Here is a 56046-nt window from a genome sequence, read left to right on the forward strand (position 1 = left end):
GTGTTAAGCACGCCGCCAGCGTTCGTCCTGAGCCAGGATCAAACTCTCCGTGAATGTTTACCCGTAATCGGGTGACACTCGCGTTGAGCGGGACGGTCAAGCCGGAATGTGGCCGACCGTCCACAGCGTCCTCGCTGTGTATGTCGCCTACCAGCCACAAGGACCGGCAGGACTTTCAAAGGAACCTCGCCATCCTAAGATGGACGGGGTATCAACTAATCTGGCGTTGATTTTTGGCACGCTGTTGAGTTCTCAAGGAACGGACGCTTCCTTCGTACTCACCCTCTCGGGCTTTCCTCCGGGCTTTCCCTTCGGTATTTCGTGTTTCCAGCCTAGCAGATCCGATTTTCCGTTTCCGCCACCCGCTGGACCAGGTTCACCGGACAGGAATTCACTTTCGTGCTTTCCGTTCCCGGCGGGGTTGAACGTTACCAGGCTTTCTCGGTCCCCCTGACCACGTCCCTGCGAGCACGCAGAGGTGTAGACCACTGGGGTTAGGATCTGGCTTGATAGGTGCTGCCGACCCGCGACCCAAAGCCGCGTTGGGGTCAGGCAGGAGTACGACAGTACATCCCACCGTCAGTAGAGGCAAATCGTTTCCGGTAGTCCCTAGCTCCGCCCAACTGGTACGTCTCGTGCGGAACCGGGACTTCTTATGACTTACGCTTCTGAACAGTACGCCGTCCAGGACAGGTAGTGACGGCGCCACACAATCTCCGCCCCTGGGAGGCTTCCCATGACAACCGTGACGTCGCCGCTTGCCGGACGCGCCATCGGTCTCGCCGCAGTTCCCGACCCGGTCTTCTCCGGTGCGATGGTCGGGCCCGGCACCGCCATCGATCCCGTACGTGAGGCCTCCGAGGCCGTCTCCCCCATCGACGGGGTCATCGTCTCCATGCACCCGCACGCCTTCGTCGTCGTCGACGGCGAGGGCCACGGTGTGCTGACCCACCTCGGGATCGACACCGTTCAGCTCAACGGCGAGGGCTTCGAGCTCCTCGTGAGCAAGGGTGACACCGTCACGCGCGGCCAGGCCGTCGTGCGCTGGAACCCCGCCGCGGTCGAGGCCGCCGGCAAGTCCCCCATCTGTCCCATCGTGGCCCTGGAGGCCACCGCGGACTCGCTCTCCGACGTCGTCGAGGACGGCGAAGTGAAGGCCGGCGACCAGCTCTTCGGCTGGAGCTGAGCCGGATCGTCCCCGTGACGACCGCGAGTTCGACATTCATCGCGGCGGCAGGTGCCGCCGCTCTATGGGAGACGGGTGAGATGGAGACAACGCTGCGAGGCGTCGGCGTCAGCCACGGTGTGGCGATCGGCGAGGTCCGGCACATGGGCACGGCGGTCCTCGAACCGCCGGCCAAGCAGATCCCGGCGGACGAGGCGGAGCGCGAACAGGGGCGCGCCCGCCAGGCCGTCGAGGCTGTCGCCGCCGACCTCAATGCGCGCGGCAACCTGGCGGGCGGCGAGGCCCAGCACGTGCTCGAGGCCCAGGCGATGATCGCCCAGGACCCGGAGCTCATCGCCGACGTGGACCGCCGCATCGCCGTGGGCAGCACGGCCGAGCGCGGCATCTACGATGCCTTCTCGCACTACCGCGAGCTGCTCGCCGGCGCCGGCGAGTACATGGCCGGACGCGTCGCCGACCTCGACGACGTCCGGAACCGGATCGTGGCGCGCCTCCTCGGTGTGCCGATGCCGGGCGTGCCGGACAGCGACGAGCCGTATGTGCTCATCGCGCGGGACCTGGCGCCGGCCGACACCGCGCTGCTCGACCCCGCGCTGGTGCTCGGCTTCGTGACCGAGGAGGGCGGGCCGACCAGCCACAGCGCCATCCTCGCGCGGGCGCTGGGCGTGCCGGCCATCGTCGCGCTGCCGGGCGCGGGCGAGCTCGCCGAGGGGACGATGATCGCGGTCGACGGTTCGACCGGTGAGATCTTCGTGGACCCGAGCGAGGACAAGAAGGCGGAGCTGACCAAGGCCGCCGCCGCGCGCAAGGCCGCGCTGGCGACGTCCAGCGGTCCCGGCGCCACCTCGGACGGGCACAAGGTGCCGCTGCTCGCCAACGTCGGCGGTCCCGCGGACGTCCCGGCGGCGGTCGAGGCCGGTGCCGAGGGCGTCGGCCTGTTCCGTACGGAGTTCCTCTTCCTGGACGACAGCAAGAAGGCTCCGTCCGAGGAGAAGCAGGTCGAGGCGTACCGCCAGGTGCTGGAGGCGTTCCCCGAGGGCCGTGTGGTCGTGCGGGTGCTCGACGCCGGTGCGGACAAGCCGCTGGACTTCCTGACCCCGGCCGACGAGCCGAACCCGGCGCTGGGCGTGCGGGGTCTGCGGTCGCTCCTGGACCACCCCGAGGTCCTGCGGACCCAGCTGACCGCGCTCACGAAGGCGGTCGAGGGCCTGCCGGTGTACCTCGAGGTCATGGCTCCGATGGTGGCCGACCGTACGGACGCGAAGGCCTTCGCCGACGCGTGCCGCGAGGCGGGGCTGCGGGCGAAGTTCGGTGCGATGGTCGAGATCCCCTCGGCCGCGCTGCGGGCGCGCTCGATCCTCCAGGAGGTCGAGTTCCTCTCGCTCGGCACCAACGACCTGGCGCAGTACACCTTCGCGGCGGACCGTCAGGTCGGTGCGGTGTCGCGGCTCCAGGACCCGTGGCAGCCGGCGCTGCTCGACCTGGTGGCGCTGTCCGCCGAGGCGGCGAAGGCCGAGGGGAAGAGCTGCGGCGTCTGCGGTGAGGCCGCGGCCGACCCGCTGCTCGCCTGTGTGCTGACCGGTCTGGGGGTCACCTCCCTCTCCATGGGTGCGGCGTCGATCCCGTACGTGCGGGCGACGCTGGCCAAGTACACGCTGGCGCAGTGCGAGCGGGCGGCCGCCGCGGCGCGTGCCGCGGACACGGCGCACGAGGCGCGCGTGGCCGCTCAGGCGGTGCTGTCCGGGGAGTGATGTCCCGGTTGTGAGCGACGAAGGGGCTTTCCGTCACGGAGGTGGCAGGGAGCCCCTTCGGCGTGCCCGGGGTCAGTGGTGGGTGGTCCAGTCGTCGTCGGGGTCGGGCGTCACGGGGAAGCCGGCGAGGTGGTCGACTCCCGGTTCCGGGGAGAGGGGTTCTCCGGTGCGGGCGTCGGTGCAGTAGGCGGCGAAGACCTCGGCCGCGGTGAGGGGGGTGAGGGTGCCTGCGGTGAGGCGCCAGCCGTGGAGGCGGTCGCGCGCGCCGGGCCGGCTGGTGCGCAGGACGAGTCCGCCGGGTGCTCCGAGGACGATGCCGGCCGCGAGGACGGCGGTGAACTCGGCGGCCGCGGCGTCCTCGACGTCCGTGTGCGGGCTGCCGCCGTCGGCGTGGAGGACGGCGAGGAGTCGGTCGTCGGCGGCCGGGACGCTGCAGACGAGGTGGTGGGTGCCGGTGCCGGCGGCTTCCAGGAGCCGGGCGAGGAGGCGGGCGGCGCGCTCGAAGGAGGCCCTGCCGATGTCCTTGCCGCAGGTGGCGCAGTCGCCGGCGGTGGTGAGGACGGTGGTGGCGTACTCCCAGGTGGCCTGGCGGACCGCGGTGTCGACCAGCTCGGGCAGGAGGGTGCTGAGGGGCTGTCCGGTGTAGGTGACGCGGGCGCCGGTGGCGGCGAGGTGGGCGGTGAAGCGGCTGCGGCTGGTGGGGTCGTCGGGGTCCAGGCCCGTCTCCGCGCAGTAGGCGGCGAACTCCTCGGGGTCGAAGAGGGTGACGGTGGTGTGGCCGCCGCGGGCGGCGAGGCTCCTCAGGAGGGCCTCGACGTGGCGGAGGTAGGTGGGGTGGTCGTCGAAGGCGAAGGTGCGGTAGCGGCGCATGGCCGTGAAGTCGTGCTCGTCGGCGAGGAGGCCGACGGTGCTGGGGACCTCGCGGCGCAGGGCGCGCCGGAGGTCTGCCGTGGTGGTGCCGGTCCGTGTCATGTCTCCCCCTGGGTACGGTCCGATCAGTGCTCACTCACCGTAACCTTCGCCACTGACAGTGACGACTGGGGGAGGCGTCGGCGGACGAGGCGGTTCTGGGCGGCGGTGGTGGCGACGAGGGTGGCGCCGAGGAGGGGCCAGGCCAGGGGCCCGGCGGAGACGAGGCCGGTCATGAGGAGGGGGCCGACGAAGCGCTGGGTGGACTGCGCGAGGCCGTGGACGCCGAGGTAGGCGCCCTGTGCGTCGTCGGGGGCGAGGGCGACGGAGATCTCCCAGGAGGCGATGGTGTGGATCATCTCCGCGAAGGTGAGGGCGACGGCCGCGGTGAGGAGCGCTGCGACGGCGAGGTTCCGGCCGCCTAGGGCCGAGACGGCGAGGGCGAGCGTGCCGACGGTGAAGAGGACCGCGAGGGGTGCGAGCAGGCGGCGGGCGGCCTCGGTGGAGGAGCCTAGGCGGGAGAGCGGGACCTGGAAGAGCACGATCAGGGTGCTGTTGGCGACCATCAGGAGCGGGGCGAGGCCGACGGGGGCCTCGGTGGCGTGGACGATCCAGAGCGGCAGGGCGACCTGGAGGATCGAGTCGTGGAGGTAGAAGACCGAGTCCGCGGCGGTGAAGCCGAGGAAGCCCCGGTCGCGCCAGGGGGTGGGCGGCTTGGCGGCCGGGGCGGGATCGGCGGACGCGGCGGCGATGCGGGAGGCCGCGGGGGACGGGGGTTCGGCGCAGCGGAGGGTGAGCGCGGCCATCACGAGGTAGGAGAGAGCGTCGCCGATGAGCAGGAGGTGGAAGGCGGTGCTGCTGCCGACGGCGAGGGCGGCGGCGGCGCCCAGGCCGCCGAGGGTCCAGCCGATGTTGGAGGTGGTGCGGTTGATGGCCTGGTAGCGGATGCGGTCGGGGCCGGCGACGCGGGCGGCGTAGAGCTTGGTGAGGACGTTGGTGGCGCGGTCCGGGAGGGCTCCCGCGGCCGAGAAGAGGACGAGCAGCGGGAAGTCGTCGGTGGTGAGGAGGGCGAGGAGGGCGGCGGCGCGGAGCAGTTGGGTGCAGATGATGACGCGGACGAGGGGGAATCGGTCGGCGAGCCGTCCGCCGAGGGGGGCGCCCGCGATGCCGGCGGCGCCGGAGACGGCGATGAGCAGGCCGACCTGGCCGAGGTCGAGTCCGGTGACGAAGGTGAAGTACAGGGCCATGGCGGTGGACCAGAGTCCGGTGCCGCACTTGTCGATGAAGCCGATGACGAGCATGCGGCGGCCGTCGCGGCCGCCGGGGATGCGTTCCTTGAAGGGTGTTCGGGTGGTGTGGGCGGAGCGGCTCATCGGATCCCCCTTGCGAACTGCTTTGTATTGATACATACTTGAGTACGTGGCAGCACAATATTCGATCGACGGCACGACAGCCAAGGGGATTGCCGCGTCCGTGGAGCGGGGCGTCGCCGAGGGCGGCCTCTCCCCCGGCGACGCCCTGCCGCCCGTGCGACGGCTCGCCGACGAGCTGGGGGTGAGTCCGGGGACGGTCGCGACGGCCTACAAGGAGTTGCGGCAGCGGGGGCTCGTCGTCACCCGGGGACGGGGCGGGACGGTCGTGGCGGAGACGCCCTCCGTGGCCTCGCGCCGTCCGCCGAGGGTGCCGCAGGGCCTCGTGGATCTGGCGGGCGGCCATCCCGACCCCGCCTTCCTCCCCGTACTGCGTCCGCCGTCGCACGTCACCCCGGTGTACGGCTCCCATCGCGCCGCCCCGCGCCTCGCCGCGCTGGAGGAGGTGACCCGGCGGTGGTTCGCGCGCGACGGGGTCCCGGCACGGCACGTGACCTTCGCGCACGGGGCGCTCGACTGCATCGCCCGGCTCCTGTCGACCGAGCTGCGGCAGGGCGACGCGGTGGCCGTGGAGGATCCGGGCTTCCACCATCTGCTCGACCTGGTCCCCGCGCTGGGGCTGCGGTCCGTCCCCGTGACCGTGGACGGCGAGGGTCTCGTACCGGAGTCGCTGCGGGCGGCGCTGCGGGGCGGCGTGCGCGCCGTGGTGTGCAGTCCGCGGGCGCAGTGTCCGACCGGGGCCTTCTTCAGCCGGTCTCGACGGGACGAACTGGTCGCGGTGCTGCGGGACTTCCCCGAGGTGCTGGTCGTCGAGGACGACCACAACGCGGAGATCGGCGGCGCCCCGGCACACACGCTCGCGGCGGCCGGGCTCGAACGGTGGGCCCAGGTGCGGACGGTGTCGAAGCACCTCGGGATCGACCTCCGCTGGGCCGGGGTGGCGTGCGACGCGATCACGCTGGCCCGGCACGACGGCCGGATGCTGATGACCTCGGGCTGGGTCAGCCACGTCCTCCAGGAGACGGTGTCCGGCCTGCTGCGCGACGAGACGGTGCGCGCGCTCGTGGCGGACGGCGAGGCGGCGTACGCGGAGCGGCGTGCGGCGCTGATCGGCGCGCTCGGCGACCACCGGATCCGATCGGTCGGGGCCAGCGGGCTGAACGTGTGGGTGCCGGTGCGGGACGAGTCCGCGGTCGTCAACGGACTGCGGACACAGGGCTGGTGGGTCGCCGCGGGGGCGCGGTTCCGGATCGCCTCCCCGCCGGCCGTGCGGATCACCGCATCGACGCTCGCTCCCGCCGACGCCGTGCGGCTGGCGGCGGACTTCGCCGAGGTGCTGGGGGACGCGCAGGCGACGTACGGCGGTTGACGCCGTGACGGTACGCCACGGGGCGCCGCGCGCGGCAGCTCCGGTTCACCTCGGGGCCGCTCAAGCGCGTCCGGTGGGCGTTCGTCAGGGTCTGGGTGAGGGTGGCGCCCCCGGTGTCGGTCGGTTCGACGCGGGCTCCCCCGGAGGTGACCGCGGCGCGGATCCCCGGCGTCACCGTGCTGCCGTCCGCGAGGGCGTCGCCGTCGCCGGTACCGCGCACGACGAGCAGACGCCACGCCGGCGTTTCTCGGGGGGGCGCACCGTACTCGGGGTGGCCGCCGTCATCGGCGCCCCCGGCGAGCTGCCGGGGGCGTCTGAGGGTGGTGCGGGTCAGGCCCGGCGAGCGGCCGCCAGGGTCTCGTAGAAGCGCAGGAGGCCGAGGTCGTCGACCGAACCGGCGTTGACGGCCTTGGCCAGGGGGGTGCCCTGGAGGAGGCGCTTGACCGGGACCTCGATGCGCTTGCCCGTGAGGGTGTGGGGGACGCCCGGTACCTCGATGATCTCGTCGGGGACGTGCCGGGGGGACAGTTCGGTGCGGATCGTCCGCTTGATGCGGTCGGTCAGCTCCTCGTCCAGGGTGGCGCCGTCGACGAGGTGGACGAAGAGCGGCATCCAGTAGCCGCCGTCCGGCTCCTCCAGGCCGATCACGAGGGACTCGCGGATCTCGGGGAGCCGCTCGACGGCCTCGTAGATGTCGGCGCTGCCCATCCGGACGCCCTGGCGGTTCAGGGTGGAGTCGGAGCGGCCGTGGATGACGACCGAGCCCCGGTCGGTGAGGGTGATCCAGTCGCCGTGGCGCCAGACGCCCGGGTACATCTCGAAGTAGCTGTCGCGGTAGCGGCTGCCGTCCGGGTCGTTCCAGAAGTGGATCGGCATGGAGGGCATGGGGTTGGTGACGACGAGTTCGCCGACCTCCCCGATCACGGCCTTGCCGGACGCGTCCCAGGCCTGGAGGTCGGTGCCGAGGCCGGCCGCCTGGAGTTCGCCGATGTGGACCGGGAGGGTGGGGACGGCCCCCGCGAAGCAGGAGCACACGTCGGTGCCGCCGCTGACGGAGGCGATCCAGAGGTTCTCGCGGACCTCGTCGTGGAGCCAGCGGAAGCCGTCGGGCGGCAGCGGGGAGCCGGTGGTGGCGACGCACCTGACCGTCGACAGGTCGAAGTCGCGGCCCGGGTGCACGTCCGCCTTGGCGCAGGCCATCACGTACGCGGCGGAGGTGCCGTACAGGGTGGCGCGGGTGCGTTCGGCGACGCGCCACTGGGCGGCGGTGTCGGGGTAGCCGGGGCTCCCGTCGTACAGGACGACGGTCGAGCCGGTGAGCAGGCCGGAGACGAGGAAGTTCCACATCATCCAGCCGGTGGAGGTGTACCAGAAGAACACGTCCTCGGGGCCCAGGTCGTTGTGCAGGCCGAGCTGCTTGAGGTGCTCGACGAGGATGCCGCCCTGGGACTGGACGATCGCCTTCGGCAGACCGGTGGTGCCGGAGGAGTACAGGACCCACAGCGGGTGGGCGAACGGGACCTGCTCGTAGACCGGCTCGACGTCCCCGGCGACGAGGTCGTCCCAGGTCAGGGTGCCCTCGGGGGCGGGGGTGCCGAGCAGCGGGATGTGGACGACCGCGCGGACGGTGGGCAGCTCGGCGCGCAGTTCGGCGACGGTCTCCCGGCGGTCGTGCTCCTTCCCGCCGTAGCGGTAACCGTCGACGGTGAAGAGGACGACCGGCTCGACCTGCTGGAAGCGGTCGAGGACGCTGCGGGCGCCGAAGTCGGGGGCGCAGGAGGTCCACACGCCGCCGACGGCGGCGGTGGCGAGGAGGGCCACGACGGACTGCGGGACGTTCGGCAGGTAGCCGCTGATCCGGTCGCCGGGGCGGACGCCGAGCGCGCGGAGCTCGGCGGCGAGGGAGCCGACCTGGCGGCGGAGCTCGGCCCAGGTGATCGGCGCGGGCTCGTGGGTTTCGTCCACATGGAGCAGGGCCGTGTCGTGGGGGCGCTCGGCGGCGGCGCGCAGGGCGTGCTCGGCGTAGTTCAGGGTGGCGCCGGGGAACCAGTCGGCGCCGGGCATCGAGCGGTCGCCGAGGACGCGCTCGTACGGGGTGGAGAAGCGGATGTCGAACCACTCCACGATCGCCTGCCAGAAGGCTTCGAGCTCCTCGACGGACCAGCGGTGGAGCGCCGGGTATCCGCCCTGGGCCGGGGCGCCGTGGTGCTCGGCGGCCCAGGTCTGGAAGCGGGTCACGGCGGCCGAGGCGATGTGCTCCTCGTCCGGCTGCCAGAGCGGCGGCTCGGTGTGCGCTGATGTCATGGGGCGGCTCCCTGGCTGTACGCGGGGTCGGCGTGTGTCCGGCGCACGTGCTGGGGTGTGCGCGTGACGCGGCTGACAGGACGATGCCATGTGATCGTCATTCGCACCAGGGCTGCCCGCCCATGGTCGGGTAGTTGAACATGTGCTCCCACCACGGGTGAACGCCGGTTGAACGGAGCCCGATCGGCGCCCGGCGGGTGGCAGGGTGAGCCGCATGGACGGTCGTGGACTGGTGCGTTCGATGAAGGTGTTCGGCTCCGTGCGGGGGTTGCGGACGGTGCGGGCGGCGTGGCGCCGGCACCGCGCCGACGCACGGGCGCTGCCGCCGAGGGGGGCGGAGCGGGCCCGGGTGCCGGGGCCCGCGACGGACGCGGAGCCCGCGCCCGGCGGGGGGATCGTCCGGTTCGCCCGGTCCTCGCTGCGGATCACCGTGTCCTCGGGGGGCACCGTCTTCTGGGGATGGGACGGGGCCGGACCGCTGCCCTCGTACGCCGTGACCGGAGAGGGGCCGGAACCGGATCCGCGGGCCTCGCTGGAGCCCGACACGGACGGCGGCTGGCGGATCGTGGCGGAGCGGGTCACGGTCGCGGTGTCCCGGCACGGGGCGGTGGAGGTCCGGACGCCGGGCGGGGTGATGCTGCGCCGGGACCTGCCGCCGCGCTGGTGGGAGCCGGTGGCGGGCGGCGCTCCGGCCGGGGCGGGGTCGGCCGGGGACGCCGCGGGCGGGGGCTCCGCGGCCGGCGGGACGGCGCGCTGGGTGCAGCGCAGCGAGGTGCCCGCGGACGCTCGTTTCTTCGGGCTGGGCGGGCGGTCGGCCGGTCCGCGGCTGCGGGACGGCTCGTACCGCCTCTGGAACACCGACCCCGGCGGGAGATTCGGTCCCGGAAGCGATCCGCTCTACATCACCATGCCGGTGCAGTTCGTCGTCTCGGACGCGGGGACGCACCTGGCCTTCCACGACAACTCCTGGGACGGCCGGGTCACGCTGGCCGAGGGCGAGGAGGGCGCGGGCTCCGGGCACGACCGGCCGGGGACCAGCGAGGTCCGGATGGGCGGCGGTCCGCTGCGCTGCTGGGTGGTGGTCGGCACCCCCGCGCGCGTGCTGCACGGCTGGGCGGCGCTCACCGGGGCGCCCGCGCTGCCGCCGGACTGGGCGCTGGGGCCGCAGCACGCCCGCTGGGGGTTCGGCAGCGAGCGCGAGGTGCGGCGGGTCGTGGCGGGGTACCGGGAGCGGGGGCTGCCGCTGTCCGCCGTCCACCTGGACATCGACCACTACGACGGGCACCGGGTGTTCACGGTCGACCGGGAGCGCTTCCCCGACCTGCCGGGCCTCGCGGAGGAGCTGCGGGAGCAGGGCGTGCGGCTGGTCTCGATCGTGGACCCGGCCGTGAAGGCCGAACCGGGGAACGCGGTCTACGACGGCGGCCGGGCGGCCGGGGCCTTCGTCCGGGACGCGCGGGGCGACGAGGTCCGGGGGATGGTGTGGCCGGGCGAGTGCGCGTATCCCGACTTCACCGATCCGGCGGTACGGGAGTGGTGGGGGCGGCTGTACGAGGAGCGGCTCCGGCAGGGCTTCGCCGGGGTCTGGCACGACATGAACGAGCCGGTGTCGTTCGCGCCCTTCGGCGACACGACGCTGCCGCGTTCGGCGCGGCACTCCCTGGACGGGCGCGGCGGCGACCACCGCGAGGCGCACAACGTGTACGGACTCGCGATGGCGCGCGCCGGGTACGAGGGGCTGCGCCGGCTGCGGCCCGACGAGCGGCCCTTCCTCTTCTCCCGTTCCGGCTGGGCGGGGATGCAGCGGTACGGGGGCACCTGGTCCGGGGACGTGGCGACGGGCTGGCCGGGGCTGCGGGCCTCGCTCGCCCTGGTGCTGGGGCTCGGGCTGTGCGGGGTGCCGTACTCCGGTCCGGACGTGGGCGGCTTCGACGGCAGTCCGACGCCGGAGCTGTTCCTGCGCTGGTACCAGCTGGGGGCGTGGCTGCCGCTGTTCCGCACCCACGCGGCGATCGACGCGGGGCGGCGCGAACCGTGGGAGTTCGGGCCCGAGGTGCTGGAGCACGCGCGCGCGGCCCTGGCGGAACGGGAGCGGCTGCGGCCGTACTTCACGACGCTGGCGCGGCTCGCCCGGATGACGGGCGCGCCGTTCGTCCGTCCGCTGTGGTGGGGGACGCCGGAGGACCGGGTGCTGCGCGACTGCGAGGACGCCTTCCTGCTGGGCGACGCGCTGCTGGTGGCGCCGGTCCTGACGGCGGGGGCCGACCGGCGGGCGGTGCGGCTGCCGCGCGGGCGCTGGTACGACACGGCGACGGGCCGGGCGTACGAGGGTCCCGGGCAGGTGCTGCTCGACGCGCCGCTCTCCCGGGTGCCGGTGCTGGCGCGGGCGGGGGCGGTGCTCGCGGTCCGCGGCCAGGACGGGGAGCCGGCCCTGGAGGTGTGGGCGCCCGCCGCCGGGCGCACGGGCGGCGGGCTCGTCGTACGGGACACGGGGGACGGCTGGGAGACGGCCGAGATCGAGCGGTACCAGTCGCGGCTGGTGGACGGCCGGGTGGTCGTGGAGCGGGTGACGGACGACGGGGTGGAGGCGGCGGGGCTGCCCGTGCGGGTGCGGGGGATGTGATCCGCGGCGGGGTCGGGTGGGCGGGCGCCCCGGCCGACCGGGCCGCCGCGTCCCGCCCGGCGCGGGCGACGCCGCCGTCGTGGCCCTGCCGTCGCGCCGGCTCCGCTACGGCCCTGCTCCCCTCACCGTCCGGTTCCGGCTTCTCCGTATTCCCCCGCGAACCACTTGCGCACCGCCTCCGTGTGGAGCGGGAACGCGAGGTCCCCGGGAGCGCGGAGGACGTGGTGGCCGCTCGTCTCGTCCGTCGGGGTGGAGGGCGGGAGCGCGGCGGCCGGACGGGGCGGGAACAGGCCGAAGAGGAGCAGGTGGCCGGTCGGGGAGCTCAGCGCGTCCGCGAGGCGCACCTCCTCGGCGGAGGCCTGGATCCCGGTCTCCTCGCGCAGTTCGCGGGCCACGGCGGCGCGCCAGTCCTCGCCGTGGTCGATGAAGCCGCCGGGCAGGGCGATCCCGCCGCGCGCGGGTTCGATGGTGCGGGTGATGACGACGAGGCCGGTGCCCTCCCCGTCGGTGACGGGGAGGAGGGCGACGGCGACGGGCAGCGGATTGCGGTAGGCGGCCTGTCCGCAGGCTGGGCAGGTGCGGGGCCAGCCGGCGTCGGCGGAGTGGGCGGCGCCGCAGAACGTGCAGTGGGAGTCCTTCACGGGCCGACCGTATGCGATCACCTCTTCCCGGCGCTGCCGGAACCGGTGGACGGGCCGTCCCAGCGCTTCCGGAACCCGTGGACGGGCTGTCCCGGCGCCGGCCGGAACCGGTGGACGGGCTATCCCGGCGCCGGCCGGAACTGGTAGACGGGGCGCATGACAGCACTCGCCTCCGTCTTGCGCACCCTCGCGATCACGGCCGCGGCCGGACTGCTCGCCGTCACCGGAGCCGTCGCCGCGCCCCCTCCGGCGGCGTCCGCCGCGCCGGAGCCCAAGGCGCCACGGGAGTTCGTGGCCCTCGCCTCGGTGGACCGGACGATCCTCCAGGAGATCCGCTACACGACGCCGCACAACTTCACGGGCGTGCCGGTGGACGGCTACCGGCAGCCCCTGTGCATCCTGACGCGGCCGGCCGCCGAGGCCCTACACCGCGCGCAGGTGCGGCTGCTGGCCCGGGGCTACACGCTCAAGGTGTACGACTGCTACCGGCCGCAGCGGGCCGTCGACCACTTCGTGCGCTGGGCCGAGGACCTGTCGGACGAGCGGATGAAGAAGGAGTTCTATCCGCTCGTCGACAAGTCGAGGCTGTTCGCCGACGGTTACATCGCGGAGAGGTCCGGGCACAGCCGGGGCTCGACGGTGGACGTGACGATCGTCCGGCTCCCGGCCGTGCCCTCGCGCGCGTACGTGCCGGGCGAGCCGCTGACGGAGTGCTACGCGGCGCGCGCGGAGCGGTTCCCGGACAACTCCGTGGACATGGGGACCGGGTACGACTGCTTCGACACGCTCTCGCACACCGCGGACCCCCGGATCGGGGGCGCGCAGCGGGCCCACCGGCAGCTGCTGGGGAACGCGCTCGCGGAGCAGGGTTTCGTGAACCTGCCGGAGGAGTGGTGGCACTTCACCTTCAGGCCGGAGCCGTTCCCGAGCACGTTCTTCGACTTCCCGGTGGCACGGAGGTCGGTGGCCGGCCACTGACGCCTTTCGCCCGTGGGGCTGCCGTGCCACACTTCTGACGCTTCGTCAGATCAGTCTCGGCAGCGGGCACGGGAGGCCTCGATGGCACGGACGCGCACACCGGTGGTGGCCGGGTGGTTCACCGACGACACCGTCCCGGAGGCGGAGTTCCGGCTGCTCGGGACGCGGTGCACGGCCTGCGCGTCGGTCTTCTTCCCGCGGGCGGACGACGGGTGCCGCAATCCGGTCTGCCCGGGCGGCGGCGAGCAGCTGGAGCACCCGCTCTCGCGGCGCGGCCGGGTCTGGTCGTACACCGACGGGCGCTACCGGCCGCCCGCCCCGTACGTCTCCGATCCGGCGGCGCCCTGGGAGCCGTACACCCTCGTGGCCGTGGAGCTGGCGGACGAGGCCATGGTCGTCCTCGGGCAGGCCTCCCCCGGGGTGACGACGGCCGATCTCGAGGTCGGGACCGAGGTCGAGCTGGTGCCCGGCGTCCTGAACGAGGACGACGACCACGTCTGGACCACCTGGAACTGGCGGCCCGTCGCACGGGAGGAGCGGTCGTGAACGACATCGCGGTCCTCGGGGCGGGGATGCACCCGTGGGGCAAATGGGGTCGGAGCTTCATCGCATACGGGACGGCCGCCGCCCGTGCCGCGCTCGCGGACGCCGGTCTCGACTGGACGGACGTGGGCTCCGTCGTCGGGGCGAACACCCTGCGCTGCGGATACCCGGGCCAGGTGGCCGGCGCGACCTTCGCCCAGGCCCTCGGCTGGCAGGGGGCACGGGTGACCAGCGTGTACGCGGCCTGTGCCTCGGGTTCCCAGGCCATCGCGACCGCCCGGGCCCAGATCCTGGCGGGGCTGGCGGACGTGGTCCTGGTGGTCGGCGCGGACGCGACGCCCAAGGGCTTCCTCGCCCCGGCGGGCGGCGAGCGCCCCGACGATCCGGACTGGCTGCGGTTCCGGATCCTCGGGGCCACCAACCCCGCGTACTTCGCCCTCTCCGCGCGCCGCCGGATGGCCCTGTACGGGGACACGCCGGAGGACTTCGCCCGGGTGAAGGTGAAGAACGCGGCGGCCGGCGCGCTCAACCCGCTGGCCCGCTACCGCGCGCGCGTGAGCGCCGAGGAGGTCGCCGCCTCGGCCGTCGTCGCCGACCCGCTGCGGCTCCTGGACATCTGCGCCACCTCGGACGGGGGCGCGGCTCTCGTGCTGTCCGGCATGGACTTCGCGCGTGCCCACGGGCACCCCGATCCGGTGCGGATCCGGGCCGTGTCGACGGTCTCCCCCGTCTACCCGAAGGCGGTGCTGGACCTGCCGGACATCGCGACGGACTCGGCGGCGGCGGTCCCTCCCGCCGCGCAGCCCTTCCGCGCCTCCATAGCGCGGGCCGCCTACGAGGAGGCCGGGATCGGTCCCGAGGACCTGTCCCTCGCGGAGGTGTACGACCTGTCGACCGCTCTGGAACTGGAGTGGTACGAGGACATCGGGCTGTGCGCGGCCGGCGAGGGGGCCAAGCTGCTGCGGGAGGGGGCGACCGCGCTCGGCGGGCGGGTGCCGGTCAACACCAGCGGCGGGCTGGCGTCGTTCGGGGAGGCCGTGCCGGCCCAGGCGATCGCCCAGGTCTGCGAACTGACCTGGCAGTTGCGGGGTACGGCGGGCGAGCGGCAGGTGCCCGGGGCGCGGGCCGGGATCACCGCGAACCAGGGGCTGTTCGGTCACGGATCGGCCGTGGTGGCGGTCCGCTGAGGTGGGCCGGGGACTCCCGGCCCACCGTGGTCAGGGTCCGACCGTCGCGTGGCTGCGGTCCGCCAGGACGAGCGCGTGCTCGACGACGGCGACGAGGACGTTCTTCACGGACTCGCGGTCCCGCGCGTCGCACATCACGAGCTCCACCTCGGGGTCGAGGTCCAGGGCCCCGCGGACGCTCTCCGCCGGGAACCTGCGGGCGCCCTCGAAGCAGTTGACCGCGACCGTGAACGGGATGCCGCGCCGTTCGAAGTAGTCGATGGCGGCGAAGCTGTCCTCCAGGCGGCGGGTGTCCGCGAGGACGACCGCGCCCAGCGCGCCCTGGGCCAGCTCGTCCCAGAGGAACCAGAAGCGGTCCTGGCCCGGCGTTCCGAACAGGTACAGGACGAGGTCCTCGCGCAGGGTGATCCGGCCGAAGTCCATGGCGACCGTCGTGGTCGTCTTGGCCTCGACGCCGTGCAGGTCGTCGACGGGCCGCCCCGCCTCGCTGAGGACCTCCTCGGTCCGCAGCGGCCGGATCTCGCTGACCGCGCCCACCATCGTCGTCTTGCCGACCCCGAACCCGCCCGCGACGAGGATCTTCAGGGTCACCGGCTCGACGTACGACCTCTTGCGGCTAGAGCGCCCGAAGGCCATTGATCACCTCGCGGAGAATGCTCACGTCCGGCAGCTCGGCCGGCGGAACGGGGCGGGTCACATGGACGAGTTCGTCCTCGACGAGGTCGCCGACGAGGACCCGGACCACCCCGACGGGGAGATCGAGTCCTGCGGCGAGCTCGGCGATCGACTGGGGCTGCTCGGAGCAGCGTTCGACGATCTCCACGTGCTCGGGGGAGAGCGTCTGGTCCCGGCCGGGGTCGTCGGCGGCGGGCTCGGGCACGACCACCGCGATCAGGTCGAGCCGGTGGCGGGTGGCGGCGCTCGTCCGGCCGCGGGTCATCGCGTACGGACGGACCACGGGTCCGGCCTCGTCGTCGAACCAGTGGTGGGGGGCCTGGCCCGCGCTCTGGTCCTGCTCCGTGTGCCGGTTCTCCTGGTTCAGCTGGTTCCGCTCGGCTGCGTCACTCATGCCGTCCCACTCACCCTCCCGCGGGCAGACCGGTCCGGGGTGCCGTCGCGAGGTGGGCCCCGACCCGCTTCACCATCAGCGTCATCTCGTAGGCGACCTGGCCGACGTCGGAGTCGGCGTCGGCGAGCACGGCCAGGCAGCTGCCGTCGCCGGCGGCCGTGACGAACAGGAAGGCGTCCTCCAGCTCGACGACGGTCTGGCGGACCTTGCCCGCCTCGAAGTGGCGGCCGACGCCCTTGGCGAGGCTGTGGAAGCCGGAGGCCACGGCGGCCAGGTGCTCGCCGTCCTCCCGGGTCAGGTCCTGGGAGGCGCCGGTGGGGAGGCCGTCGCTGGAGAGCACCAGGGCCTTCCGGATGGAGGCGACGCGCTGCACGAGCTCGTCGAGGAGCCAGTTCAGCTCGCCGTTTCCGGAGGTGGTGCTGGGTGCTGCGGCGTTCGGTGCGGTCATCGACCGTCCCCCTCGGGTGTCGTTCCAGGTGCTGCTGTCGGGTCGTCAGGGTCGGCGGTGTGCTGCCGTCCGCGCTGCCAGCCGCGCTGCATGGCGGCCATGCGGGCGCGTACCTCCTCGGCGTCGCGCTCGAAGGAGTCGGCGTCCGCGGGTGCGGCGGCGCCGCTCGCACGCGTGTCGGCGCGCTCGGCCGGGCCGTCCGTGGCGCGCAGCTGGGGCGCGAGGCTGGCCTGGCGGACGCGGCGGGGCAGTCCGCCGAACGGCTCGGGGGTCTCCGGCGGTACGGGGACGAGGGTCGGGCCGGTTCCCCGCGGGGCGAGGGGCGGACCGTGCCTGCGGCCCGTGCCGGGCGGGGGGACGGGCTGGTCGCCCGGACGTCCGGTGCCGCCGGGGGGCACCGGGCGTTCGTCCCGGCCGCCGTGGGCGTGGTGTCCGGGGGCGTCCGGCGTCCGGCCGGTGCCGTCGGTCACCCGCCCCGGGGCGGGGTGCGCGCGGCCGGTGGTCGCGGGGTCCGCGTCGGGGACCGGGTGCGCCCGGTCGGCGCCGCGGCGCCGGTCCGGTCCGTCGGTGCCGCGGTCGTGGCCGTCCGCGGCTCGGCCCCGGTCCGGTGCGTCGAGGCGGCGGCCGTGGTCCACGACGAGGGTCGGGGTGCGGCGGCGCGGCAGCGGGACGGGCTCGGTGGTCGCGGCGTCGGCGGTCTTGTCCTCGTCGCCGTGGTCCCCCGGCCGGTCGGGGGCCTGCTGGTGCTGCTCGCCCGCGGGGGCGAGTCCGGCCCGGCGGCTCCGGGGCCGGAAGAGGCCGCCGCGTTCGCTCTCGGTGTCGAGGAGGTCCGCCGCGCCGTCGAGGAGCACGTCGTACTCCTCGCTGCCGAGCGGGCCCTCCAGTTCGACGGGTCCGTCGAGGGGGGCGGGCGTCCCGGTGACGTCCGGGACCCTGGCGAGCGCGGGGCGGCGGCTCGGCAGGACGCCGTCGGCGGCGGTCTCCGGGTCGGCCGGGCCGGGGCGCTCCAGGGTCTTGCGGTCGAGGCGGAAGCCGGCGCCCTGGGTCTCGGGGGCGTCGGTGAGCAGTGCGGCCGGGATGAAGACGACCGCGGTGGTCCCGCCGTACGGGGAGGTCTGGAGCGAGACGCGGACGTTCTGGCGCTGGGCGAGCCGGCTGACCACGAAGAGGCCGAGCCGGTCGGTGTCCGAGAGCTCGAACTCGGGGGTCTCGGCGAGCCGGAGGTTGGCGTCGAGCAGGGCGTCGGGGTTCATGCCGAGGCCGCGGTCGTGGATCTCCAGGGTGAAGCCGTTGGCGACCCGCTCGCCGAGCACCTGCACTGCGGTGTGCGGGGGTGAGAACACCGTGGCGTTCTCCAGGAGTTCGGCGATGAGGTGGGTGAGGTCCGCGACGGCGGGACCGCCCACGCCGAGGCGCGGGAGGCGGCGGACCTCGATGCGCTCGTAGTCCTCGACCTCGGCGACGGCGGCGCGGACCACGTCCATGAGCTGGACGGGCTTGCGCCACTGCCGGGAGGGCGCGGCGCCGGAGAGGATGACGAGGCCCTCGGCGTGCCGGCGCATGCGGGTGGTGAGGTGGTCCAGCCGGAAGAGGTCGGCGAGCTCGTCGGTGTCCTCGGTGCGCCGTTCCATGGTGTCGAGGAGGGTGAGCTGGCGGTGCAGGAGGACCTGGTTGCGGCGGGCGAGGTTGACGAACACCTCGGAGACGCCGCGCCGGAGCTCGGACTGCTTGACCGCGGCCTCGACGGCGGCGCGCTGGAGGGTGTTCAGCGCCTGGCCGACCTGGCCGACCTCGTCCGGGCCGTAGCCGAGGTGGGGCACCTCGGTGCCGACGTCGACCTGTTCGCCGGCGGCGAGCCTGCGCATCACGCTGGGCAGTCGTACGCCGGAGACCTCCTGGGCCTCCTTCTGGAGGCGGCGGAGGTCGCGGACGAGGTCGCGGCCGATGCGGACGGAGATGACGATGGAGGCGAGCAGGGCGAGGAAGCCGACGACCCCGGCGACGCCGGCCTTGAGCAGGACGCTGTAGGCGGCGGGCTGGACGCGGTCCTGATAGCGGTCGCCGGCCGCGGTGTTCTCCCTGGCCAGGTCGTCGAGGACGGGGCTGGCGTTGTCCTGCCAGTAGGCGGGGGTGACGGCACGCGGGTCGTCGGTGGGGCCCTGTTCGATGATCGCGTTCTCGGCGGTGCGCAGCGGCTGGCTGGCCGGGCTGCGCCAGTACTTCTCGAAGCGGTTGCGCTCGGCGGCCGGCAGGAGTTCGAGGTTGACCTCGTAGAACAGCTTCCGGTTGGCGACGAGGTCGGATATCGCCCGGATCTCCTGGGCGGTGACGCGGTCCGCGACGAGCGCGGACAGGACGAGTGCGTCCTCGCGGGAGAGCAGTTCACGCGCGCGGGTGATGCCGACGAGGGCGCGGCCCTGCTTGTCCATCTCCACGTTCTCGAGGGCGTGGAGGGTGACGAGGAAGCTGTAGCAGGGGTCGACGAGCCGGTTGTAGAACTCCAGCGCCTGCATGCGGCCGATGTCGCGCTCCTCCACGGAGCGGCGCAGGGAGGTGAGGCCCTCCAGGGCTTCCAGGAGGGAGCCGAGCCGCTGGGCGGTGACGGGCCGCATCTCCTCGCGGACGCCGGGGTCGGCGGCGTTGGCGCGGATCCGGGCGATCTGACGGTCGGTCGCCCTGCGGGTCTCCTTGAGGGAGCTGAGCGTGTCGGTGCCGCGGGGGTCGGCGAGGTAGACGAGGGACTGGCGCCGTTCGAGCTGGATGACCCGGGCGGTGTCCTCCAGGGGGTAGCCGACCTTGTCGACGATGTAGCCGACGTCGAGGAGTTGGTCGGCCTCGCGTCCGGTGAGGACGGTGGAGAAGCCCCAGAGGCAGGTCAGGGAGACGAGCGGTACGAGCAGCAACGCCACGATCTTCCGGCGGATGGACTTCCCGCGAAAGCGCATGGCCTCCCCCAGCTCGGCCTCCGTGTCCCCGGAGGTCCTTCACGTTCGTGACGTCCGGCGTCAACACGCGGCGTCAACCTTGAGATTCAACAAACGGCGGCGCGAGCCTACTACTGCATCACGGCCATCCCGAAGGCATGTCCGGGCTATTTTCAGCCTGTCGAGTGAGTCTTGATCATGAGATGTCCGGGTATTCGGGGAGTTGGGGTTGGTCAATGTGGCGTAGGACACCTGACGATGCGCCATTTCTCCGGCCTGCGGAGATGGCTGGAATTATGTGTTCCGGCCCCCTCCCGCTCCTGTTCGTCCCCGATTCCCGCTCATGTTCGTCCCCGATCGGACGAAACCTTTTCCCTCACTCGTGCGTCATTAAGTACGGGGTGGACTCTGTCCGTGTATAGGCGCTCAAGACGGGCAGACGCTCCTGGAGTCGGTCAGTGGTGGGGAGTGACAGGACAATGGAACACGAGGCGCGGTCGTCAGGGCAGTTGTGGGTGGAGGACGAGCGGGCACGCCGGCGCATGCCGGACCCCGTGCGCACCGCCGCCGTACGGGCCGTGATGATCACATCGGTGACGCTCATCCAGGCGGTCGTGGCGTTCTTCAGCTCCGTGACGGGCTCGTGGCTGGCGTTCCCGGTGACCGTCACCGCGGTGGTCTCCACCGTGGTGGCCACCTGGAGCGTGCTCGACGTCTGGATCACCCGTCAGGTGTGGCGCCAGCGCAACGGCGTGGTGTCGGAGCCCAGCAGCGCGGCCCGGCCGCCGATCCGCGCGAAGCGCGAGGAGGAGCGGGCGGAGGCGGCCTCGCTGCCCGAGGCGGCCTGAGCCTTCGAGGAGAAGCGACAACGGTGAGTGGCCGGGCCCCCTTTCGAGGGGGCCCGGCCACTCACCGTTGTGCCGGGGTCGGTCCCGACCCGCCCGACGCCTCCTAGGGGGACACCGTCGCGCCCGGGTCGTCGGCCGTGTGCCGGCGGAACATCCTCGTCGCCGTGATCTCCCCGTGGATCGTCTCCCCCTCGGCCGCCGTCTGCGGAAGGCCCGGGCGCAGGTGCTCCTCCACGCTGATGTACTTCAGGCCGGCCCGCAGGTCGGCGTCGTTGCGCAGCCGGATCACCAGCGGGAACTCCGCGAGCGCCGTCGTGTCGAAGAGGCCCGTCGTGTAGAGGAGCTGCACGCCCAGCGCGTCCGACACGGCCCGCTGGAGCTCCAGGAGGTAGGTGGCGTTCGCGCGGCCGATCGGGTTGTCCAGGAACAGCGTGCCCGCGTGCCGGTGCTTGTCCCGGCCCCGGTCGTTGGAGCGGAGCGCCGCCATCGTGCAGTACAGGGCGATGGCCGCGGTGAGCAGCTGCCCGCCGGAGAAGACGTCGCCCATCTGCCCGACGGGCACCCGCTCGGCGCGCAGCACCGCGTCCGGCTTGAGGATCTCGACGGAGACCCCCTTGGGTTCGAGGGCCGCCTGGACCCCGCGGAGCAGCAGGGACATGCCGTCGCGGCGAAGGTCGGAGTTCTTCCTGACGGCCGCGCGGGTCGCCTCGTCGACGACCTCGCCCAGCCGCTCGGCGAGGGTGGCCTGGTCGGGCTCCTCGAAGCGGATCCGCAGGAACTCCTGGCCCGACCACTCGCCGAGGCCCTCGGGGAGCCGGGAGAGCCGCTGCGCTGAACGGAGCGTCGCGAGCGAGGACTCCACCAGGCCCCGCAGCCGGTCGACGATGGAGTCGCGGTTGCGCTCCAGCTGCTCCAGCTCGTCGGTGAGGACCCGCAGCCGGGGCGCGAAGGCCTCGGCCCACTTCGCGGCGTGCTCGGGCAGCGCGGAGGCGGGGAGTTCGCGGATCTGCTGGCGGGCCGGGGTGCGGACCTGCTCGTAGCGGGTGGAGTTGGCGTGGCGTACGAGGATGTCGCTCGCCTCGCGGACGGCCGCGTCGGCCGACGACAGCTCCGCCGTGCAGGCGCGCAGGGCGCGGCGCGCCTCGCCGGCCGTCGTACGGGCCTCCTCCAGGCTGCCGGGGTACGGCTCGGCCTCCTCCCGCTCCTCGTCCGCGTGGTCGCGGAGCAGGTCCCGCAGCAGGGCGGAGGTCTCGTCGAAGCCGCCCCCGGCGTCCTCGGCGGCCCGGTGGTCGCGGAGCAGCCGGGTGTGGGCGGCGCGGGCCGCCTCCAGGGCGTCGGTGCGGGCGGCGAGCTCGGCGGTGGCGGTGCGCAGCAGGGCCTGGGCGCGGTCGGCGTCGGCGGGGACGAGGTCCTCGGGCAGCTCGGTGTGCCGCTCGCCGTCCTCGGGGGCGAGCCGCTCGGCCTCGCCGCGCAGGCGTCCGAGCTTCTCGCTGGCCTCCGACGCCCGCGTCTCCAGCATCTGGACGAGGGCCTCGGCGCGGGCCGCGGCGGCCTGCCGGGAGGGGCCGTCGGCGCCGTCGGTGGACTCCAGGAGCTGCTCGGCGCGGGTGCGGACCTTGTTGGTGAGGCGGTCGAGTTCGGCGAGGGCGGCGGACTCGTCGCCCTCGGCGCGGGCCTGCTCGGCGCGCAGGTCGGCGCCGACGCCGACCTTCTCGTACAGCTGGGACGCGGCCCGGTAGGCCTCGCGCAGGGTGGGCAGCGCGGCGCGGGGCGGCGGGGTGTCGCTCTCCGGAAGGGTGTCGGGGGCGCCGGCGATCTCGGCGCGCTCGGCCCGCAGGGCGCGGGCGGTGCGGTGGGCGTCGTCGGCGGAACGCTGGGCCGCGCGGCGGTCCTCGTCCGCGGCCCGCGCGCGGTCCAGGCAGGTCTGGGCGCGGGCCTCCGCCTCGGTGGCGTCGTCGGCGAGTTCGCGGAGCTTGGCCTGCCAGGCGGACCGCTCGCGCAACCGGAAGGCGAGGCCCGCCAGGGCGTCGGCGACGCGGCGGGCGCGCTGGGCGGCCTCCTGGCGCTCGTCGCGCACCTGGGCGGCTTCGGCGGCGGTCTCGTCGGCCTCGGCGCGCGCGGTGCGGGCCTCTTCCAGGGTGGCGGTGGCGGCTTCGGCGGTCTCACGCGCGGTCGTGGCGACGGCGGCGAGCTCGGCGAGCATCCCGGGCGGGCAGTCGGCGCGCCAGGAGCCGATCCGGGCCGCGAGGGAGCGGTCTCCGGCGAGGCGGGCGGCGAGGGCCCGGATCTCCTCGTCGCGTGCGGCGGCGCGGGCGCGCAGGGCGTGCCGCTCCTCGTCGGCCGCGTGCTCGTCGTGCATGGCCGGGTTCGGCGGGACGAGGAAGACGCCCGTGTCGTCGCCGGTGCTCGGGACGGGTACGGGGGCGAGGAGGGCGGCGGCCGTGCCGACGGCGACGGCGGAGCGGGGCAGCAGGGCCGCGGTGCCGAGGACCTCGCGGGCGCGCCCGTACGAGACGGGGTCGGTGATGACGACGCCGTCGACCAGCTCGGGGCGGGCGGCGAGGACGCGCGCGTGGTCGACGGGGTCGACGGCCTGGGCGAGGTAACGCCAGCCGGGGAGGGCGGGGATGCCGTGCTCGCCGAGGTACTCGACGGTGGCGAGGACGTCGGGTCCCGGGGGCAGCAGGCCGCCGTCGCCGAGGGCGCCGAGGATGCGGGAGTCGTCGGCCGCGGCGGTGCGCAGGTCGAAGAGCTGTCGCTCGGCGGAGGTCACGGCCTGGTCGAGCATGCCGCGGAGCTCGTCGGCGTACCGGTCGAACTCGGTGACGGTGAGCGGGCCCTGGGGCTCCCCGGCGGCCTCCGCTCCCGTGTCCTCGCCGGTGTGGCTGCCGGGGGCGGCGGCGCGCTGCCCGGGCAGGGGCGAGCCGGCGGCGGGCCGGGCGGGTCCGGTGGACGGCAGGCTCAGGAGCTCGGCGAGCCGCTGCTCCCCGGCGAGGAACTCGGCGGCGCGGCGCTCGGCGTCGTAGGCGTTCCCTGCGGCCTCGGCGGCGTCCGAGGCGCGGGCGGCGGCGAGTTCGGCGCGGGCCTCGGCCCCGGCGGCCTCGCGGGCGCGGTCCGCCGCCGTGCGGGCGGCCTCGCGTGCGGTGTCCCAGGCGGCGACCGTCGTCTTCTCGGCGTCGCTCGCGGCGAGCGCGGCGCGAGCGGGGTCGGCGTCGGGCGCGGTGTCGTCGAGCCAGCCGGCCCGTACGGCCTCGGAGGTCTCCTGCTCGACCTCGGCGAGGCGCTGGCGGAGGTGTCCGGCCTCGCTGCGGGCCCGCTGGGCCTCGGTCGCGGCGGCGGTGGCGTCGCGGTGGGCGGTCTCGCCGACCTCCTGGAGGGCGGTGGAGCGCTCCTCCTCCTCGGCCGCGTGCCGCTCGCCCTCCTCGGCGGCGGCGGAGAGGGCCCGTACGAGGTCGGCGGCGGCCTCGGCGCGGGCCGCGAGGGCCGGGGCGGCGTCCCGCTCGGCCTCGCGGATCGCCGCGGCCACGCGCGCGGAGCGGTCGCCCGCGGCGCGGTGGCGCAGCACGACCTCGGCCGCCTGCCAGGCGGAGTGCACCGTGCGGGCGTCGGTGAGTTCACGGCGCTGGGACGCGGCGCCCTTCTCGGCGGCGGTGAGTGCCAGGGAGGCGTGCCGGTAGGCGAGTTCGGCGGCGATGAGGGCGGCGCGCCCGCGCGCGGTCTCGGCCTCGGCGACGGCGTGGCCGGCGGAGGTGACCTGCTGGGCGAGTTCGGCTCCGCGGGCTCGTTCCACGCCGGCGCGGGCGGAGAGCCGGCGGGCGAGGGTCCGGGTGCGGCGCTCGGCCGCCGTGTGGACGTCGCGCGCGGTGGAGCGGGTTCCGGCCGCCTCGACGATCCGGTTGAGGAGGTCCACGGAGCCGGCCGTGAAGTCGCGCTCGGCGGTGAGCTCGGCGCGGCGGCCGAGCTTGTTGCCGAAGCCTCCGACGAGGTCGGCGAGGCCGTCGGTGTCCCGGGTGTCGGTGACGGCGCGCAGCAGCAGGTCGGTGAAGTCGGAGTCCTTCTTGACCGCGAAGAGGCCGGCGGCCTCGCCCTCGTCGGCGTTCATCTCGCGCTGGTAGCGGAAGAGTTCGGGGTCGAGTCCCAGGTCGCCGAGGTGCTCGTTCCAGCGGTCGTGGATCTCCTCCCAGAAGACCTCCAGGTGCGGGTACGCCTTGCCCGCCTCGGTGATCGCGTCCCGGAAGCCCTTCATCGTGCGGCGGCGGCCGGTGGCGCCCGAGGCGCCCTCGGCGGGGGCACGGACGGACGTGGCCTCGGCGACAGGGAGGTTGTCCAGGCTGAGGCCGGGACCGGGACGGAACGAGTACCAGGCCTCGGCGAACTTCCGCGGGTCGGACGAGACCTGCCGGCCGCGCCACTCGCTGGCCTTGCCGACGACGACGAGTTCGCCGGTGAGGGTGTGCTGCCACTCCAGGGCGACGTGCCCGCAGTCGTCGGCGAGGAGGAACTTGCGCAGGACGCCGGAGCTGGCGCCGCCCAGGGTGTTGCGGTGGCCCGGGAGCATGACCGAGAAGATCAGCTTGAGGAGGACGGACTTGCCGCCGCCGTTCTCCAGGAAGAGCACGCCGGCGGGCGCGGGGCGGCGCGGCGGGCCGACCGGCTCCTCCTCGAAGAACTCCGCCTGGGTGGGGGCGGGGTGGGGCACCGGCGCGCCGACCCCGCGCAGGTCCAGGACGGTGTCGGCGTAGCGCGCACCGGCGGGACCGATGGAGTACAGGCGGACCCGGGACAGCTCGTACATGGCGAGGGACTCTCGTGCTCTCGTGCTCGGGAAGAACGGTTACGCGGGGCGGTGCGGGACGGTGGCGCGGGCCGGCGGTGCCGGGGGGTGCGCGCGGGCGGCGGGGCCGCGGGGCGCCCTCACGCGCGCGGTGGCGCGTGGAAGGGCAGACCCGCGTCGGCCGCGATCTCCAGGTCGTCGCCCTGCGGCGGCGGCAGGAGGGTCGCGGAGCCGTCGCTGACCGGGACGACCCCGAGGTCGAGGAGTTCCGCCATGGCGGCCGAGCCGGCCATGTCGCGGACCTGGAGCTGGTAGCGGGCGGTGGTGCGGTAGGAGCCGCCGCCCTCGTCGCCGGTGCGCTGGAGGAAGCCGGAGTCGGTGAGGAAGGCGGCGGCCTTGCCGACGATGCCGGTGGTGGATCCGGCGAGGCGGCGGGCGTCCTTCGTGGCGCCGGTGGCGCTGCGGCGGGCGTAGATCCGCCAGGCGGCCTCCAGGCCGGGGGCGTCGGACGCCGGGTCGGTGTTCTCGCCCTGCTCCTCCGCGCGCTGCTCCAGCCGGTGGCACGCCTGGCGGACGAACGCGTCCACGCCGTTGACGGTGAGCCGGCCGATGTACGCGTCGTCCGCGAGGTCCTCGGGCCGGGGGAAGGCCATGGCGGCGACGGCGAGGTGGGCCAGGCCGTGCAGGAAGCGGTCGGCGGAGTCGGTGGAGGCGCGGCGCGCGTAGTCGCCCATGCGGACGGCGAAGACGGAGTCCTCGTCGGCGGTGACGGCCATCCCCGCGCGCGGGGACACCTCCAGGACGATCAGTCCGAGGCCGGTCGCGACGGCGTCCGCGAGCCGCGCGAAGGCGGGGTCCTCGCGGTAGCGGCGGAGCAGCTCCGCGTACTCCGCGTCGCGGGCGGGGAGCAGCTTGGGCTGGAGGCCGAAGGAGACGAGGCGGGCCGCGTCGGAGGCGTCGGCGGGGGTGACGCCGCCGCCCGTGGGGGCGGCCGGGGGCTGCGGGGGCTCCGGCTCGCCCCACGCGTCGGCGTACTCGGCGTGGGTGTCGCTCACGGCTGGGGCTCCTCGGTACGGCTCTCGGTCGGTGGGGGGACTGCGGGGGCGGTGGGGCGGGGTACGGGCAGCGGGACCGGGGTGACCGCCGCCGGGCGCTCTCCGGCGCCGGGGTGGGCGGCGGGTGCGCTCCCGGGGTCCGCGAGGCGTACGGGACGCACGGACGGGGTGCCGGTGCGCCGGTCGGGCGTCACGCGGGCCGGCGGGGGCACCGCCACGACGCCGAAACGGGGCGGTCTGCCGGGCGTGCTCGGGGTCGGGGCGTCCGTTCCGGTCCGCCCCGGAGTCGGGGCGTCGACCCGGACGGGGCGGAGTCGCGGGCCGGGGGCGGTGGCGTCCGGCTCGCGGGGCTGCGGCGCGGTCCCGGACTCCGGGGCCGGCCGCGGCTCGCCGGTCGGCTCGGGCTCCTGGTGCTGAGCCGGCCCGGCCTCGGGCTCCCGCGCCTGCGTCGGCCCGGCCTCGGGCTCCCCGTCCTGCGTCGGCTCCGGTCCGGCCGCGCGGGGCGGTGGTCCCGGCAGGCGGGGCGCGGCGGGCGGGGTGTGCGCGTCGCGGGCCTCCGTGAGGCCGGAGGCGGCGGCGTCCAGCACGGCGCGGTCGACGTCGGCGGCGTTCGCCGCGTCGGCACCGGCTGCGGCACCGTCCAGGGGCGCGGCGTCCACGACGACGGCGCTCACGACGGCGGCGTCCGAGGAGGCGCCACCCACGACGACAGCGTCCCCCACCGTGCGGTCCACGGGCGCGGCTTCCCCGGCTGCCTTCTCCTCGGAGGTGAGGACGGCCGTCGGGACGGGCGGGACGAGGGTCACGAGGCCTCCGTGCGGCCGGCGGCCATGCCCGCGGCGTCGAGCAGGGCCGTACCGACGACGAGGTCGGCGCCGCCGAACTCGGGGTCGTCGAGCGGGGTCCCGTCGTCGACGGCGAAGAGCAGGCGCTCCTCGCCCTGGCGGTAGGCCGTGCCGACCGGCGGGCTCGCCGCGTGGACCGCGAGGAGGGCCACGAGGTACGGCAGGTCGGCGTCGAGCTCGCGGGCCTCGGCCAGCAGACCGGAGAGGCGCCGGGGCGCGTCGTGCTCCAGGTCGAGCAGGCGCATGGCGTTCGCGAGCTGCTCCTCGCTGAAGCGGGAGTCGTCCGGGGTGGCGATGAGGTCGGGCTCGGGCATCTCGGCGCCGAGGTGCTCGCGCTCCACGGGCGGGGTCAGGAGCAGGTCGACCAGGTCGCCGAGGCGGACCGAGGCCGGGGTCCGCAGGCCGGTGCCGCGGGCGAAGAACGCGTCGGTGACCCGGGCGGCCTGCTCGACGGGGAGCGGCAGGGTCGGCGCCACCAGCTGCCCGTACAGGTCGAGGCCGGTGTACGACGTGGGCGCGGCGAAGGCCTGCCGGTCCTGCTCGGCGCGGAAGAGGGGCCCGGCGTCCAGGAGGCGGGACTGGAGCTGGGTGTGGCGCCGGATGCAGTCCTTCACTATGTCCACGAGCTCGGCGGCGCGCCGCTTGTGCTCGGCCGTCTTCGCGTCGGACGCGGCCTCGGCCTCGTCACGGGCCTTGCGGATGTTGGTGAGGATCGCGTTCTCGTGGCGGTAGCGGTCGGCGACGTGGTCGAGCGCCTCGGCGATCATGTCCGGCACGGTCTGGAGCCAGTCCACCGCGCGGACGTTGCGCCGGGTGGCCTCCAGGGTCTTGCGGAGCGTCTCGGCGTACTGGACGGTCCGGTACCGGGCCTGCTCGGCGGCGAGCTGGGCGTCGGCGAGGCGGCCCCGGTTGATGAGGACCTCCAGCTTCACCTCGGCGGCGATCTGGGCGCTGGTGACGTCGGTGTCGAGCGCGCCGACCAGGACGTTGACCGCCTCGTCGGTGGTCCGGAGGTAGACGCCGCCGCCGTATCCCGGGACCTCCTCGATGAGTTTGAAGTCGTAGTCCCTGCGGACGTAGACGCCGTCGGTGCCGAAGGTGCCGTAGACGGCGCGGAAGCCGCGGTCGACGCTGCCGACGTTGATCAGGTTCTCCAGGACCCAGCGGGCCACGCGCTCGTGCTCGGCGGCGGGGCGGTCGGGGGCCTGGGCGGCGACGCGGGGCAGCAGCCGGGCGACGATCTGCTCGTGGTCGGCGCCGGTGTCGAAGTCCATGTTCAGCGTGATGAGGTCGATGGCCGAGAGGGCCACCTCCGCCATCGCGTAGACCGTGTACTCCCCCGCCAGGTTCGCCTTGCGGGCGTCCAGGTCGTGCAGGGGGGCGGTGCACGCGAGCGCGCGGAGGCGCCGCGCGAGCCCTTCGTCGGCGGCCGGGCCCTGCGCGGGCCGCGGCCCCGCGCTGAGCTGGGGCGGAGCGAGGTCCGTCGAGGCAGGCGAAGTCACGGTGGACAGATTAGGTCCTCGAACTGACAACGGTCGAAACGGCGCAGATGCGACCGGCCTCTCCCCGGGCTCCGGGCGGTCGGGCCGGCGGCTCCGGCGGTCAGCCCCGCGGGGCCTTCGGGGCGTCGACGGCCCGGGCGTACGCGGCGGCGACCCGGTCGCGGGAGTCGTCGAGGTAGCGGGCGAGGAGCCGCTCGGCCGTCGTCCGGTCCCCGGCCCGCAGGGCGTCCAGGATCTCGCGGTTCCGCGCCAGGAACGGCTCGTGCAGGGAGCGCGGGTCGTCGACCATGTGGAACGCGAGGCGGAGCTCGGCGAGGACGCCCCGCATCAGCTCGTCGGTGCGGGCGCTGCCCGCCAGGGCGACAAGCTCGCGGTGGAAACGGATGTCGGCCGTGGCGGCGCCGGGCCAGTCGCCCACGAGCGCGGCGCGTTCGCCGTCCGCGACGGCTGCGGAGAGGGCGCCGAGGGCGTACGGGGGCCGGCCGAGGCCGCGGACGACGGCGCACTCGACGAGGCGGCGGGTCCGGTGGATGTCGTCCACGTCGTCGACCGCGAGGACCCGGACGAAGACGCCCCGGTTCAGCTCGTGGACGAGCAGGCGCTCGCGGGAGAGCAGCCGGAAGGACTCCCTGAGGGTGTTGCGGGACACGCCGAGCGCGCCCGCGATGCCCTCCTCGGAGAGCCGGGTGCCGGGCGGGAAGTACCCCTCGGCCACCCGGTTCCGCAGGATGTCCGCGACCCGCTCCGCCGTGCTGGTGCGGCCGAGCAGCGCACGGTCGTCGGCAAGGTCTCCGGCTTCGCTCGCGGTCACGGCGCTCCTTGTCGGATCGTTCAACAATCCTCTACCTTGACGGCATCGTACGGTCCCCGTGCCGCGCCCCGGCACTCCCCCTGCTGCGAGGTGCAGATGCGCACGCCCCCGGACCAGAGCCCGGCCGAGGCCCTGATCGACCTCAACGCCGACCTCGGCGAGGGCTTCGGACGCTGGACGCTCACCGACGACGAGCAGCTCCTGTCCGTGGTGACGAGTGCCAACGTCGCGTGCGGCTTCCACGCCGGGGACGCGGCGACCATGCGGCGGGTCTGCGAGCTCGCCGCCGCGCGCGGGGTGCGGATCGGGGCCCAGGTCTCCTACCGGGACCTGGCGGGCTTCGGGCGGCGCTCGATGGACGTGCCCGCGGCGGAGCTGGCCGCCGAGGTCGCGTACCAGATCGGCGCCCTCCAGGTCTTCGCACGCGCGGCGGGCGCGCGCGTGGCGTACGTGAAGCCGCACGGCGCGCTCTACAACCGGGTGGTCCGGGACGCGGAGCAGGCGGCGGCGGTGGTCGAGGGCGTGCTGCTCGCGGACCGCACCCTGCCGGTCCTCGGGCTGCCCGGTTCGCGGCTGCACGAGGCCGCGGCGGAGGCCGGACTGCCGGTCGTGCCCGAGGCCTTCGGGGACCGGGCCTACCGGGCCGACGGCACGCTGGTGCCGCGCGGGCGGGCGGGGGCGGTCGTCAGCGATCCGGAGGCGGTGGTGGAGCGTTCGGTGGCCCTGGCCCGGTTCGGCGTGGTCACCGCGGACTGCGGGAGTTCCGTCGCGGTGCGGGCCCGGTCGCTGTGCCTGCACGGCGACACCCCGGGCGCGGTGGACCTCGCCCGGCGGGTGCGGGAGCGGCTGACGGAGGCCGGCGTGCGGGTGGAGGCCTTCGCATGAGCGCGGCCGCCCCGCGCGTGCTGCGCGTGGGCGAGCGGGCCCTGCTGGTGGAGCTCGCCGGGGGTGAGGAGGCGGAGGCCTTCCACGCCGAGCTGCTGCGTCGGCGGGCGGCCGGTGCGCTGCCCCCGGTCTGCGAGATCGTGCCGGCGGCGCGCACGGTGCTGCTCGACGGGGTGGCGGAGCCGGACCGGCTCGCGGCCGAGCTGACGGGCTGGGAGGTGGCGCCGCTCCCCGCGCGCGTGGGCGGGGCGGTGGAGCTGCCGGTCCGCTACGGCGGACCCGACCTCGCCGAGGTCGCCGCGCTGTGGGGCGTGTCGGTCGAGGCGGCGGTACGGATCCACACGGCGACCGAGTTCCGGGTCGCGTTCTGCGGCTTCGCCCCGGGCTTCGGCTATCTGACGGGGCTCGGCGAGCGGTACGCGGTGCCGAGGCGGTCCACCCCGCGCACGCACGTCCCGGCCGGCTCGGTCGCGCTGGCGGGACCGTACACGGGCGTGTACCCGCGTTCCTCCCCCGGCGGCTGGCAGCTGATCGGCACGACCGACGCGGTCCTCTGGGACAGCGCGCGGGAGCCGGCCGCGCTGCTGGTCCCCGGCACCCGGGTCCGCTTCACCGCGGACGACACCCCGGGCTTCGGTGCGGACGGCACCCCGGCAGGGGGCGGACGATGACCGACCGGGCCGTCGTCGTGGTCCGGGCCGGTGCCCTGACCACCGTGCAGGACCTGGGGCGTACCGGCTACGCGCATCTCGGGGTGCCCCGCTCGGGCGCCCTCGACCCGTCGGCCGCCCGCCTCGTCAACCGGCTCGTCGGCAACCCGGAGGCCGCGGCCGTCCTGGAGACCACCGTCGACGGCTGCGCGCTGCTCCCCCGCTGCGCGGTCACCGTGGCCGTGGGCGGCGCGCCCTGCCCGGTACGGGTGGACGGGCGTCCGGCCGCCTGGGGCAGGGCGGTACGCGTCCCCGCCGGATCGGTCCTGGAGGTCGGCGCGGCCACGCACGGGCTGCGCGCGTACGTGGCGTTCGGCGGCGGGGTCGACGTCGAACCGGTCCTCGGGAGCCGCTCCACCGACCTGCTGTCCGGGCTCGGTCCGGCGCCGCTGGCGGAGGAGACGGTCCTGCCCCTGGGGCCGGACGCGGCGGCGCGCTCGGCGGAACGCGGTGCGGCCGACGCGCCCCCGTGGCCCGGCCCGCCCGGGGAGCTGGTCCTGCGGGTCCGGCTCGGGCCGCGCGAGGACTGGTTCACGGCGGCGGCGCTGCGCACCCTGACCACGCGCGCGTACCGCGTGTCCCCCACCGGCAACCGCATCGGACTGCGGCTCGACGGACCGGTCCTGGAGCGGGCCCGCCACGACGAGCCGGCCAGCGAGGGCATGGTCCTGGGCGCGGTCCAGGTGCCGCCCGACGGGCGGCCCGTGGTGTTCCTCGCCGACCACCCGACGACCGGGGGCTATCCGGTGGTCGGGGTGGTGCGGGAGGCGGACCTGGGCGCGGCGGCGCAGGCCGTGCCGGGGACTCCGGTCCGGTTCGTACGGGTGCGCTGAGGGCGCCCGGCCGCCGCGGCGGGGTCGGGCCGGGGGGAGCCGTTCCGGCCGTCACTCCTCCGCGGGCGGCGGGCCGTAGCCGCCGCCTCCGGGTGTGCGGAGGACGAGGACGTCGTCGGGCCCCACCTCGGTGGTGGCCGCGCCGCCGAGGTGCTCGACGCTTCCGTCCGCGCGTTCCACCAGGTTCTCGCCGAGAGCTCCCGGTTCACCGCCCGCCATGCCGTACGGGGGGACCCTGCGGTGTCCGGTGAGGAGGGCCACCGTCATCGGCTCCAGGAACCGGATGCGGCGCTCCACCCCGTGGCCGCCCCGCCAGCGGCCGCGGCCGCCGCCGTCCTCCCGTACCGCGAAGGCGTCCACCCTGACCGGGTGGCGCCACTCCAGGACCTCGGGGTCGGTGAGCCGGGAGTTGGTCATGTGGGTCTGGACGGCGTCGGCGCCGTCGAATCCCTCGCCCGCGCCGGAGCCGCTCGCGACCGTCTCGTAGTACTGCGTGCGCGCGTTGCCGAAGGTGACGTTGTTCATGGTGCCGGAGCCCTCGGCCTGGACGCCCAGGGCCGCGTACAGCGCTCCCGTGACGGCCTGGGAGGTCTCGACGTTGCCCGCGACGGTGGCGGCGGGCGGTTCGGGGGCGAGCATGGAGCGGGGCGGGACGCGGACCTCCAGGGGCTCCAGGCAGCCGCTGTTGAGCGGGATGTCCTCGTCGACGAGGGTCCGGAAGACGTAGAGGACGGCGGCCAGGACGACGGCCGTGGGCGCGTTGGCGTTCCCCGGCAGCTGTGCGGAGGTGCCGGTGAAGTCGAGGACGGCGGAGCGCCGTTCGCGGTCCACGCGGACGGCGACCCGGATGACGGCGCCGTCGTCGGTCTCGTAGCGGTACGCGCCGTCGTCGAGGCGGGCGACGATGCGGCGCACGGACTCCTCGGCGTTGGCGCGGACGTGCCGCATGTAGGCCTGGACGGCGTCGAGGCCGAACTCGTCGACGGCCCGGCCGAGTTCCTCGATGCCCTTCTCGTTGGCGGCGATCTGGGCGCGGAGGTCGGCGAGGTTGGTGTCCGGATCGCGGGAGGGGTGGGCGGCGCCGGTCAGCAGGGCCCGGGTCTCCGCCTCGCGCAGGTGTCCGTCCCGCACCAGCAGCCAGTTGTCGAAGAGGACGCCCTCCTCGTCGAGGGTCCGGCTGAAGGCGGGCATGGAGCCGGGGGTGATGCCGCCGATCTCGGCGTGGTGTCCGCGGGAGGCGACGAGGAAGCGGAGTTCGGTGCCCGCGTCGTCGAAGACGGGGGTCACGACCGTGACGTCGGGCAGGTGGGTGCCGCCGTGGTACGGGTCGTTGATCGCGTACACGTCGCCGGGGCGCAGGTCGGCGCCGCGGCGACGCAGGACCTCCTTGATGGACTCGCCCATGGAGCCGAGGTGGACGGGGATGTGCGGTGCGTTGGCGACGAGGTTGCCCGCGGCGTCGAAGAGCGCGCAGGAGAAGTCGAGTCGTTCCTTGATGTTGACGGACTGGGAGGTGTTCTCCAGGCGGACGCCCATCTGCTCGGCGATCGCCATGAAGAGGTTGTTGAAGACCTCCAGGAGGACGGGGTCGACGTCGGTGCCCGCGGCCACGCGCGCGGTGCGGGGGGCGACGCGGCGCAGGAGCAGGTGGCCGGTGCCGGTCGCCGCGGCCCGCCAGCCGCTGTCGACGACGGTGGTGGCGTCGGGCTCGGCGACGATCGCCGGCCCGTCCACGGTGTCGCCGGGCCGCAGGTCGGCGCGCCGGTGCAGGGCGGCGTCACGGGGTGTTCCGGCACTGAACATCCGGACGGTGACGGGTGTGGGCGCGGGCCCGTCCGCGGGGTCGTGCGGGTCGCCCGCGGAGTCGTGCGGGTCGTCCGCGGAGTCGGCGTGGACCGGTCCGTGCGGTCCCGCCCGGCCGACGGCCTCCACCGACACCGCCTCGACGACGAGCGGCCGGTCCAGGGTGAAGGCGTACCGCGTGCGGTGCAGCGCCGTGAACGCGGCCTTCATGGCGTCGGGGGACGCGAGGTCGACCTGGAGGCTCGCGTCGGTGCCCGCGTAGCGCAGGAGTACGCGCGCGTGGGTCGTGATCGCCTCGTCGGGCAGCCCGTCGGCGCGCAGCTCTGCGCGCGTGCCGTCGGCGAGTTCGGCGCAGAGGGCCGCCACGCGCGCGTGCAGTCCGGGGGTGTCGAGCCCGGCCTCGACGGACCGCTCCCGCATGGCGGTCGCGTCGGCGAGTCCGATGCCGTACGCCGAGAGCACGCCGGCGAGCGGGGGCACGAGCACGGTGTCGACGCCCAGGGCGTCGGCGACGGCGCAGGCGTGCTGGCCGCCCGCGCCGCCGAAGCTGGTCAGGGCGTACCGGGTGATGTCGTGGCCGCGCTGGACGGAGATCCTCTTGACCGCGTTGGCCATGTCGAGGACGGCGATCTCCAGGAACCCCGCGGCGACCTCCTCGGGGGTGCGGCCGCCGCCGACCTCCTGGGCGAGGGCCGTGAACCGCTCCCTCGCGATGTCGGCGTCGAGGGGCAGGTCGCCGCTCTCGCCGAACACGGCGGGGAAGTGGGCGGGCTGGACGCGGCCGAGCATGACGTTGGCGTCGGTGACCGTGAGGGGGCCGCCCCGGCGGTAGCAGGCGGGACCGGGCACGGCGCCCGCGGAGTCGGGGCCGACGCGGTAGCGGCGTCCGTCGAAGTGCAGAACGGAGCCGCCGCCCGCCGCGACGGTGTGGATGCTCATCATCGGCGCCCGCATCCGCACCCCGGCCACCTGGGTGCCGAGTTCCCGCTCGAAGGCGCCCGCGTAGTGCGAGACGTCGGTGGAGGTGCCGCCCATGTCGAGGCCGACGACCCGGTCGTGGCCGGCGAGGGCCGCGGTGCGGGCCATCCCGACGACGCCGCCCGCGGGCCCGGACAGGACGGCGTCCTTGCCCCGGAAGTGCGCGGCCTCGCGCAGTCCGCCGTTGGACTGCATGAACATGAGGCGGATTCCCGCGAGTTCGCGGGCGACCTCGTCGACGTACCGGCGGAGGATCGGCGAGAGGTAGGCGTCGACGACCGTGGTGTCCCCGCGCGGGACGAACTTGATGAGCGGGCTCACCTCGTGGGAGGCGCTGACCTGCGTGAAGCCCGTCGCGCGCGCGAGGGACGCGACCCGGGCCTCGTGCGCCGGATGGCGGTATCCGTGCATGAGGACGACCGCGGCCGACCGGAGCCCGTCGCGGTGGGCGGCGGCGAGCGCCTCGGTGACGGCCGGCTCGTCGAGGGGGCGGACGACGCGGCCGTGGGCGTCGACCCGCTCGGGAACCTCGACCACGCGCGCGTAGACCGCTTCGGGAAGCACGATGCGGCGGTCGAACAGCCGGGGCCGGTTCTGGTAGGCGATGCGGAGCGCGTCCCGGAACCCCTCGGTGACGAGGAGGAGCGTCGGCTCGCCGCGCCGCTCCAGGAGGGCGTTGGTGGCGACCGTGGTGCCCATCTTGACGACGGCGATCCGGTCGGCCGGCACGGGATCGCCGGGCCGGAGGCCGAGGACGAGGCGGATTCCGGCCACGGCGGCGTCGTGGTGGCGGGCGGGGTCGTGGGAGAGCACCTTGCGGGTGACGAGCCGGCCGTCGGGCCGGCGGCCCACGACGTCGGTGAAGGTTCCGCCCCGGTCGACCCAGAACTCCCAGCGCCCGTTCATCTCCCCATTGTGGCCGTGAGGGCGGCGGCGAGGGCGGTGTCGGCGCGCGCGTCGAGGGGTGACGGGCCGGTGCCGTCCGCCCAGTGGCGCAGTTCCGCGCCGGCGAGCAGCAGCAGCTGCGGGAGCAGGTCGTGGCTGCGCCGCAGGAGCCATCCGGTGCCCGCCGTGGCGAGCCAGAGCGCGGTGTCCGCACGGCTCGGCGGCGGCTGGACCGGCTCCGGCGCGGGCGGGACGCCGTGGGCGAGTGCCCGGTCGGCGAGGAGCCGGTGGAAGCCCCTGGCGACGGCCCGGTGACCGCGCTCGCCGGGGTGCAGCCGGTCGGCGCTCCAGAGCGCCCGGTCCTCCGTCCACCGGTCGGCGGCCAGGTGCAGGTGGACGGCCCCGTACCGGTCGGACAGGGCGTGCACGACGGCGTTGACGGACCGCTGGCGGCGGGCGAGCGGACGGGCCAGCGGGGGCGGCAGACCCAGCATCCGGCCGGGGTCGGGCAGGCAGGCGGTCAGGAGGACGGCTCCGGCGGCGTCGAGGTCGGCGCAGACGCGGCCCAGGTCGCGGGCGAGGGCCCCGATGTCGAAGCTGCGGCGCAGGGTGTCGTTCACGCCGACGACGACCGAGGCCAGGTGCGGCCGGAAGGCAAGGGCGCGCGCGGCCTGGCGGTGTGCCACGTCGCCGCTGAGGGCACCGCCGGCGGCGAGGTTCAGGAGCGCCGTGTCCCGCCGCTCGGCCGTGAGACCGTCGGCGAGCAGCCGTGCCCATCCCCGCCAGGCCCCGTCCACCCGGTCGCCGACGCCTTCGCTGAGCGAGTCGCCGAGCACGGCGAACCTGACGGCGCCGGGCGGGGCCGGCCGCGGGCGGGGCGGTGTGCACGCGGGCGTGGCCGGGACGGGCGGGTGGGCCGGGCCCCGGACCGCGGGGCCGGGGGCGGCGGGGCTCGGCACGACAGGGCCCGGGACGACGGGGTCCGGGACGACGGGGTCCGCGGCGGTCCGGGCTCGGACGGCGCCCGGGGCGGCCGTCCGGTCCGGGGTCATCGCCGTGCCTCCTCGGGGAGGCGTGCCCCGGCGGCCGGGAGGGCGTCGTGGGCCGCGAGGAAGGCGGTGACGGAGCGCTCCCAGGTGAAGGCCTCCGCACGCGCGCGTGCGGCGCGGCGGCGGGCGTCCTCCGGCGCCGCGAGCAGACCCCGTACGGCGGAGGCGAAGGCCCCGGGGGTGTCCACGGCGGCTGCGCCCGCGGCGCCGACGACCTCCGGGAGCGCGGAGGACGCGCTGACGACGACCGGCGTCCCGCAGGCGAGGGCCTCCAGGGCGGAGAGACCGAACGTCTCGGCCGGCCCCGGGGCCAGGCACACGTCGGCCGCCGCCTGGAGGTCCGCCAGGGCGTCCCGGTCGGCGACGTGCCCCAGGAACCGCACCGGGAGCCGGTGCTCCCGTGCCCGCCGTTCCAGGGCCCCCTTCAGCGGCCCGTCGCCCGCGACGACCAGCGCGGCCGCCACGCCGGCGCTCCGGAGCTCGGCGAGGGTGTCCAGGGCGGCTCCGGGCCGCTTCTCGACCGAGAGGCGCGAGCAGAGGAGGAGCAGCACCTGCTCTCCGTCCGCGTACCGGGCGCGGAGCAGGGCGCTGTGGCGGCCGGGGCGGCAGCGGTCCAGGTCCACGCCGAGCGGGGCCCGTACGACGTTGCGCGCCCCGATCCGGAGGAACTCCCGCTCAGCCCACGCGGTGGTGCAGACGATCCGGGCGAACGCCCAGGCCGTGCGGCGGTTGAGCCGGTCCGCGGCGCGGGCCGCGACGGGGGCCGGCACGCCCCAGGTGCGCAGCACGCCTTCCGCGGTCTCATGGGAGACCATCACCGAGGGCACGCGGGCGCGTCGCGCCCACTCCCCCGTCCACCGCAGGGTCGTGCGGTCGGAGACCTCGATCCGGTCCGGCGCGAGGTCTTCGAGGAGGCGGCGCACCAGGCGCCGGTCGGCGAGGACCCGGTAGCCGCCGGTGCCGGGCAGTACCGGGCCGGGCAGGGTGATGACGCGGCCCTGCGCGGTGCGGACGTCGCTCGCGCGCTCCCCCGGGATGACGAGGACCGGTTCGTGACCGGCCTCGCGGTAGCCGCGGCCGAGCCGGTCGAGTGCGGTGCGGAGGCCGCCCGACGTGGGGGTGACGAAGTTCGCGAGCCGCACGATGCGGAGCCCGCCGCCGTGCCGCCCGCGGACCGGGCCGACGCCACCGGCAGCGTGGACCGGGCCGACGCCCCTGCCGTCCTGGACCGGGCCGACGCCCCCGTCCCGGACCGGGCGGACCGTCACACCGTCGTGAACGGCACCCGACGGCCCGCCGCTGTGAACCGGATCAACGCGCGTTCCCTGGTGAACGGGGTCGGCGCAGGACCGCTCCCCGCCCTTCTTGACGTGTTCGACGCTCATGCCGCCACCGCCGTGCGCTCCCGCAGGACCTCCGCGTAGTGACCGATCAGTTCGTCCCCGAGCGCCTCCCAGGTACGGCCCTCGACGGCGGCGCGCCCGGCCCTGCCGTACGCGGCGCGCCGTGCGGGTGACGCGGCGAGGCCGGCGACGGCCGTGCGCAGGGCCTCCGGGTCTCCCGGGGGCACGAGGAGCCCGGTGCGCCCGTGGTCGACCAGGTCGAGCGGGCCCCCGGCCGCCGGGGCGACGACCGGGAGACCGCTCGCCATGGCCTCCTGGACCGTCTGGCAGAAGGTCTCGAACGGGCCGGTGTGGGCGAACAGGTCGAACGAGGCGAAGATCCGGGCGAGGTCGTCGCCGGTGCGGCGGCCGAGGAACCGGGCGTCCGGCAGGGCGCCGCGCAGCGCGGGCCCGCTCGGGCCGTCCCCGACGATCACCAGCCGTACGCCGGGGAGGCTCCCCGCTCCGGCAAGGAGGTCCACGCGCTTCTCCGGGGCGAGGCGGCCCACGTAGCCGACGAGGAGCTCGCCGTTCGGGGCGAGCTCCCGGCGCAGGGCGTCGTCACGCAGCTCCGGGCGGAAGCGGACGGTGTCCACCCCGCGGCCCCAGAGCCGGATGCGGCCGATGCCGTGAGCCGCCAGGTCGCGGGCCGCGGCGGAGGACGGGGCGAGGGTGCGGTCGGCGGCCCCGTGGACGGCGCGGAGGCGGCGCCATGCGGTGCTCTCCCCCGTGCCCACGTAGGTGCGGGCGTATCCGGCGAGATCGGTCTGGTAGACGGCGACGGCGGGGATGCCGAGGCGGGCGGCGGCGGTCATGCCGCGCACCCCGAGGACGAACGGTCCGGCAAGGTGCACGAGGTCGGCGCGGTGGGCGGCGATGGCCGCGGCGACGCGGCGGCTGGGCAGGGCGACGCGTACCTGGGGATAGCCGGGGAGCGGGAGCGACGGCACCCGGACGACGGCGCAGGGGGCGTCGGCGTCCGCAGCCGGGTCGGCGACGGCGGGGGCGATGACGAGCGGGGTGTGGCCCCGCCGGACGAGGTGGCGCGCGGTCTGCAGGGCGCAGTGCGCCACACCGTTGACGTCGGGAGGGAAGGATTCGGTGACGATGACGACACGCATACGGGTGTTGTCGTCGCGTTCGGCGTGTCCCCGACAACGTCGATCTGGACGGGGAGGGAACGTCCCATGAGCGTTTCGCGCGGGCCGTCCGGACGACCGGGGGCCGGAGCGTTTCGCGCGGGCCCCGCGGACGACCGGGGGCCGCGCGTCGGAGGCGTCGCAGCGATAAGCCGTGCCGGGGGCCGCACGACGGGGGCGGCGTCGCGGCGATAAGCCGTGCCGGGGGCCTCCGAAGGCCGGCACGATCGGGCCGCCGCTGGGAGGGACCACGCCGGGGGCCTCGCGCCCCGCGGTCCTTCGCTGGTCCGGCCGCGCCGCAGGCCGGCGGCCCCGGGGCGCCGTCGCAGTGGCCCTCCGCACGCGTGGAGCCCGCCGCAGACGTACGCGCGCAGGCGCAGCCGTACATCCCGGGCGCAGCCCTACCGCTTACGGCCGCGGCCGTGGGCTCCGTCGGCCATGGGCGGCGCCGCCATCCGTTCGTCCCGGAGTCCGGCCGTACGTCTCCGTCTCCCACCGGTTCTCCGGGGCGGGGCCTCGCGCGGCGGCTTCTCCGCCGGGGGCCGCGCCGCCCCGGAGCCGGGTGGCGGGGACGACCGGGCCGGCCGGGGGGCCGGGCGCCGGGCGGGGCGGGTCAGACCTGGAGGTCGGGCCCTATGCGGTTGCGTACCGCGGTCTGGACCTCGGCCTCCTCGGCCGGGTCCGCCGCGAGGCGGCGCAATCGCTCGGCGACGCGCACGTCACCGGTCTCGGCGTGCAGGGCCGCCACCTCGCGGGTGGTCTCCTCGCAGTCCCAGAGGCATTCGACGGCGAAGCCGGTCGCGAAGGTGGGGTCGGTGGCCGCGAGGGCGCGGGCCACGCGCCCGCGGAGCTGGGACGAGGCCGTCTCGCGGTAGACGTGGCGCAGCACGGGGGCCGCGCAGGCGATGCCGAGCCGGCCCGCGCCGTCCACGAGGCCGCCGAGCGCGGGCGCGTCGGGGCCTTCCGCCTGGATGGTGCCGCGGAGCGCGCCGAGGACGGAGGGGGAGTCCTGGGCGGTGCCGCGGCAGGCGAGCACATCGGCGGCGGCGGCGCCGAGGGCGTCGGTCCGGCGGACCCACGCGCGGGCGCGGGCGACGGCGTCCTCGCCGCACATGCGGCGGTACGCGGCGATCGCGGCGTCGGCGGCCTCGGCGGAGTCGCCGTCGGCGGCCGCCTCGACGAGGTCGAGGACGGCGGGGTCCCGTGACTCGGCGAGGTGGTGCAGCGCCGCGCCCCGGGCGCCCACGGAGCCGTGGCGGGCGGCGGCGAGCAGTTCGGGCCGGTCCTCGGGGCCAGCGACGGCGGTGAGGCAGCGGGCGGCGGGCCCGTGGAGCACGGCTCCACGCTCGTAGCCCTCCTGCGCCCAGTCGAGGACGGCGCGGACGCTCCAGCCGGGGCGGGGTCCGGCCGGACGCATCTGGCGCTGCCAGCGGTCGAAGGAGCCCTGTTCCTGGGCGGCCCTGACCCGGGCGCCGACGGCGTCGCGCTGGTCCTCGGCCCACAGGCGCCAGGGCCGGGGCTCGAAGGCGTCGCGGACGACCCCGGCCAGCTCGGCGTCGCCCTCGGCGTCGGCCGGGAAGCGGGCCAGCACCGGGGCGGCGAGGGCGCGGAGGCCGGCGTCGTCGTCGCGGAGCGCCAGCTCGTCCAGGGCCCAGGCCCAGTTGGTGCCGGTCGCCGCGTACCGCCGGAGCAGCAGCAGGGCGTCCTGGCGTCCGTAGGACGCGAGGTGCCCGAGGACGGCGAGCGCGAGCCCGGTCCGGGACTCCTCGGTGTCGAGGACGTCCTCGGCGCCGAAGAGGTGCGCCTCGATCTCGTCGAGACCTCCGTGGAGGTCCAGGTAGAGACGGGCGTAGTAGAGGGAGCGGTTCTCGACCTGCCAGTCGTGGCGGGGATCGGCGAGAACGCAGTGGTTGAGGGCCGCGAGGGCCTCGGCACGTGGCGCGGCGAGCGCGTGCAGGGTGCCGTCGCCGCGGCCCCGCTGCAGCAGGCCGAGCAGGGTGCCGCTCGGCGCTATGACTGGATCGAACATGGGGAGACGCCTCACATCAAGCTGTCGACACGACCGGGGGATACCGGGATGACCCGGGTCGGGCGGTACATCGCCCGTACGCCTAGGCCGTGCGCCGACATGTCGGGCCGCTCGTCGTCCATCGCCTGCCAGTGACCATCTTCCTCAGCCTCTCGTCGGTGGCCCGTTTTGCCGGGCCCGACGTCATGATGACCCACCCATTTCGCCACCGCGACCACATTTACGACGCCGCTCTCACCTGGGGTTCAGCGCCCGTTCACCGGGATCCGAAGAGTTCCAGGAGTTCGGCCTTGCCGAACATCCGCGCGGTGTCGACGGCGGACGGAGTCCCGGCTTCCGGATTCGCGCCGCCGTCGAGGAGGGCGCGGACGACGGCGTCCTCGCCCTTGAAGACGGCTCCGGCGAGCGGGGTCTGGCCGCGGTCGTTGGCCCGGTCGGCGTCGGCGCCGCGCGCGAGGAGCGCGGCGACCGCGGGGGCGTGCCCGTGGTAGGCGGCGAGCATGACGAGGGAGTCGCCCTTGTCGTTGGTGAGGTTCGCCGGGACCCCGGCGTCGACGTACGCGGCGAGCCCTTCGGCGTCCCCGGTGCGCGCGAGGCCGAAGACCTTGGACGCCAGCTCGATGACCTCGGGGTCCGGAGTCTCGCTCATCGGGTGGGCCCGCCCTTCTCATGTGTCGACGACGTGCGCACGGCAAGCGCGGCCGTACGAGTGAATCGACAGGGTACTGCCCGTTCAGTGACATGACCGCGCCCGGCCGAGGCAAACATCACCGCAGTCCGGAGTCGGCGGCTCCTCTAGCGCACGTCGGGCATTTCGCCACTCGACAGCTCGTTCGACGTCCGCCGGTCAAGTGAAAACACCAGCTTTTCACCCCAATGCACCTTTAGTCACATAGATACTTGCTGTGAACCTGGAAGGACTCATGGTGACTGTCCCCTCACCCAGGAGAACAACCAATGATCCTGTCCATCTCAGGCGTGGTCCTGCTCGGCATCATCTGCTTCCTGTTCTTCAAGAAGGACGGGATGAAGGCCTCGCACGCCCTCGTCAGCGCGCTGTTCGGCTTCTACCTCGCGGGTACGGCCATCGCCCCGAGCATCACGGCGGGCGGGCAGAGCCTCGCCGGTCTGCTGGGCGGGATCAAGTTCTGACGCCCCTCCGTCCCTTCCACCACCTCAGGAGTACTTCGTGGCCCGGCGACCACTCCCCCGCATTCTGAGCAGCGGCAGCGCACAGATCGCTCGCAGTCGAGAGATCGCGCGCACGGCCGCCGACAGCGCCACCGACGTGCTCCATCCACTGATCACGGTCTCCCGTGGTCTGCGGAAGCTGGCCGCGTCCGCGCGCGCCAGGTGGGCCGCGACCCCCAAGGAACGGCGTGGACCGACGCTGCTCCTGGTCGCGGCCTGCGTCCTGGTCGTCGCCCTGATGCCGTACGGGCCGCTCCTCGCGCTCGTCACACTCATGGCCGCGGCCGCGTGGAAGGGACGCGTGCGTCCCGTCGTCAGGACCGGTCCCGACGACGACGAGGTCGCACGGCTCAAGGGCCTGTACGAGGCCCTCGTCCCGTACTTCTCCGTCCCCGAGGACCCCGCCCCGCTCTTCACCCACGGAGGCGACTGGAGCGGTGCCCTCTCCGAGTACGCCTTCGACGAGGACGGGCGCCCCACCCGGCTTCGCATCGCCTACCCGCCGTACTTCGCCGACGGCGAGCCCGCCGCACGCGCGCGCATCGAGCAGCTGCTCCACGCCAAGTCCGGCCGCGGCCGCGAGTACCGCTTCGACTGGGACGAGGAGGGCAACCGGCTCGTCATGAGCGTGCTGCCCGCCCTGCCCACCACCATCGCCGCCCAGCGCTTCGTCACCGTGCCGGGCGAGACCGTCCTCGGCTTCACCGACGCGGACGCCGTGCAGCGGACCGTGCCCGTGGTCGCCTCCGAAGGCACCGAGGACGCACCGGCCGTCGTCTGGCGCACCGGCCCCCGCTCCACCGAGCCGCACCTGCTGGTGGTCGGCCAGCCGGGCAGCGGAACCACCTCGCTGCTGCGCTCGATCGCCCTCCAGGCCCTCCCCCACGGCGACGTCCTGATCGTCGAGGGCGGCGGCACCGGCGAGTACGCGTGCCTCGCCGGACGCGACGGGGTCCTCGCCGTCGAGTGCGGGCTCGCCGGTGCGCTGGCCACCCTGGAGTGGGCGGCGCACGAGACGGAGCGGCGGCTGATCGCCGCCAACCGGGCCCGCCAGGCGGGCCAGCCGGTCCCGGAGGACACCCGGCGACCGCTCTGGATCCTGCTCGACCGGCCGGGCGTGCTGGCCGACCTCGCCGCGGCCGACGGCCGCCCCGACCCGCAGGAGCTGCTCCAGGTGCCCCTGCGGCACGGGCGGGCCGCCCAGGTCACCGTGGTGGTCGCCGAGCAGTTCGACAGCACGGACACGCTCACCGAGGCGGTACGGAGCCACACCAGGGCCCGGATCGCGCTCGGCCCCGCCGCCGCCGACCAGATCGCCGCCGTCCTGGGCACCGAACCGCACACCACCCCGACCCCGCACGTCCCCGCGGGCCGCGGGTACGCCCGCCTCGGCGGCGGACCGGTGCTGCGCCTCCAGGTGCCGGCGACGCCCGACCCGTACGACGAGGAGACGAGCGAGGCGCACCGCCAGGCGGTGCTGGCCCTCCTCCCCGAGCGCCGGGCGGCGGCGACCATGGCGATCGAGAAGATCACCCTCAAGAGCCCCGAACCGGCCCCGGCACCCCGCGCCGAACCGGACCCCGGGCCCGCCCCGCTGCACGCCCCCGTCCCCGCGGAGGGCTGAGCGGCGCAACGCGCGCGTGAGGAGGCCGGTACGGACCCCGTCCGTACCGGCCTCCTCACCTGTGCGCCGCTGCTACGCCACGGCCGCCGCTACGCCACGAACGAGCGCGGGGGCTCGGTGCCCCCGCCCGCGCCCGACTCGACCAGCCGGGCCGCGGCCGCCAGCCGGACCGCGGCCTCGTCGGCGACCGGACCGCCCACCGTGAACGGCAGCCGGACGAAGCCCTCGAAGGCCCCGTCCACCCCGAACCGGGGACCCGAGGGGACCCGGACGCCGACCCGCTCCCCCGCCTCGGCCAGGCGCGAGCCGGAGAGGCCGCCGGTGCGGACCCAGAGGGTGAGCCCGCCGCGCGGCACCGAGAACTCCCACTCCGGGAGCTCCCTGCGGACGGCGGCGACGAGCGCGTCCCGGTTCTCCCGCGCCTGCTCCCGGCGGAGCGCCACGGCCTCCTCCCAGCCGCCGGTGCGCATCAGCCAGTTCACCCCGAGCTGTTCGAGCACAGGGGTGCCGAGGTCGGCGTAGGCGCGGGCGGCCACCAGGGAGCGGATGACGTCGGGCGCCGCGCGGACCCAGCCGATGCGCATGCCCGCCCAGAACGCCTTGCTCGCCGAGCCGACGGTGAGGACCGTGGAACCCGCCGGGTCGAAGGCGCAGACCGGCCGCGGCATCTCCACGTCGTCGTCCAGGTGGAGCTCGGCCATGGTCTCGTCGACGACGAGGACGGTGCCGGCCGAGCGGGCGGCGTCCACGAGCTGCCGGCGCTGGTCCTCGTCGGCGAGGGCCCCGGTCGGGTTGTGGAAGTCGGCCACCACGTACGCGAGACGGGGAGCCGCGTCCCGGAGCACCTGCCGCCAGCGGCCCAGGTCCCAGCTGCCGAGCCCCTCGGACATGGCGACGGGGACCAGCCGGGCCCCGGCCTCCCGCATCAGCTGGAGGATGTTCGCGTACGAAGGGGACTCGACGGCGATCCGCTCGCCCCGCCCCGCGAAGAGGTGGCAGATGGCGTCGATGGCCCCCATGGCGCCGGTCGTGACCATGATCTGCTCGGGCATCGTGGGGATGCCGCGGGCGGTGTACCGGTCGGCGAGCATCTGCCGCAGCGTGGGCAGCCCCGCCGGGTAGTCGCCGTGCGTGTGCGCGTACGGGGGCAGCTCCTCCAGGGCGCCCTGGACGCCGCGGGTGAGCCACGGCTCGGGCGCGGGCAGCGCCGCGCAGCCGAGGTCGATCATCGAACCGAGGGACTCCGGGGGCAGGGGTTCGAGGCCCCGCGCGGGCAGCGGGTTCCCCGCCGGCACCGCGGTCCAGCTGCCGGCACCCCGCCGCGACTCCAGGAAGCCCTCGGAGCGGAGCGCCTCGTAGGCCGCCGCCACCGTGGTGCGGCTGACGGTCAGGGCCAGGGCGAGTTCGCGCTCGGCGGGCAGCCGGGCGGCGACCGGGACCCGGCCCTCCAGGACGAGCAGGCGGATCCCGTCGGCCAGTGCGCGGTAGGCGGGCGGCTTCCGTGTCCCGGGCCCGGCGGGCCGCGCCTGCTGTGCCTGGAGCTGCCGGGCGAGCTGCGCCGGACCCACCGCCGAAGTCCACTGGGCCATCGAAATCAGTCCACCTTCGTCGAATTGGCCATGGTTGGCCTCTCTTCCCCCGCCACAGAGTGTCATGAGTCAGTCCACTACCACCACCCTGGGGGGAAGTCCCTTGTCCATCGCCTCCGGCCTCCACGGCCGGCACCTCACCCGTCGGCTGGTCCAGCTCTACGCGGGGCTGACGCTGTACGGGGTCAGCTCGGCCCTGCTGGTGCGCAGCGGTCTCGGCCTGGAGCCCTGGGGGGTACTCCACCAGGGCCTCGCCGAGAAGACGGGCCTGACCATCGGCGTGGTGTCGATCATCGTCGGGGCCGTGGTGCTGCTGCTGTGGATCCCGATCCGGCAGCGGCCGGGCCTCGGCACGGTGTCCAACGTGTTCGTGATCGGCGTGGCGATGGACGGCACCCTGGCGCTCGTCCCGGACGTGCACGGTCTGGCCGGTCGGATCCCGCTGCTCGCGGCCGGCATCGTCCTCAACGGGGTGGCGACCGGTCTGTACATCGCGGCGCGGTTCGGACCCGGCCCGCGCGACGGCCTGATGACCGGTCTGCACCGGCTCACGGGCCGGTCGATCCGGCTGGTGCGCACGGCGATCGAGGTGGCGGTGGTCGCCACCGGGTTTCTGCTCGGCGGCTCGGTCGGCGTCGGCACGGTGCTGTACGCGCTGGCCATCGGGCCCCTCGCACAGTTCTTCCTGCGCTGGTTCGCCGTTCCCGGGCCGGAATCCGGAAGCACCGCGGTCGCCCCCGCGCCACCGGAAGGCGCCATACTGCGGCGGTGACTCGCGTACGCCACCCCTACCTCGACCATCCCGCGCCCCTCCCGTTCGCCCACCGCGGCGGCACGGCGAACGGCCTGGAGAACACCGCGGCCGCCTTCCGCCGGGCCGCCTCCGCGGGCTACCGCTATTTCGAGACCGATGTGCACACGACGTCGGACGGGGCCCTGGTCGCCTTCCACGACGCGACCCTCGACCGCGTCACCGACACCTCGGGCCGGATCGCCGACCTGCCCTGGGCGGCGGTGCGGGAGGCCCGGGTGGCGGGCACGGAACCGCTGCCCCTCTTCGCCGACCTCCTCGACGAGTTCCCGGAGGCCCGCTGGAACGTGGACCTCAAGGCCGAGTCCGCCCTCTACCCGCTGGTGAACCTGATCCGGAAGAAGCGCGCCTGGGACCGGGTCTGCGTGGGCTCCTTCACCGAGGCCCGGGTCGTGCGGGCCCAGCGGATGGCGGGTCCCGCACTGGCCACCTCGTTCGGCGTCCGGGGGGTGATCGGGCTGCGGCTGCGCTCGCTCGGCATCCCGGCGGCGGTCCGGGCCGGAGCGGTCGCCGCCCAGGTGCCCGAGCGGCAGGGCGGCATACCCGTGGTGGACCGCCGCTTCGTCCGGGAGGCGCACGCGCGCGGGATCCAGGTCCACGTGTGGACCGTGAACGATCCGGCCCGGATGCACTCTCTCCTCGACCTGGGGGTCGATGGCATCATGACCGATCAACTGGAGACGCTGCGCTCGGTGCTGACCGAGCGGGGCGTGTGGGTCTGAGCGCGCGTCCCGGTGCCTCCGGACCCGGATCACCGGGTCCGGCCACGGGGACGAACGAGGGGGCGCGGCCTTGACCGCTGGAACCACCGAACCGGAGGAGTACGCCACCGATCCCGCCGCGCGGAAGCGGGAGCAGCGGGGCTGGTACTTCTACGACTTCGCCTGCTCGGTGTACTCGACGAGCGTGCTGACCGTGTTCCTCGGCCCCTATCTGACCTCGGTGGCGCGGGAGGCGGCCGACGCACAGGGCTATGTGCACCCGCTCGGGATACCCGTGCGGGCCGGCTCACTGTTCGCGTACGGGGTGTCCGCCTCGATCGTGGTCGCGGTCCTGCTGATGCCGCTGGTCGGCGCGATCGCGGACCGCACGGGCCGGAAGAAGCCGCTGCTCGCGGCCGCGGCCTACACGGGCGCGGCGGCCACGGCCGGGATGTTCTTCCTCGCGGGCGACCGGTACCTGCTGGGCACGTTCCTGCTGATCGTGGCGAACGCCTCGATCTCGGTGTCGATGGTGCTCTACAACGCCTATCTGCCGCAGATCGCGGAGCCCGACGAGCGGGACGCGGTCTCCTCGCGCGGCTGGGCCTTCGGGTACACCTCGGGCGCGCTGGTCCTGGTGCTGAACCTGGTCCTCTACTCGGGCCACGACTCCTTCGGCCTCACCGAGGGCGAGGCGGTCCGGATCTGCCTGGCCTCGGCCGGTGTCTGGTGGGGCGCCTTCACCGTCGTGCCGCTGCGGAGGCTGCGGGACCGCCGGATCGGCCCGGAGGGCCGGGGGGCCGGCGGCGGCGCGGTCGGCAGCGGCTGGCGGCAGCTGCGGGAGACCCTCAAGGACATGCGCCGGCACCCGCTGACGCTCTCCTTCCTGCTCGCCTACCTCGTCTACAACGACGGCGTGCAGACGGTGATCTCGCAGGCGTCGGTGTTCGGCTCGGAGGAGCTCGGTCTCGACCAGACCACGCTGATCACGGCGGTCCTGCTGGTCCAGGTGCTCGCCGTGGCGGGCGCGCTCGGCATGGGGCGACTCGCCCGGACGTACGGCGCCAAGCGGACGATTCTGGCCTCGCTCGCGGTCTGGACCCTGATCCTGGTGGCCGGCTACTTCCTGCCGGCCGACGCGCCCGCGTTCTTCTACTGCCTGGCGGCCGCCATCGGCCTGGTACTGGGCGGGAGCCAGGCCCTGTCGCGTTCGCTGTTCTCGCATCTGGTGCCGCGCGGCAAGGAGGCGGAGTACTTCTCGGCGTACGAGATGAGCGATCGGGGGCTCAGCTGGCTCGGTCCGCTCGTGTTCGGTCTCGCGTATCAGCTGACCGGGAGCTACCGGGATGCCATCATCTCCCTGGTGATCTTCTTCGTGGTCGGCTTCGCCCTGCTCGCCCGGGTGCCGGTGCGGCGCGCGGTGGAGGCCGCCGGGAACCCGATACCCGACCGTATTTAGACGTGGCAGTGAAAGGGCGGTAGTGTACGCGTTTGGCCTGCCAGGCGGACCGTTACTGCGTGCTGCTTTAGTGAAATCACCGGGTCACATCTGCCGTCAGATGTGACAAAGCGGGCACTGGTGGGTACAACAAGGGGCGGCACGACGGGCGACGCATGACCCGGCACGGGAATCTTTACCGCCGACCGGACGTTGACCGGATAACGACGACAGCGACACCTGTCCTGTGGGCGACAAGCCCGGGAGGCACGATTCATGAGTGAGCGAGCTCTTCGCGGCACGCGCCTCGTGGTGACGAGCTACGAGACCGACCGCGGCATCGATCTGGCCCCGCGCCAGGCCGTGGAGTACGCATGCGAGAAGGGCCATCGTTTTGAGATGCCCTTCTCTGTGGAAGCGGAAATTCCGCCGGAGTGGGAATGCAAGGTCTGCGGAATCCAGGCTCTCCTGGTGGACGGGGACGGACCTGAGGAGAAGAAGGGCAAGCCTGCGCGTACGCATTGGGACATGCTCATGGAGCGGCGCACGCGCGAGGAGCTGGAGGAGGTCCTCGCCGAGAGGCTGGCCGTCCTTCGTTCCGGCGCCATGAACATCGCCGTGCATCCGCGCGACAGCCGCAAGTCCGCCTAGCGGACCCATCGGCGGAAGAACGCCGCGGGGCCCGGTACACGCATCGTGTACCGGGCCCCGCGGCGTTTCCGTACCCGTCCTCCGCCTGCCGTCCGTCCGCCGTGCACGCCCCCCGTTCCGCCGCCCGTGCCGACCTCCGTCCGCCGGAGGCACGTCGTGACCGGCGCCCGCGCAGAACGCCCGTCCCCCCACCGAAGCGGGGGGACGGGCGTTCTGCCTGACGTCAGGGCAGCAGGGGCGGACGGGGCTCGTCGGCCCGGCGGGCGCCCTGGGCGGCGTCCTCGCGGATCACCTCGCCCTGGACGACCTTGCCGTCCGGGCGGTGGATGCGGGCCTGCTGGAAGGCGTCCTGGAGGCTGCCGGGAGGGGCCGCGGCCATCCGGCGCTCGGCGGCCCGGTCCGCGTACCGCCCGAGGACCGAACGGACCGGCGGGATCAGCAGGAGCAGGCCGAGGACGTCCGAGATCAGGCCGGGGAGCATCAGGAACATGCCGCCGAGCATCAGGAAGCCGTTGCGGTCCTCCGCGCCCGCCCGCTCGGGCGCCTGGGGCACGGCGCCCGCCTGCGCGGCGGCCTGGGCCTGCTGGAAGGTCGACGTGAGGTTGCGGAAGGCACGGCGGCCGGCCCGCTTGACGACGGCGGCACCGAGCACGATGCCACCGACGAGCAGGGCGAAGACGGTCAGTCCGCCCGCCGCGTCCGCCACCACCGTGAGCAGCCAGATCTCGAGGACCAGCCAGGCGGCGACGGCGAGCGGAAGGAAGGTACGCGCGCGGGAGCGCTTGGGGGCGAGGGGAGGCGTTGCGCCGGTCGTCATGGTCCCCAGTGTGCCTGGCGCCCCGCCGGAACGTCGTAAAGGAAAGATCAGTGCGGGACGTCCCGGCCGGAGATCAGGAGGCCTTGCGGCCGAGCTTCCTGCCGACCTTCTCGGCCCGGGCCGAGAGGCCCCAGCCGGTGACGCGCCAGAGCGCCTCGACGACGATGTTCCGGCTCATCTTCGAGTCGCCGATCTCGCGCTCCACGAACGTGATGGGGACCTCGACCACGTGGAAGCCGGCGGCGACCGCGCGGCGGGCCAGGTCGACCTGGAAGCAGTAGCCGGCCGAGGCCACGTCCTCCAGGCCGAGGCCCTCCAGGGTCTCCTTGCGGAAGGCCCGGTAGCCGCCGGTGACGTCGCGGATCGGCACGTCGAGCATCACGCGGGAGTAGAGGCTGCCGCCGCGGGAGATGAACTCGCGGGACTTCGGCCAGTTCACGATGCGGCCGCCCGGCACCCAGCGGGAGCCGAGGACGAGGTCCGCGCCCTTGAGGGCGGTCAGCAGCCGCGGCAGCTCCTCGGGCTGGTGGGAGCCGTCGGCGTCCATCTCGACGAGGACGTCGTACCCGTGCTCGATGCCCCAGCGGAAGCCGGCCAGGTAGGCGGCGCCGAGACCCTCCTTGCCCTTGCGGTGCAGGACGTGCACGTGGTCGTCCTCGGACGCGATCTCGTCCGCGAACTTGCCCGTGCCGTCGGGGCTGTTGTCGTCGGCGACGAGGATGTGCGCCTCGGGTACGGACTCCCGCACCCGCGCGACGATCGGCTTGATGTTCTCCGCCTCGTTGTAGGTCGGAATGATCACCAAGGCCTTGCCGAGCGGGCCGTAACGCCTCTGGCCACCGTCGTTCACTACTGCCCCTTCGGATACATACGCAGGCCCCCACCATAGCGAGGTCTCCGGAGTGCTCCGGCGCGGCGGGTCGGCTGCGAGGGGCGGACGTGCGGTGCGGGGCCCGTCGTCCTTCGGTCCGACCTGGGATCCGCTGGCGGCGGATCGACCGAGAGCCGTTGTCTACTGAACGTCCGGGCCCCACCCGGGTCGCACCTTCCGCCGGAGAAACCTTCCCTCGCGGCCGAGGCGCGGGCGGCGTACGGCGAGTGCGTGGAGATGCTGTCCGGTCGGACGTCCTGTGGTGGACGCGGAGAACCTACCCGCCCCGGACGGTCGACTGTCAACACCCGCTTGACCTGCGGAGACTCCCCAAAACCCCAGGCCGGAGGGGAAGATCCGCAGGTCGGGGACAAGCGTGCGGGACCGTCCTCCCGGTGGGACATATCCCTACATCACTCGTTCGGCCGTACGAACACCGTCTGCCCGTGCACCACCGTCCGCAGACACACGGGCAGCTCAGCCCCGGGGGACAGATCAGGCAGACCGGGCGTCCCGGAGCGCGGGTCGGTGGACCAGCGGGCCACCCGGTCGTCGGGGGCCTGGACCACGAGCTCCTCGGTGCGCCAGACCGCGTAGTCGGCGGGGGCGCCGGGCACCAGGGTGCCCGCGTCGTCCCGGCCCACGGCCCGCCAGCCGCCCCGGGTGTGGGCGGTGAAGGCGGCCCGGGCGGAGATCCGGTGCTCCGGGGTCCGGTGGAAGGCGGCGGCCCGGACGGTGCCCCAGGGGTCGAGCGGCGTCACCGGGCTGTCCGAGCCGAAGGCCAGCGGCACTCCGGCGCGCAGCAGCGCCGCGTACGGGTTGAGGGTGCGGGCCCGCTCGGCGCCGAGCCGGTCGGCGTACATCCCCTCCTCCCCTCCCCAGAAGGCGTCGAAGGCCGGCTGGACGGACGCGGTGAGGCCGAGCTCGGCGAAGGCGGCGATCGTCTCGGGGGTGAGCATCTCGACGTGCTCGACCCGGTGCCGGGCGGCCCGGACGCGGCCGAGGCCGAGCTTCTCCGCGGCAGCCCTGACGCCCTCCACGACGGCGGTCACGGCGGCGTCCCCGATGGCGTGGAAGCCGGCCTGAAGGCCCGCCTCGGTGCAGGCCACGACATGGAGGGCGATGGTCGCCGCGTCCAGGTGGGCGGCTCCCGTGTGACCGGCGTCGGCGTGGTCGGCGTACGGCTCGTGCAGACAGGCGGTGTGCGAGCCGAGGGAACCGTCGGCGAACAGGTCGCCGGCAGCGCCCAGGGCGCCGAGGGCGCGGGCGCGCTCGACGTCCAGGTCGGCCCAGTAGCCGACGACGCGCGGCCCGGCCTCGTCGCGGGCCAGGTCGAGGAGGCCGGTGAAGTCGCCCTCGGAGGAGATCCGGGGGCCTCCGCACTCGTGCAGGGTGCCGATGCCCAGGGCGGCGGCCCTGTTCCGGGCGGCCCGCTGCGCCTCGGTGCGCTGACGGTCGGAGACGGCGCCGAAGGCGGCGGCCCGCACGGCGTGGTGGGCGTCCCCGGTGAGCGGCTGCCGGCCGTCGTGGAAGCCGTCCAGTCCGCGGACGCCCGGAACGAGGTCGAGGAGCGCCGTGGTGACGACGGCCGAGTGGACGTCGATGCGGGTGAGGTAGAGCGGTCGGCCACCGGTGAGTTCGTCGAGTTCGGCGCGGGTGAGCGGGCGGCGCTCGGGCCAGCGGGAGGCGTCCCAGCCGTGGCCGATGAGGATGCGGTCCTCGGGGCGGGCCGCGGCGTGCGCGCGGATCAGTCCGGCCGCCTCCGCGAGCGAGCCGGCGGCCGACAGGTCGAGCCCCGTGAGGGCGAACCCGGTGGCGGTGGTGTGGACGTGCGCGTCGACGAACGCCGGGGTGACGAGCGCGCCCTCCAGGTCCACCACCTCGTCCACGCCGGTGGCGAAGGCGTCGGCCGCGCCCTCGGAGCCCACCCAGGCGACGTGCCCGCGCTCCACCACCATGGCGGTGGCGAAGGGATCGGCGGGACTGTGGACCTCTCCACCGCGCAGCAGCACGGTGCGGTCTTCGGCGGAAGAGGCGGGGGGCATGGACTCACTCATGCGACCAGGCTAGGACCTGCCGGGACCCGGTTTGTCCGGCAGGTCCCCCCTTGAGGGAGACGCGGGGGCGCGGCACGGCGCCTCGCGCGGGCGGGCGGGCTCCCGGGCGGGCCGGACGCCGCCGTCAGATGCGCGGGGGCCTGGCCTCGTAAGGGGTGGAGAGGACGACGGTGGTGCGACTGGAGACGCCGGCCTGGGAGCGGATCCGGCTGAGCAGGTGCTCCAGCTCCAGCGGGGTGGCGACGCGGACCTTGAGGATGTAGTTCTCGTCGCCGGCGACGCTGTGGCACGCCTCGATCTCGGGGATGTCGGCGAGGCGGTCGGGGGTGTCGTCGGGGGCGCTGGGGTCGAAGGGTTTGACCGAGATGAAGGCCGTCAGCGGCAGGCCGACGGCCTCCGGATCCACGACGGCGGCGTAGCCGCGGATGACTCCGCGCTGCTCGAGCCGGCGGACGCGCTGATGCACCGCCGACGTGGACAGGCCCGTGGCCTTGCCCAGGTCGGTGTAGCTCATGCGCCCGTCCTTGACCAGCAACTCGACGATCTGACGATCCAGCTCCTCCATGCGGTGACCTTATTGCTCCCGGGGAGGTGCGGCACCGCCGGGGTCGACCGCAATCGGGCGGTATGGGTCATCCCGACGCGACCGCGACGGGCATGTGACGAACGCCACAGACATCCGTCCGACCTTGGGTACTGCCACACGATTATGCGGACGGCCGCATGGGAAGTGCTTGCTGTGGTCGAGGCCGCACAGATCCGGCCGACCCACCCGAGGGGGAGATTCTCCATGCAGGAGCCTGTTGATTCGGTCGACACGTCCGATGAGCTCGACGCGTACGACACCTTTGAGATGTTCCGGGTCATCTGCCCGGAGTGCGTGCAGCCGATCGCGCTGCTCGCGGACGAGGACGCGCTGCCGGAGCACGCGCTCTGCCCGACGCCGTGGAACCCCTTCGTCCTGACGGTCTGCCGGGGCACGGGCCTCGCGGCGGCCGAGGCCCGGCCGGCCGACGACACCCTGGAGGTCCAGGAGCAGGACACCGCCCTGCTCCTGACGCTCCCCCAGGGCCTCGACTGGCGCACGCAGCCCTTCTCGCACGTCGGCGGACCGGGCTCGCGCCCGATCCGGGTGACGCAGCTGCGGCGCGCGGCCTGAGGCAGGTCCGGACGGGGCCCGGGGGCCCCTCCGCTCACCAGTAGCGTCCCTGCACCATCGCCGTCAGGGTGGCGTGGTGCAGGATCAGCCCGTCGGGGTCCGCGGGCACCTCGACCTCGCCGAAGTGGGCCTGCCGGTAGGCGATCCTGAGCATGACGATCGCGTGCCGCAGTGCCGCGTAGAGCGTGTGGAACTCCATGTCGCGCGGGGTGTGCCCGGTCAGTTCCGCGTAGCGCCGTTCGACCGCGTCGCGCCGCAGGAGGTCCGGCAGTCCGGGCTGCCCGAAGCCGACGGTCAGGTCCTGGAAGAAGCGGTGCAGGTAGACCGTCCAGCCGAGGTCCACCTCGCGCGGGACGCAGGCGGCCATCTCCCAGTCGAGGACGGCCGCGGGGGTGAATCCGTCGTAGACGATGTTCCCGATGCGCGCGTCGCCCCAGCTCAGGACCGCCGGTCCCTCGTCCGCGGGCCAGTGCGCCTCCAGCCAGTCGAAGGCCGACTCGATGAGCGGCGAGGGCGCGAGCCCCGCCACCACCCAGGCGTAGTAGGCGCGTTGGGCGTCGACATGGCGGCGCAGCGGCGTGCCCTGCCCGTCGGGCAGCAGGAACTCGGCCTCCTTCGCGGGGAACTGGTCGTGCAGCCGGGCGATCACGGCGACGGACTCGGCCTCCAGCAGGGCGCGTTCCCCGTCGGTGGCGTCGTGCAGCCAGTTCCCCTCGTACGTGTAGGGCATCACGTCCGGCGGGACCCGGCCCTCGGCGCGGGCCATCACGAAGAAGGGCGCGCCCAGCGGTCCGGGGTCCTCTTCGAGCCACAGCACGCGCGGTACGGGGACGTCGGTGTGCTCGCCGACCAGGCGCATGACCCGGTGCTGGCGGGCCATGTCGTAGACGGGGAAGACGGTGTACGCCTCGGGGTCGGCGGCCAGCCGCAGGGCGCAGCCGCGGACGGGTGCGTCGGGGTGGTCGAGGTCGAAGAGCAGGGTCTCGCTGGACATGCCGTTGGAACCGGGTACGGCGAGTCCGGTCACCCGGGCGCCCGGCAGCCGCCGGTCCAGCCAGCGGGTGAGCCGGCGGCCGAGCTCCTCGGGGTCGCGGGTGGTGGTGCGGGGACGGGACGACGCAGCGGTCACGGGGGCTCCTCGGTGGGCTGTTCGGCGCGGCCTGCGGGAAGGGGCGGTCAGCGGGCCGTCGACGTGTGGTCGGCGAAGCCGCTGGGGTCGTGACGGCCGAACGAGCCGTGCTCGAAGATGCCGTGGCCGATGCGGCCGTCGAGGGTGAAGCGGGCAGCGTGGTCGGTGACGCCGTACGCCGCCATGGGGTGCGCGGCGGGGTCCGTGAGGTCGTAGACGCGCCGGTCGCTCCAGCCGCGGCCCTGCCAGGTGCCGTGCTGCCAGTCGGTGGCGGGCGGGTAGCCGGCGCCGACGGCGAGCGGGGAGGAGGCGAGGATCTCGACGCCGACCTCCAGGGGCTTGCCGCTCGGGTCGGCGAGGTGGACGGTGGCCCGTTCCGGGTGGCGGGTGCCCGGGCGGTACGTGACCTCGGTGCGGGGCCAGCCGAGTTGGGTGTCGCGGTGGCCGTTCCGTACGAGCAGGGCTTCGTTGAGGGTGCGGTAGCCGTCGGCGTCCTCCTGCGCGATCACCATGAGGAAGCGGTCCTCGAAGCGCATCGGTATCCACAGCCAGTGGAAGCCCTCGGGGCGGAACTCGGCGGCGCGGCCCGGCTCCTCGCCGGGGATCGGGCGGACGCCCCAGCTGCGGTCGCGCGTGCCGGTCCACTCCCCCGGGGTCACCCGGAACTCCTCGCCGCCGGCCCTGACGGTCCCCGCACAGTGCCCGGCCTGGACGAAACGCCGCCCTTCGAGGGTGAGCCGGCCGCCGTGGCGCTGGGTGTGGTGGGGTTCCCAGACGGCGGGGAAGTCCCCGGTCCAGCTCAGGTCGTACGAGAGGCCCCCGGGGTCCTCCGGGTCGGCGGCGCAGCGCAGGGAGAGGCGCTTGAGGGGCTCGTCGACGGTGATGGTGAACGGGCCGACGGAGAGGTCCGTCCGGTCGTCGCCGAGAGCGTCGGAGGCGCGGACGGCGTGCAGCCGGTCGCCGACGCGGAGGGTGGCGTAGGCGTCGACGACCCCGGTGTTCGGGTAGACCCCGAGACCGGCGATGAGCAGGGCGCGGCCGGAGTGGTCGAAGACGTGGAAGATGCACCGGTCGTAAGCGTTGCGGTCGCCGCTGACGTGGTGCTTCATCGAGAGCGGCGCCTGGTGCACGGGGTATTCGTCGAGTGGGACGGGCCGGTCGTCGACGTGCCGGTGCAC

The 56046-nt window shown here is 74.7% G+C and carries 44 protein-coding genes (1 of these 44 only partly in view); 18 read left to right on the forward strand and 26 right to left on the reverse strand.

Features of this window, described 5'->3' with window-relative positions; translation table 11 throughout:
• Positions 1 to 736: 736 nt before the first annotated feature.
• A complete protein-coding gene (locus tag ACF09E_RS18425; protein WP_361855985.1) occupies positions 737 to 1186 on the forward strand; it encodes a PTS glucose transporter subunit IIA in 450 nt (149 codons plus the stop codon).
• 80 nt (positions 1187 to 1266) lie between these two features.
• Positions 1267 to 2937 (forward strand): phosphoenolpyruvate--protein phosphotransferase, encoded by a 1671-nt coding sequence (gene ptsP, locus ACF09E_RS18430; protein ID WP_392206125.1) that lies wholly within the window; start codon positions 1267 to 1269, stop codon positions 2935 to 2937.
• A gap of 72 nt (positions 2938 to 3009) precedes the next feature.
• On the opposite strand, the gene ACF09E_RS18435 is transcribed toward ptsP, so the two are convergent.
• Positions 3010 to 3909 (reverse strand): hypothetical protein, encoded by a 900-nt coding sequence (locus ACF09E_RS18435; RefSeq protein ID WP_392206126.1) that lies wholly within the window; start codon positions 3907 to 3909, stop codon positions 3010 to 3012.
• 23 nt (positions 3910 to 3932) lie between these two features.
• Complete coding sequence (locus tag ACF09E_RS18440) at positions 3933 to 5219, reverse strand: MFS transporter (RefSeq protein ID WP_392206127.1); 1287 nt, start codon at positions 5217 to 5219, stop codon at positions 3933 to 3935.
• Between the two features lie 46 nt (positions 5220 to 5265).
• Here ACF09E_RS18440 and ACF09E_RS18445 point away from each other — a divergent pair, with 46 nt between their 5' ends.
• Positions 5266 to 6585, forward strand: a complete 1320-nt coding sequence (locus ACF09E_RS18445; protein WP_392206128.1) for a GntR family transcriptional regulator — start codon at positions 5266 to 5268, stop codon at positions 6583 to 6585.
• Between the two features lie 330 nt (positions 6586 to 6915).
• Here ACF09E_RS18445 and ACF09E_RS18450 read toward each other — a convergent pair whose 3' ends face one another.
• Complete coding sequence (locus ACF09E_RS18450; RefSeq protein WP_392206129.1) at positions 6916 to 8889, reverse strand: acetoacetate--CoA ligase; 1974 nt, start codon at positions 8887 to 8889, stop codon at positions 6916 to 6918.
• A 214-nt stretch (positions 8890 to 9103) separates the two neighbouring features.
• Between ACF09E_RS18450 and ACF09E_RS18455 the strand changes: the two genes are divergently transcribed.
• A complete protein-coding gene (locus ACF09E_RS18455; RefSeq protein ID WP_392206130.1) occupies positions 9104 to 11512 on the forward strand; it encodes a glycoside hydrolase family 31 protein in 2409 nt (802 codons plus the stop codon).
• 122 nt (positions 11513 to 11634) lie between these two features.
• Here ACF09E_RS18455 and ACF09E_RS18460 read toward each other — a convergent pair whose 3' ends face one another.
• Positions 11635 to 12153, reverse strand: a complete 519-nt coding sequence (locus ACF09E_RS18460; RefSeq protein ID WP_392206131.1) for an NUDIX domain-containing protein — start codon at positions 12151 to 12153, stop codon at positions 11635 to 11637.
• 156 nt (positions 12154 to 12309) lie between these two features.
• Between ACF09E_RS18460 and ACF09E_RS18465 the strand changes: the two genes are divergently transcribed.
• The 3 genes from ACF09E_RS18465 (at position 12310) to ACF09E_RS18475 (ending at position 14861) form a co-directional block, all read left to right on the forward strand.
• On the forward strand, positions 12310 to 13131 hold the full coding sequence (locus ACF09E_RS18465; RefSeq protein WP_392206132.1) for a M15 family metallopeptidase: 822 nt from the start codon (positions 12310 to 12312) through the stop codon (positions 13129 to 13131).
• 81 nt (positions 13132 to 13212) lie between these two features.
• Positions 13213 to 13677 (forward strand): Zn-ribbon domain-containing OB-fold protein, encoded by a 465-nt coding sequence (locus tag ACF09E_RS18470; protein WP_392206133.1) that lies wholly within the window; start codon positions 13213 to 13215, stop codon positions 13675 to 13677.
• Between the two features lie 26 nt (positions 13678 to 13703).
• Positions 13704 to 14861 (forward strand): lipid-transfer protein, encoded by a 1158-nt coding sequence (locus ACF09E_RS18475; RefSeq protein WP_392206409.1) that lies wholly within the window; start codon positions 13704 to 13706, stop codon positions 14859 to 14861.
• Positions 14862 to 14891: 30 nt separating this feature from the next.
• Here the strand turns inward: ACF09E_RS18475 and ACF09E_RS18480 are convergent, their stop codons facing one another.
• The 4 genes from ACF09E_RS18480 to ACF09E_RS18495 are packed head-to-tail and all read right to left on the reverse strand — an operon-like array spanning position 14892 to position 19323.
• Positions 14892 to 15497: an ATP/GTP-binding protein gene (locus ACF09E_RS18480; RefSeq protein ID WP_392206134.1), complete on the reverse strand. Its 606-nt coding sequence runs from the start codon at positions 15495 to 15497 to the stop codon at positions 14892 to 14894.
• The gene (locus ACF09E_RS18485) at positions 15478 to 15930 is read right to left on the reverse strand and encodes a DUF742 domain-containing protein (RefSeq protein ID WP_392206135.1); all 453 of its coding nucleotides are present in this window, start codon (positions 15928 to 15930) and stop codon (positions 15478 to 15480) included. The genes ACF09E_RS18480 and ACF09E_RS18485 overlap by 20 nt, the downstream gene beginning before the upstream one ends.
• A gap of 10 nt (positions 15931 to 15940) precedes the next feature.
• A complete protein-coding gene (locus tag ACF09E_RS18490) occupies positions 15941 to 16378 on the reverse strand; it encodes a roadblock/LC7 domain-containing protein (RefSeq protein WP_306329308.1) in 438 nt (145 codons plus the stop codon).
• Entirely contained in the window at positions 16375 to 19323 is a 2949-nt protein-coding gene (locus ACF09E_RS18495; protein WP_392206136.1) for a nitrate- and nitrite sensing domain-containing protein, read from the reverse strand. Before ACF09E_RS18495 ends, ACF09E_RS18490 begins: the two co-directional genes overlap by 4 nt.
• 458 nt (positions 19324 to 19781) lie before the next feature.
• Here ACF09E_RS18495 and ACF09E_RS18500 point away from each other — a divergent pair, with 458 nt between their 5' ends.
• Positions 19782 to 20150: a hypothetical protein gene (locus ACF09E_RS18500; protein ID WP_392206137.1), complete on the forward strand. Its 369-nt coding sequence runs from the start codon at positions 19782 to 19784 to the stop codon at positions 20148 to 20150.
• A gap of 103 nt (positions 20151 to 20253) precedes the next feature.
• On the opposite strand, the gene ACF09E_RS18505 is transcribed toward ACF09E_RS18500, so the two are convergent.
• The 5 genes from ACF09E_RS18505 to ACF09E_RS18525 all read right to left on the reverse strand — a co-directional run bounded on the left by ACF09E_RS18505 (position 20254) and on the right by ACF09E_RS18525 (position 29137).
• A complete protein-coding gene (locus ACF09E_RS18505; RefSeq protein WP_392206138.1) occupies positions 20254 to 24945 on the reverse strand; it encodes a hypothetical protein in 4692 nt (1563 codons plus the stop codon).
• A 119-nt stretch (positions 24946 to 25064) separates the two neighbouring features.
• Positions 25065 to 25979, reverse strand: coding sequence for a hypothetical protein (locus ACF09E_RS18510; RefSeq protein ID WP_392206139.1), 915 nt, complete (start codon positions 25977 to 25979; stop codon positions 25065 to 25067).
• Positions 25976 to 26785 (reverse strand): hypothetical protein, encoded by an 810-nt coding sequence (locus ACF09E_RS18515; RefSeq protein ID WP_392206140.1) that lies wholly within the window; start codon positions 26783 to 26785, stop codon positions 25976 to 25978. Before ACF09E_RS18515 ends, ACF09E_RS18510 begins: the two co-directional genes overlap by 4 nt.
• Complete coding sequence (locus ACF09E_RS18520) at positions 26782 to 28326, reverse strand: hypothetical protein (protein ID WP_361862487.1); 1545 nt, start codon at positions 28324 to 28326, stop codon at positions 26782 to 26784. The genes ACF09E_RS18515 and ACF09E_RS18520 overlap by 4 nt, the downstream gene beginning before the upstream one ends.
• A 100-nt stretch (positions 28327 to 28426) precedes the next feature.
• A complete protein-coding gene (locus ACF09E_RS18525; protein WP_392206141.1) occupies positions 28427 to 29137 on the reverse strand; it encodes a GntR family transcriptional regulator in 711 nt (236 codons plus the stop codon).
• 96 nt (positions 29138 to 29233) lie between these two features.
• Between ACF09E_RS18525 and ACF09E_RS18530 the strand changes: the two genes are divergently transcribed.
• Genes ACF09E_RS18530 through ACF09E_RS18540 form a run of 3 tightly spaced genes read left to right on the forward strand, consistent with a single transcriptional unit; the run spans position 29234 to position 31565 of the window.
• A complete protein-coding gene (locus ACF09E_RS18530; RefSeq protein ID WP_392206142.1) occupies positions 29234 to 30022 on the forward strand; it encodes a LamB/YcsF family protein in 789 nt (262 codons plus the stop codon).
• Entirely contained in the window at positions 30019 to 30693 is a 675-nt protein-coding gene (locus ACF09E_RS18535) for an allophanate hydrolase subunit 1 (protein WP_392206143.1), read from the forward strand. The genes ACF09E_RS18530 and ACF09E_RS18535 overlap by 4 nt, the downstream gene beginning before the upstream one ends.
• The gene (locus ACF09E_RS18540; RefSeq protein WP_392206144.1) at positions 30690 to 31565 is read left to right on the forward strand and encodes a biotin-dependent carboxyltransferase family protein; all 876 of its coding nucleotides are present in this window, start codon (positions 30690 to 30692) and stop codon (positions 31563 to 31565) included. The genes ACF09E_RS18535 and ACF09E_RS18540 overlap by 4 nt, the downstream gene beginning before the upstream one ends.
• 51 nt (positions 31566 to 31616) lie before the next feature.
• Here the strand turns inward: ACF09E_RS18540 and ACF09E_RS18545 are convergent, their stop codons facing one another.
• The 6 genes from ACF09E_RS18545 to ACF09E_RS18570 form a co-directional block, all read right to left on the reverse strand.
• The gene (locus ACF09E_RS18545; RefSeq protein WP_392206145.1) at positions 31617 to 35252 is read right to left on the reverse strand and encodes a hydantoinase B/oxoprolinase family protein; all 3636 of its coding nucleotides are present in this window, start codon (positions 35250 to 35252) and stop codon (positions 31617 to 31619) included.
• The gene (locus ACF09E_RS18550) at positions 35249 to 36283 is read right to left on the reverse strand and encodes an SGNH/GDSL hydrolase family protein (protein ID WP_392206146.1); all 1035 of its coding nucleotides are present in this window, start codon (positions 36281 to 36283) and stop codon (positions 35249 to 35251) included. The genes ACF09E_RS18545 and ACF09E_RS18550 overlap by 4 nt, the downstream gene beginning before the upstream one ends.
• A complete protein-coding gene (locus ACF09E_RS18555; RefSeq protein WP_392206147.1) occupies positions 36280 to 37665 on the reverse strand; it encodes a glycosyltransferase in 1386 nt (461 codons plus the stop codon). The genes ACF09E_RS18550 and ACF09E_RS18555 overlap by 4 nt, the downstream gene beginning before the upstream one ends.
• Positions 37662 to 38783 carry a glycosyltransferase family 4 protein gene (locus tag ACF09E_RS18560; protein WP_392206148.1) on the reverse strand — a complete coding sequence of 374 codons (1122 nt, stop codon included), beginning with the start codon at positions 38781 to 38783 and terminating at the stop codon, positions 37662 to 37664. Before ACF09E_RS18560 ends, ACF09E_RS18555 begins: the two co-directional genes overlap by 4 nt.
• Positions 38784 to 39414: 631 nt before the next feature.
• A complete protein-coding gene (locus tag ACF09E_RS18565) occupies positions 39415 to 40830 on the reverse strand; it encodes a HEAT repeat domain-containing protein (RefSeq protein ID WP_392206149.1) in 1416 nt (471 codons plus the stop codon).
• Positions 40831 to 41086: 256 nt separating this feature from the next.
• The gene (locus ACF09E_RS18570) at positions 41087 to 41479 is read right to left on the reverse strand and encodes an ankyrin repeat domain-containing protein (protein WP_392206150.1); all 393 of its coding nucleotides are present in this window, start codon (positions 41477 to 41479) and stop codon (positions 41087 to 41089) included.
• A gap of 308 nt (positions 41480 to 41787) precedes the next feature.
• On the opposite strand from ACF09E_RS18570, the gene ACF09E_RS18575 reads away from it, so the two are divergent.
• A complete protein-coding gene (locus ACF09E_RS18575; RefSeq protein ID WP_015032212.1) occupies positions 41788 to 41982 on the forward strand; it encodes a hypothetical protein in 195 nt (64 codons plus the stop codon).
• Between the two features lie 37 nt (positions 41983 to 42019).
• Complete coding sequence (locus tag ACF09E_RS18580; protein ID WP_392206151.1) at positions 42020 to 43645, forward strand: hypothetical protein; 1626 nt, start codon at positions 42020 to 42022, stop codon at positions 43643 to 43645.
• Between the two features lie 89 nt (positions 43646 to 43734).
• On the opposite strand, the gene ACF09E_RS18585 is transcribed toward ACF09E_RS18580, so the two are convergent.
• On the reverse strand, positions 43735 to 45234 hold the full coding sequence (locus ACF09E_RS18585; RefSeq protein ID WP_392206152.1) for a PLP-dependent aminotransferase family protein: 1500 nt from the start codon (positions 45232 to 45234) through the stop codon (positions 43735 to 43737).
• A gap of 64 nt (positions 45235 to 45298) precedes the next feature.
• On the opposite strand from ACF09E_RS18585, the gene ACF09E_RS18590 reads away from it, so the two are divergent.
• The 4 genes from ACF09E_RS18590 to ACF09E_RS18605 all read left to right on the forward strand — a co-directional run bounded on the left by ACF09E_RS18590 (position 45299) and on the right by ACF09E_RS18605 (position 48835).
• Positions 45299 to 46006 carry a YitT family protein gene (locus ACF09E_RS18590; RefSeq protein ID WP_392206153.1) on the forward strand — a complete coding sequence of 236 codons (708 nt, stop codon included), beginning with the start codon at positions 45299 to 45301 and terminating at the stop codon, positions 46004 to 46006.
• A complete protein-coding gene (locus ACF09E_RS18595; RefSeq protein WP_392206154.1) occupies positions 46003 to 46767 on the forward strand; it encodes a glycerophosphodiester phosphodiesterase family protein in 765 nt (254 codons plus the stop codon). Before ACF09E_RS18590 ends, ACF09E_RS18595 begins: the two co-directional genes overlap by 4 nt.
• Before the next feature lie 70 nt (positions 46768 to 46837).
• The gene (locus ACF09E_RS18600) at positions 46838 to 48205 is read left to right on the forward strand and encodes an MFS transporter (RefSeq protein ID WP_392206155.1); all 1368 of its coding nucleotides are present in this window, start codon (positions 46838 to 46840) and stop codon (positions 48203 to 48205) included.
• Between the two features lie 255 nt (positions 48206 to 48460).
• Complete coding sequence (locus tag ACF09E_RS18605) at positions 48461 to 48835, forward strand: RNA polymerase-binding protein RbpA (protein ID WP_015032218.1); 375 nt, start codon at positions 48461 to 48463, stop codon at positions 48833 to 48835.
• 223 nt (positions 48836 to 49058) lie between these two features.
• Here the strand turns inward: ACF09E_RS18605 and fxsA are convergent, their stop codons facing one another.
• From fxsA to ACF09E_RS18625, 4 genes are all read right to left on the reverse strand, one after another.
• Positions 49059 to 49652, reverse strand: coding sequence for an FxsA family membrane protein (gene fxsA, locus ACF09E_RS18610; RefSeq protein WP_392206156.1), 594 nt, complete (start codon positions 49650 to 49652; stop codon positions 49059 to 49061).
• Between the two features lie 73 nt (positions 49653 to 49725).
• Positions 49726 to 50502 carry a polyprenol monophosphomannose synthase gene (locus ACF09E_RS18615; RefSeq protein WP_392206157.1) on the reverse strand — a complete coding sequence of 259 codons (777 nt, stop codon included), beginning with the start codon at positions 50500 to 50502 and terminating at the stop codon, positions 49726 to 49728.
• A gap of 434 nt (positions 50503 to 50936) precedes the next feature.
• Positions 50937 to 52580 carry an amidohydrolase gene (locus ACF09E_RS18620; protein WP_392206158.1) on the reverse strand — a complete coding sequence of 548 codons (1644 nt, stop codon included), beginning with the start codon at positions 52578 to 52580 and terminating at the stop codon, positions 50937 to 50939.
• Positions 52581 to 52704: 124 nt separating this feature from the next.
• Positions 52705 to 53145 carry an Lrp/AsnC family transcriptional regulator gene (locus tag ACF09E_RS18625; protein ID WP_017242178.1) on the reverse strand — a complete coding sequence of 147 codons (441 nt, stop codon included), beginning with the start codon at positions 53143 to 53145 and terminating at the stop codon, positions 52705 to 52707.
• 225 nt (positions 53146 to 53370) lie between these two features.
• Here ACF09E_RS18625 and ACF09E_RS18630 point away from each other — a divergent pair, with 225 nt between their 5' ends.
• Positions 53371 to 53739, forward strand: coding sequence for a hypothetical protein (locus tag ACF09E_RS18630; RefSeq protein WP_388806348.1), 369 nt, complete (start codon positions 53371 to 53373; stop codon positions 53737 to 53739).
• Between the two features lie 34 nt (positions 53740 to 53773).
• Here ACF09E_RS18630 and ACF09E_RS18635 read toward each other — a convergent pair whose 3' ends face one another.
• On the reverse strand, positions 53774 to 54868 hold the full coding sequence (locus ACF09E_RS18635; protein WP_392206159.1) for a phosphotransferase family protein: 1095 nt from the start codon (positions 54866 to 54868) through the stop codon (positions 53774 to 53776).
• Positions 54869 to 54915: 47 nt separating this feature from the next.
• A protein-coding gene (locus ACF09E_RS18640) for a hypothetical protein (RefSeq protein WP_392206160.1) crosses the window boundary here: on the reverse strand, positions 54916 to 56046 show its 3' portion. 6 nt of this gene lie beyond the right edge of the window; 1131 of the gene's 1137 nt are visible here — the last part of the coding sequence; its start codon lies beyond the right edge, outside the window; its stop codon occupies positions 54916 to 54918.

Origin of the sequence: Streptomyces sp. NPDC014891, from assembly GCF_043081085.1 — a bacterium.
Classification (GTDB): domain Bacteria; phylum Actinomycetota; class Actinomycetes; order Streptomycetales; family Streptomycetaceae; genus Streptomyces.

What these genes read in the sequence shown, in the direction of transcription:
- ACF09E_RS18425 (WP_361855985.1), top strand. Translation starts at nt 737, where the DNA reads ATGACAACCGTGACGTCGCCGCTTGCCGGACGCGCCATCGGTCTCGCC.
- ptsP (WP_392206125.1), top strand. Translation starts at nt 1,267, where the DNA reads ATGGAGACAACGCTGCGAGGCGTCGGCGTCAGCCACGGTGTGGCGATC.
- ACF09E_RS18435 (WP_392206126.1), bottom strand. Translation starts at nt 3,909, where the DNA reads ATGACACGGACCGGCACCACCACGGCAGACCTCCGGCGCGCCCTGCGC.
- ACF09E_RS18440 (WP_392206127.1), bottom strand. Translation starts at nt 5,219, where the DNA reads ATGAGCCGCTCCGCCCACACCACCCGAACACCCTTCAAGGAACGCATC.
- ACF09E_RS18450 (WP_392206129.1), bottom strand. Translation starts at nt 8,889, where the DNA reads ATGACATCAGCGCACACCGAGCCGCCGCTCTGGCAGCCGGACGAGGAG.
- ACF09E_RS18455 (WP_392206130.1), top strand. Translation starts at nt 9,104, where the DNA reads ATGGACGGTCGTGGACTGGTGCGTTCGATGAAGGTGTTCGGCTCCGTG.
- ACF09E_RS18465 (WP_392206132.1), top strand. Translation starts at nt 12,310, where the DNA reads ATGACAGCACTCGCCTCCGTCTTGCGCACCCTCGCGATCACGGCCGCG.
- ACF09E_RS18470 (WP_392206133.1), top strand. Translation starts at nt 13,213, where the DNA reads ATGGCACGGACGCGCACACCGGTGGTGGCCGGGTGGTTCACCGACGAC.
- ACF09E_RS18475 (WP_392206409.1), top strand. Translation starts at nt 13,704, where the DNA reads ATGCACCCGTGGGGCAAATGGGGTCGGAGCTTCATCGCATACGGGACG.
- ACF09E_RS18480 (WP_392206134.1), bottom strand. Translation starts at nt 15,497, where the DNA reads ATGGCCTTCGGGCGCTCTAGCCGCAAGAGGTCGTACGTCGAGCCGGTG.
- ACF09E_RS18485 (WP_392206135.1), bottom strand. Translation starts at nt 15,930, where the DNA reads ATGAGTGACGCAGCCGAGCGGAACCAGCTGAACCAGGAGAACCGGCAC.
- ACF09E_RS18490 (WP_306329308.1), bottom strand. Translation starts at nt 16,378, where the DNA reads ATGACCGCACCGAACGCCGCAGCACCCAGCACCACCTCCGGAAACGGC.
- ACF09E_RS18495 (WP_392206136.1), bottom strand. Translation starts at nt 19,323, where the DNA reads ATGCGCTTTCGCGGGAAGTCCATCCGCCGGAAGATCGTGGCGTTGCTG.
- ACF09E_RS18500 (WP_392206137.1), top strand. Translation starts at nt 19,782, where the DNA reads ATGGAACACGAGGCGCGGTCGTCAGGGCAGTTGTGGGTGGAGGACGAG.
- ACF09E_RS18505 (WP_392206138.1), bottom strand. Translation starts at nt 24,945, where the DNA reads ATGTACGAGCTGTCCCGGGTCCGCCTGTACTCCATCGGTCCCGCCGGT.
- ACF09E_RS18530 (WP_392206142.1), top strand. Translation starts at nt 29,234, where the DNA reads ATGCGCACGCCCCCGGACCAGAGCCCGGCCGAGGCCCTGATCGACCTC.
- ACF09E_RS18535 (WP_392206143.1), top strand. Translation starts at nt 30,019, where the DNA reads ATGAGCGCGGCCGCCCCGCGCGTGCTGCGCGTGGGCGAGCGGGCCCTG.
- ACF09E_RS18540 (WP_392206144.1), top strand. Translation starts at nt 30,690, where the DNA reads ATGACCGACCGGGCCGTCGTCGTGGTCCGGGCCGGTGCCCTGACCACC.
- ACF09E_RS18545 (WP_392206145.1), bottom strand. Translation starts at nt 35,252, where the DNA reads ATGAACGGGCGCTGGGAGTTCTGGGTCGACCGGGGCGGAACCTTCACC.
- ACF09E_RS18550 (WP_392206146.1), bottom strand. Translation starts at nt 36,283, where the DNA reads ATGACCCCGGACCGGACGGCCGCCCCGGGCGCCGTCCGAGCCCGGACC.
- ACF09E_RS18555 (WP_392206147.1), bottom strand. Translation starts at nt 37,665, where the DNA reads ATGAGCGTCGAACACGTCAAGAAGGGCGGGGAGCGGTCCTGCGCCGAC.
- ACF09E_RS18560 (WP_392206148.1), bottom strand. Translation starts at nt 38,783, where the DNA reads ATGCGTGTCGTCATCGTCACCGAATCCTTCCCTCCCGACGTCAACGGT.
- ACF09E_RS18565 (WP_392206149.1), bottom strand. Translation starts at nt 40,830, where the DNA reads ATGTTCGATCCAGTCATAGCGCCGAGCGGCACCCTGCTCGGCCTGCTG.
- ACF09E_RS18570 (WP_392206150.1), bottom strand. Translation starts at nt 41,479, where the DNA reads ATGAGCGAGACTCCGGACCCCGAGGTCATCGAGCTGGCGTCCAAGGTC.
- ACF09E_RS18575 (WP_015032212.1), top strand. Translation starts at nt 41,788, where the DNA reads ATGATCCTGTCCATCTCAGGCGTGGTCCTGCTCGGCATCATCTGCTTC.
- ACF09E_RS18585 (WP_392206152.1), bottom strand. Translation starts at nt 45,234, where the DNA reads ATGGCCCAGTGGACTTCGGCGGTGGGTCCGGCGCAGCTCGCCCGGCAG.
- ACF09E_RS18590 (WP_392206153.1), top strand. Translation starts at nt 45,299, where the DNA reads ATGAGTCAGTCCACTACCACCACCCTGGGGGGAAGTCCCTTGTCCATC.
- ACF09E_RS18605 (WP_015032218.1), top strand. Translation starts at nt 48,461, where the DNA reads ATGAGTGAGCGAGCTCTTCGCGGCACGCGCCTCGTGGTGACGAGCTAC.
- fxsA (WP_392206156.1), bottom strand. Translation starts at nt 49,652, where the DNA reads ATGACGACCGGCGCAACGCCTCCCCTCGCCCCCAAGCGCTCCCGCGCG.
- ACF09E_RS18620 (WP_392206158.1), bottom strand. Translation starts at nt 52,580, where the DNA reads ATGAGTGAGTCCATGCCCCCCGCCTCTTCCGCCGAAGACCGCACCGTG.
- ACF09E_RS18625 (WP_017242178.1), bottom strand. Translation starts at nt 53,145, where the DNA reads ATGGAGGAGCTGGATCGTCAGATCGTCGAGTTGCTGGTCAAGGACGGG.
- ACF09E_RS18630 (WP_388806348.1), top strand. Translation starts at nt 53,371, where the DNA reads ATGCAGGAGCCTGTTGATTCGGTCGACACGTCCGATGAGCTCGACGCG.